40 protein-coding genes and 1 other RNA gene are annotated in these 40,817 nt (G+C 67.4%); 19 read left to right on the forward strand and 22 right to left on the reverse strand.

What is annotated here, in order from left to right:
• From EPO55_RS17315 to EPO55_RS17325, 3 genes are all read right to left on the reverse strand, one after another.
• A partial coding sequence (locus EPO55_RS17315) for an efflux RND transporter permease subunit (RefSeq protein ID WP_296338288.1) occupies positions 1-1,054 on the reverse strand: 1,054 nt, incomplete at its 3' end.
• Positions 1,051-2,268 carry an efflux RND transporter periplasmic adaptor subunit gene (locus tag EPO55_RS17320; RefSeq protein ID WP_296338290.1) on the reverse strand — a complete coding sequence of 406 codons (1,218 nt, stop codon included), beginning with the start codon at positions 2,266-2,268 and terminating at the stop codon, positions 1,051-1,053. The genes EPO55_RS17315 and EPO55_RS17320, both read right to left, overlap by 4 nt.
• Positions 2,269-2,330: 62 nt before the next feature.
• A complete protein-coding gene (locus EPO55_RS17325) occupies positions 2,331-2,669 on the reverse strand; it encodes a hypothetical protein (protein ID WP_296338291.1) in 339 nt (112 codons plus the stop codon).
• 180 nt (positions 2,670-2,849) lie between these two features.
• Between EPO55_RS17325 and EPO55_RS17330 the strand changes: the two genes are divergently transcribed.
• Positions 2,850-3,245 (forward strand): hypothetical protein, encoded by a 396-nt coding sequence (locus tag EPO55_RS17330; protein WP_296338292.1) that lies wholly within the window; start codon positions 2,850-2,852, stop codon positions 3,243-3,245.
• 153 nt (positions 3,246-3,398) lie between these two features.
• Here EPO55_RS17330 and EPO55_RS17335 read toward each other — a convergent pair whose 3' ends face one another.
• A complete protein-coding gene (locus EPO55_RS17335; protein WP_296338293.1) occupies positions 3,399-3,686 on the reverse strand; it encodes a 4a-hydroxytetrahydrobiopterin dehydratase in 288 nt (95 codons plus the stop codon).
• Between the two features lie 81 nt (positions 3,687-3,767).
• On the opposite strand from EPO55_RS17335, the gene EPO55_RS17340 reads away from it, so the two are divergent.
• Positions 3,768-5,294, forward strand: coding sequence for an ABC transporter substrate-binding protein (locus tag EPO55_RS17340; RefSeq protein ID WP_296338294.1), 1,527 nt, complete (start codon positions 3,768-3,770; stop codon positions 5,292-5,294).
• 11 nt (positions 5,295-5,305) lie between these two features.
• On the opposite strand, the gene EPO55_RS17345 is transcribed toward EPO55_RS17340, so the two are convergent.
• From EPO55_RS17345 to EPO55_RS17360, 4 genes are read right to left on the reverse strand one after another with little or no spacing between them, the layout of a single operon-like run.
• Complete coding sequence (locus EPO55_RS17345) at positions 5,306-6,271, reverse strand: ABC transporter ATP-binding protein (RefSeq protein WP_296338295.1); 966 nt, start codon at positions 6,269-6,271, stop codon at positions 5,306-5,308.
• Positions 6,268-7,242 (reverse strand): ABC transporter ATP-binding protein, encoded by a 975-nt coding sequence (locus EPO55_RS17350; protein WP_296338296.1) that lies wholly within the window; start codon positions 7,240-7,242, stop codon positions 6,268-6,270. Before EPO55_RS17350 ends, EPO55_RS17345 begins: the two co-directional genes overlap by 4 nt.
• Entirely contained in the window at positions 7,239-8,102 is an 864-nt protein-coding gene (locus EPO55_RS17355; protein ID WP_296338297.1) for an ABC transporter permease, read from the reverse strand. The genes EPO55_RS17350 and EPO55_RS17355 overlap by 4 nt, the downstream gene beginning before the upstream one ends.
• The gene (locus tag EPO55_RS17360; protein WP_296338298.1) at positions 8,099-9,016 is read right to left on the reverse strand and encodes an ABC transporter permease; all 918 of its coding nucleotides are present in this window, start codon (positions 9,014-9,016) and stop codon (positions 8,099-8,101) included. The genes EPO55_RS17355 and EPO55_RS17360 overlap by 4 nt, the downstream gene beginning before the upstream one ends.
• Before the next feature lie 123 nt (positions 9,017-9,139).
• Between EPO55_RS17360 and EPO55_RS17365 the strand changes: the two genes are divergently transcribed.
• Complete coding sequence (locus tag EPO55_RS17365) at positions 9,140-9,595, forward strand: metallopeptidase family protein (RefSeq protein WP_296338299.1); 456 nt, start codon at positions 9,140-9,142, stop codon at positions 9,593-9,595.
• A gap of 14 nt (positions 9,596-9,609) precedes the next feature.
• On the opposite strand, the gene EPO55_RS17370 is transcribed toward EPO55_RS17365, so the two are convergent.
• From EPO55_RS17370 to EPO55_RS17380, 3 genes are all read right to left on the reverse strand, one after another.
• Positions 9,610-10,308: a superoxide dismutase gene (locus tag EPO55_RS17370; RefSeq protein ID WP_296338300.1), complete on the reverse strand. Its 699-nt coding sequence runs from the start codon at positions 10,306-10,308 to the stop codon at positions 9,610-9,612.
• Positions 10,309-10,374: 66 nt separating this feature from the next.
• Positions 10,375-10,917, reverse strand: a complete 543-nt coding sequence (locus EPO55_RS17375; protein ID WP_296338301.1) for a mismatch-specific DNA-glycosylase — start codon at positions 10,915-10,917, stop codon at positions 10,375-10,377.
• Positions 10,892-11,878, reverse strand: a complete 987-nt coding sequence (locus tag EPO55_RS17380) for a tripartite tricarboxylate transporter substrate binding protein (RefSeq protein ID WP_296338302.1) — start codon at positions 11,876-11,878, stop codon at positions 10,892-10,894. Before EPO55_RS17380 ends, EPO55_RS17375 begins: the two co-directional genes overlap by 26 nt.
• Before the next feature lie 84 nt (positions 11,879-11,962).
• On the opposite strand from EPO55_RS17380, the gene EPO55_RS17385 reads away from it, so the two are divergent.
• The 3 genes from EPO55_RS17385 to EPO55_RS17395 are packed head-to-tail and all read left to right on the forward strand — an operon-like array spanning position 11,963 to position 15,365.
• Positions 11,963-13,123, forward strand: a complete 1,161-nt coding sequence (locus EPO55_RS17385) for an acyl-CoA dehydrogenase family protein (protein WP_296338303.1) — start codon at positions 11,963-11,965, stop codon at positions 13,121-13,123.
• Positions 13,120-14,256: a CoA transferase gene (locus EPO55_RS17390; RefSeq protein ID WP_296338304.1), complete on the forward strand. Its 1,137-nt coding sequence runs from the start codon at positions 13,120-13,122 to the stop codon at positions 14,254-14,256. The genes EPO55_RS17385 and EPO55_RS17390 overlap by 4 nt, the downstream gene beginning before the upstream one ends.
• Entirely contained in the window at positions 14,253-15,365 is a 1,113-nt protein-coding gene (locus EPO55_RS17395; RefSeq protein WP_296338306.1) for a CaiB/BaiF CoA-transferase family protein, read from the forward strand. Before EPO55_RS17390 ends, EPO55_RS17395 begins: the two co-directional genes overlap by 4 nt.
• Positions 15,366-15,468: 103 nt before the next feature.
• Here the strand turns inward: EPO55_RS17395 and EPO55_RS17400 are convergent, their stop codons facing one another.
• Positions 15,469-17,271: an acyl-CoA dehydrogenase family protein gene (locus tag EPO55_RS17400; RefSeq protein WP_296338307.1), complete on the reverse strand. Its 1,803-nt coding sequence runs from the start codon at positions 17,269-17,271 to the stop codon at positions 15,469-15,471.
• 29 nt (positions 17,272-17,300) lie between these two features.
• The gene (locus EPO55_RS17405) at positions 17,301-18,044 is read right to left on the reverse strand and encodes an NAD-dependent deacylase (RefSeq protein WP_296338309.1); all 744 of its coding nucleotides are present in this window, start codon (positions 18,042-18,044) and stop codon (positions 17,301-17,303) included.
• 35 nt (positions 18,045-18,079) lie between these two features.
• Between EPO55_RS17405 and EPO55_RS17410 the strand changes: the two genes are divergently transcribed.
• Complete coding sequence (locus EPO55_RS17410; protein WP_296338310.1) at positions 18,080-18,565, forward strand: low molecular weight protein-tyrosine-phosphatase; 486 nt, start codon at positions 18,080-18,082, stop codon at positions 18,563-18,565.
• Here EPO55_RS17410 and EPO55_RS17415 read toward each other — a convergent pair.
• On the reverse strand, positions 18,549-20,696 hold the full coding sequence (locus EPO55_RS17415; RefSeq protein ID WP_296338311.1) for a N,N-dimethylformamidase beta subunit family domain-containing protein: 2,148 nt from the start codon (positions 20,694-20,696) through the stop codon (positions 18,549-18,551). The two genes, EPO55_RS17410 and EPO55_RS17415, sit on opposite strands and share 17 nt — an antisense overlap.
• 54 nt (positions 20,697-20,750) lie before the next feature.
• On the opposite strand from EPO55_RS17415, the gene EPO55_RS17420 reads away from it, so the two are divergent.
• Both EPO55_RS17420 and EPO55_RS17425 read left to right on the forward strand, forming a co-directional pair.
• A complete protein-coding gene (locus EPO55_RS17420) occupies positions 20,751-21,752 on the forward strand; it encodes a tripartite tricarboxylate transporter substrate binding protein (RefSeq protein ID WP_296338312.1) in 1,002 nt (333 codons plus the stop codon).
• The gene (locus EPO55_RS17425; RefSeq protein WP_296338313.1) at positions 21,749-22,792 is read left to right on the forward strand and encodes a hypothetical protein; all 1,044 of its coding nucleotides are present in this window, start codon (positions 21,749-21,751) and stop codon (positions 22,790-22,792) included. The genes EPO55_RS17420 and EPO55_RS17425 overlap by 4 nt, the downstream gene beginning before the upstream one ends.
• On the opposite strand, the gene thpR is transcribed toward EPO55_RS17425, so the two are convergent.
• Both thpR and EPO55_RS17435 read right to left on the reverse strand, forming a co-directional pair.
• Positions 22,789-23,334, reverse strand: a complete 546-nt coding sequence (gene thpR / locus EPO55_RS17430) for an RNA 2',3'-cyclic phosphodiesterase (protein WP_296338314.1) — start codon at positions 23,332-23,334, stop codon at positions 22,789-22,791. The genes EPO55_RS17425 and thpR overlap by 4 nt on opposite strands.
• Complete coding sequence (locus EPO55_RS17435) at positions 23,300-24,010, reverse strand: arylesterase (protein ID WP_296338315.1); 711 nt, start codon at positions 24,008-24,010, stop codon at positions 23,300-23,302. Before EPO55_RS17435 ends, thpR begins: the two co-directional genes overlap by 35 nt.
• A gap of 84 nt (positions 24,011-24,094) precedes the next feature.
• Between EPO55_RS17435 and EPO55_RS17440 the strand changes: the two genes are divergently transcribed.
• From EPO55_RS17440 to EPO55_RS17460, 5 genes are all read left to right on the forward strand, one after another.
• Positions 24,095-24,757 carry an ABC transporter ATP-binding protein gene (locus EPO55_RS17440; protein WP_296338331.1) on the forward strand — a complete coding sequence of 221 codons (663 nt, stop codon included), beginning with the start codon at positions 24,095-24,097 and terminating at the stop codon, positions 24,755-24,757.
• Complete coding sequence (locus tag EPO55_RS17445) at positions 24,754-27,270, forward strand: FtsX-like permease family protein (RefSeq protein WP_296338317.1); 2,517 nt, start codon at positions 24,754-24,756, stop codon at positions 27,268-27,270. Before EPO55_RS17440 ends, EPO55_RS17445 begins: the two co-directional genes overlap by 4 nt.
• 134 nt (positions 27,271-27,404) lie before the next feature.
• Entirely contained in the window at positions 27,405-28,154 is a 750-nt protein-coding gene (locus EPO55_RS17450) for a Bax inhibitor-1/YccA family protein (protein WP_296338318.1), read from the forward strand.
• Positions 28,155-28,225: 71 nt separating this feature from the next.
• A complete protein-coding gene (nhaA, locus tag EPO55_RS17455; RefSeq protein ID WP_296338319.1) occupies positions 28,226-29,392 on the forward strand; it encodes a Na+/H+ antiporter NhaA in 1,167 nt (388 codons plus the stop codon).
• 38 nt (positions 29,393-29,430) lie between these two features.
• Positions 29,431-29,937, forward strand: coding sequence for a helix-turn-helix domain-containing protein (locus EPO55_RS17460; protein WP_296338320.1), 507 nt, complete (start codon positions 29,431-29,433; stop codon positions 29,935-29,937).
• A gap of 5 nt (positions 29,938-29,942) precedes the next feature.
• Here the strand turns inward: EPO55_RS17460 and EPO55_RS17465 are convergent, their stop codons facing one another.
• Positions 29,943-30,128, reverse strand: coding sequence for a DUF4169 family protein (locus EPO55_RS17465; RefSeq protein ID WP_296338321.1), 186 nt, complete (start codon positions 30,126-30,128; stop codon positions 29,943-29,945).
• 68 nt (positions 30,129-30,196) lie between these two features.
• On the opposite strand from EPO55_RS17465, the gene EPO55_RS17470 reads away from it, so the two are divergent.
• Both EPO55_RS17470 and EPO55_RS17475 read left to right on the forward strand, forming a co-directional pair.
• Positions 30,197-33,406 (forward strand): AsmA family protein, encoded by a 3,210-nt coding sequence (locus EPO55_RS17470; protein WP_296338322.1) that lies wholly within the window; start codon positions 30,197-30,199, stop codon positions 33,404-33,406.
• A 9-nt stretch (positions 33,407-33,415) separates the two neighbouring features.
• Positions 33,416-34,246 carry a nitroreductase family protein gene (locus EPO55_RS17475; protein ID WP_296338323.1) on the forward strand — a complete coding sequence of 277 codons (831 nt, stop codon included), beginning with the start codon at positions 33,416-33,418 and terminating at the stop codon, positions 34,244-34,246.
• Here EPO55_RS17475 and EPO55_RS17480 read toward each other — a convergent pair.
• Entirely contained in the window at positions 34,233-34,463 is a 231-nt protein-coding gene (locus tag EPO55_RS17480; protein ID WP_296338324.1) for a ribbon-helix-helix domain-containing protein, read from the reverse strand. The two genes, EPO55_RS17475 and EPO55_RS17480, sit on opposite strands and share 14 nt — an antisense overlap.
• Positions 34,464-34,581: 118 nt before the next feature.
• Here EPO55_RS17480 and typA point away from each other — a divergent pair, with 118 nt between their 5' ends.
• Together typA and EPO55_RS17490 are read left to right on the forward strand one after the other, a co-directional pair.
• Complete coding sequence (gene typA / locus EPO55_RS17485; RefSeq protein ID WP_296338325.1) at positions 34,582-36,414, forward strand: translational GTPase TypA; 1,833 nt, start codon at positions 34,582-34,584, stop codon at positions 36,412-36,414.
• Positions 36,415-36,426: 12 nt separating this feature from the next.
• Positions 36,427-36,807, forward strand: a complete 381-nt coding sequence (locus tag EPO55_RS17490; protein WP_296338326.1) for a DUF6481 family protein — start codon at positions 36,427-36,429, stop codon at positions 36,805-36,807.
• Positions 36,808-36,825: 18 nt separating this feature from the next.
• On the opposite strand, the gene EPO55_RS17495 is transcribed toward EPO55_RS17490, so the two are convergent.
• Complete coding sequence (locus EPO55_RS17495) at positions 36,826-37,503, reverse strand: VOC family protein (protein WP_296338327.1); 678 nt, start codon at positions 37,501-37,503, stop codon at positions 36,826-36,828.
• Positions 37,504-37,741: 238 nt separating this feature from the next.
• Here EPO55_RS17495 and EPO55_RS17500 point away from each other — a divergent pair, with 238 nt between their 5' ends.
• Positions 37,742-38,296 (forward strand): hypothetical protein, encoded by a 555-nt coding sequence (locus EPO55_RS17500; RefSeq protein ID WP_296338328.1) that lies wholly within the window; start codon positions 37,742-37,744, stop codon positions 38,294-38,296.
• A 102-nt stretch (positions 38,297-38,398) separates the two neighbouring features.
• Here EPO55_RS17500 and EPO55_RS17505 read toward each other — a convergent pair whose 3' ends face one another.
• The 3 genes from EPO55_RS17505 to ssrA form a co-directional block, all read right to left on the reverse strand.
• A complete protein-coding gene (locus EPO55_RS17505; protein ID WP_296338329.1) occupies positions 38,399-40,015 on the reverse strand; it encodes a fumarate hydratase in 1,617 nt (538 codons plus the stop codon).
• Between the two features lie 63 nt (positions 40,016-40,078).
• Positions 40,079-40,618, reverse strand: coding sequence for a ClpXP protease specificity-enhancing factor SspB (locus EPO55_RS17510; protein WP_296338330.1), 540 nt, complete (start codon positions 40,616-40,618; stop codon positions 40,079-40,081).
• 85 nt (positions 40,619-40,703) lie between these two features.
• Positions 40,704-40,817: a transfer-messenger RNA gene (gene ssrA, locus EPO55_RS17515) on the reverse strand; the annotation flags it as partial.

A 40,817-nucleotide genomic window follows, 5' to 3' on the forward strand; every position in this document is an offset into this window, starting at 1 on the left:
CGAAGCAGACGAGCGCCACCACGGCGCTCTCCTCGAGCAGCGTGTGGACCAGCGTCTCGATGGCGCGGTGGATCAGGTCGGAACGGTCGTAGACCGGCTCGACGCGCACGCCTTCGGGCAGGCCCGGTGCGATTTCCTTCAGCCTTGCCTTGACGTTGGCGATCACGTCGAGCGCGTTCTGGCCGAAGCGCTGCAGCACGATGCCGCTCACCACCTCGCCCTCGCCGTCGAGCTCGGTGACGCCGCGGCGCTCGTCGGGACCGAACTCGACGCGCGCCACGTCGCGCAGCAGGACCGGTGCCGGCCCGTCGGCCAGCAGCACGATCTGCTCGAGGTCCGCCGTGTTCCTGATGTAGCCGCGGCCGCGCACCATGAACTCGGTCTCGGCCATTTCGACGACGCGGCCGCCGACCTCGCGGTTGGAGGCGCGGATCGCTGAGATCACGCGGGCCAGCGGCACGCCGAAGCCGCGCAGCTTCACCGGGTCGACGACGACGTTGTACTGGCGCACGAAGCCGCCGACGCTTGCCACCTCGGCCACACCCTCGGCCTTGGCGAGGGCGAAGCGGATGTACCAGTCCTGCAACGAACGCAGTTCGGCCAGCGAGCGGTTTGCGCCCACCACAGCATACTGGAAGACCCAGCCGACCCCGGTGGCGTCCGGCCCAAGGGTCGGCTTGACCTCGGCCGGCAGCTTCTGGGCGCCAGAATTGAGATACTCCAGCACGCGGCTGCGGGCCCAGTAGATGTCGGTGCCGTCCTCGAAGATGACGTAGACGAACGACACGCCGAAGAACGAGAAGCCGCGCACGGCACGGCTACGCGGCACCGCCAGCATCGCCGTGGTCAGCGGATAGGTGACCTGATCCTCGATGACCTGTGGCGCCTGGCCCGGCATCTCTGTGTAGACGATGACCTGGGTGTCGGAGAGATCGGGGATGGCATCGAGCGAAACGCGGCCGATCGCGTAGAGTCCGCCACCGACCAGGGCGAGCGTGACCACGAACACCAGCAGCAGGTTGCGCGTCGACCAGCGGATGAGCCCGGCGATCATTTGCCGTCTCCTGCCGTGAACACCGCAAGTGCTGCCCGCAGGTTGCTCTCGGCATCGATCAGGAAGGTAGCCGAGGTGACGACGCGCTCGCCCGGCTTCAGCCCTTCCAGCACCTGCACCTGGCCCGGCACGCGGACGCCGAGCCTGACGGCGCGCGGCTCGAAGCGGCCCTCGCCGCGCTCGACCAGCACGATCTGCCGCTTGCCGCTGTCGATGATCGCGGAGTCCGGCACGACCACCCATCGTCCCGGGATCGGCGCCTCGATCTCGACGGTGGCCGCCATGTCGGCGCGCAACAGCCCGTCGGAGTTGGCAACCTCGATGCGCAGCCGTGCCGTGCGGCTCTCCTTGCCAACGCCGGGATAGATGAAGGTGACGCGGCCGGGGAATGGACGGTCCGGCCAGGCGTTGACCGTGACTCTGGCCATGTCGCCCGCCTTCACGAAGGCGAGGTCCTGCTCGTAGACCTCGGCCAGCACCCACATCACCGACGTGTCGACGATGCGGAACAGCGTCTCGCCGGGCTGGTAGCGCATGCCCTCGATCGCCGTCTTCTCGATCACCGTGCCGCTCGTCGGCGCCGGCACGGCGATGGTGCGCGGCGGACGTTCGCCGCGGCGCAGCTTCTCCAGATCGCTCTCGGGATAGTCGAGATTGCGCAGGCGCCCCTCGGCCGCGGTTTGCGCGCCGCGCGACAACATGAATTCCTGCTGCAGCACGTTCAGTTCGGGACTGTAGACCTCGAACAGCGGTTGCCCGCGCTTCACCGTGTCGCCCGTGGCATTGACCAGCAGCTTCTCGATCCAGCCGCCGAACCTGGGCGCGACGACCGACTGGCGGCGCTCGTCGAACTGGACCGTGGCGAAGGCGCGTATGCTGCGGCTGAGCGTGCGTTCGCGCACCTCTTCGCTGCGCACGCCGAGCCGCTGCACCTTGTCGAGGCTGATCCTGACGGTGCCCGCCGCATCGCCCGTCTCGTCCTCGCAGACGGCGATGTAGTCCATGTTCATCGAGTCCTTCTTCGGCACCGGCGAGGTGTCGGGCGCTCCCATCGGATGGCGGTAGAACTTGACCTTGCCGCCGGGACCGCAGACGGCCGGGGCCGGATCGGCCGCGCGCGCGTCGGGCGCCGCCGAGAGGGCAAGGACGGCAATGAGGATGGCAATGAAGACGGCGCCGGCGATGCCGGGCCGCGGCTTGGCTGCGAAAACCATGACGAACCTCCGCGATGCCGCGCGCCAAAAAAGCGCGACGGCTCAAACTGACCGACGAAGGGTCAGGCGCGCGGAGGGAAGGGGTCGGGCGGCGGCGACAGGCCGCTCAGGAGGGTCGAGCGAAGCGCCCAGCGGATCTTGCCGAAGCCGATCGCCGGCAGGTCGAGCGTTGCGGCGGCCAGCGTCGGCGTCCCGCTCGGCGCAGTCTGCATGCATGTGGCGGCCGGCACCGGACAGGGTGCGCTGTCGCACTCATCGCAATGCGTGCAGGGGGCGTTGGCGGTGCTGTGTTCCGATGCCGGCGACGCCAACGGCGCCGCTGCGGCGGCAACCGCCATCAGCCCGCCCGCCAGGACGGCGAGGCAGCCAAGGACGGCGGCAAGCAGGCGCAAACGCATCATGCAATCCATGGTGCCTCGGGCAGCGCGTCGTTGCCAGTCACATCGTCGTCACACAGTGTGTCGCACCAGGTGACGGCAAATTGCCTGCAGCCGGGGTCGCATTTCACCACATATAGGATATTGACGATCAGACGGAAATCCGATAGTCCTCTTCCTGCTCGATTCCGGAGGAGGAAGGACATGGGCTGGAGCAAGTGCCCGATCGACGAGGTTCCCGCCGAGGTGCTGGCCGAGAGGCCGCCGGCGCCGCGCAAGCGCACCTTGGCGCGCAAGAAATACGACTACGAGCGCCATCTCGCGCGCTGGGGCAATCACGCCGACGCGGCGGCACGCACCGGCGTCGACGAGCGCACGGCGCGGCGCTGGCGCGCGGAGCCCGGCTTCCGGGCACGCTGCGATCTCGCCCTGAAATTCTACCGCGAGACGATCGAGATGGAGACGCATCGGCGGGTGGAGACGCCCCAGGTCAAGCCGATCTGGTATCGCGGCCGGCAGGTCGGGCACATCCGGCGCTTCAACGACCGTCTGCTGCTGCGCCTGATCGCGCGGATGCCGCTACCGCCCGAAAACGACTGATGTCAGTTTCGAACATGTCCGCTTTTTGCGGACATTTTCGCGGCGGGTTGGACCGCGAAAAGAGGAGAAGGTTCAGGGGTTTGGCCACCAAATCCGCGACAACGGAAAATCCCGAAGTCGGTTTCCTTGCTTTCCGCAAGGCGGCGGACACGTCTAGAGGAGCGAATCGATGAATTTCGCCAGCGCCACGTCCTTCTCGCTCAAGCCGCCGGCATCGTGGGTCGAGAGCACGATGGTCACCTTGTTGTAGACGTTGGACCATTCGGGATGGTGGTCGGCCTTCTCGGCCGCCAGGGCCACGCGGGTCATGAAGCCCCAGGCGTGGTTGAAGTCGGCGAAGGCGAAGCTCCTCTGGATCGCATCGCGGCCCGGAACTTCCTTCCACGCCTTCAACGCGGCGAGGGCATCGCTGCGGGATTTGCCGGCAAGCTTGGCGGTCATACTGGTCCCCTTCAGTTGGCGTGAAGCTTGCCTCATTGCGGTGCAGCAGCCTAGGCTCGACGCTACAAACAGGAGGTCTTCTTGAAAATCATCCGCCGCACCGCGCTGCTCGCCGCCGCCTCGATGGCGCTGGCGAGCCCTGCCCTTGCCCAGAAAAGCGCCGATATCCTGCGCATCAACTTCACCGACGCCGTGCCCAACGTCGACATGTACTTCAACAGCCAGCGCACCGGCCTGATCCTGGCGCACCAGGCCTGGGACATGCTGGTGCATCGCGATCCCTCGACCTTCGAGATCAAGCCGTCGCTCGCCACCGCCTGGAAGTTCGCCGAGGACAATTCGCTCGATCTCACCATCCGCCAGGGCGTGAAGTTCCACGACGGCAGCGCGCTCACCGCCGACGACGTGGTCTACACCATCAACATGGCGGCCGATCCCGCGAGCAAGGTGGCGACGCCGTCGAACTACGCCTGGATCGACAAGGCCGAGAAGACCGGCGAGTTTTCCGTGCGCATCAAGATGAAGAAGCCGACGCCGGCGGCACTGGAATATCTCGCCATGGTGACGCCGATCCATCCCAAGGCCTATCGCGAGAAGGTCGGTCCCGAGGGCTTTGCGGCCAAGCCGGTCGGCGCCGGGCCGTACAAGATCGTCAAGAACGAGCAGGGCAAGGAAGTCGTGTTCGAGCGCTTCGACGGTTACTGGGCAGGCTCGCCCAAGGGCAAGCCCGCGATCAAGACGCTGCATGTGCGCTTCGTGCCCGATCTCGCCACCTCGGTGACGGAACTGCTGGCGCAACGCACCGACTGGATGTGGAACATCAATCCCGACCAGGCCAATGACGTGAACAAGATGCCCCACCTGCAGGCGGTGCGTCAGGAATCGATGCGCGTCGGCTACCTGCAACTCGACGCCGCCGGCCGCACCGGGGCGGGCAACCCGATGACCAACCTGAAGGTGCGCCAGGCGATCTGGCATTCGATCAACCGTCAGGCGATCGCCGACAAGCTGGTGCAGGGCGGCAGCCGCGTGCCGCCGGCACCCTGCTTCCCCAGCCAGTTCGGCTGCGACGCCGATGCCGCGGTGAAGTACGACTACAACCCGGCCAAGGCCAAGGCGCTGCTGGCCGAGGCGGGCTTCCCCAACGGCTTCGAGACCGAGTTCGTGACCTACGTGCAGCCGACCTCGTGGAGTGCGGCCCAACAGAACGACCTTGCCGCTGTCGGCATCAAGGCCAAGATCACGCAGCTTCAGGTGTCGCCCGCCATCCAGAAGAATCATCGCGGCGAGAACCCGCTCTATCACGGCAGCTGGGGCAGCTACTCGATCAACGACGTCTCGGCGATCTTCCCGGTGATGTATGGCGCGGGCGCCCTCGACAACTACTCGAAGGATCCCGAGCTCGAGAAGCTGGTGGCCGACGGCGGCGCCACCTCCGATCCGGCGGCGCGCAAAAAAGCCTATTCGGCGGCCATCAAGCTGATGACCGAGAAGGCCTACTGGCTGCCGCTGTTCACCTACGTGAACACCTACGCCTTCGCCAAGGCGCTGGAGTTCAAGACCTTCCCCGACGAGCTGCCGCGCTTCTACTACGCGAAGTGGAAATAACGCGCCGCCGCTTAAGGAACGAGAAGACACTCCACGCCGCCGCCGGGCCGAGGCCTGAGCGGCGGCGTTTCTGCTGAGCAGCGCGGCTCCGCGATCGGGCAGCGCGGATGGAAGCGGCAGCCCGGCGGGATGTTGGCCGGGTCGGGCAGCACGTCGCCCAGGCCGACGTCGGGGACACCGAGGCCGGGCTCGGGCGTCAGCACCGAGGCCAGCAGCGCCTTGGTGTAGGGATGCTCGGGCTGGTGGAACAGCGCCTGCGTAGGCTTCCGCTCGACGATGCGGCCGAGATACATCACCGCCACTTCGCTCGCGACATGCTCGACCACGGCGAGGTTGTGGCTGATGAAGACATAGGTGAGGCCGAGTTCGCGCCGGAGCTCGGCCAGCAGGTTCAGGATCTGCGCCTGCACCGAGACGTCGAGCGCCGAGGTGGGCTCGTCGCAGACCACGATGCGCGGCCGCAGGACGAGTGCACGGGCGATGGCGACCCGCTGGCGCTGGCCGCCGCTCAGTTCGGTCGGCAGGCGGGCGCCCATCTCGGCCGTGAGGCCGACGCGGGCCAGCATCTCGTCGACGCGCCGGGTGACGTCGGCGCGATCGATGTTGCCCTGGGCACGCAGCGGCATGGCCACGATGTCGCGCACGCGCGCCAAGGGGTTGAGAGAGGCAAACGGGTCCTGGAACACCGGCTGGATCAGCCGGGCGCGGGCCTTGCGATCCATGTCGGAGATCTTCTGGCCTTCGACCGCGATCTCGCCCGAGGTCGGCTCGAGCAGGCCCAGGATCAGGCGGGCGAGCGTGGACTTGCCGCAGCCCGACTCGCCCACCACGCCCAGCACGCCGCCCTGGGGTACGGCGAAGGAGACGTCGTCGCAGGCCACGACGTGGCGGTCCTTGCCCAGCATGCCGCCTTTGACGCGGAAGGTTTTGTGGACGCCGCGGACTTCGATCGCGGGCAGAGACGTGGCGCCGCTCATGTCAGCGCCTTCACAGGCGCGGGCAGCCGGCAGAGATAGTCGTGGCCCGGGCTCGCGGTCTTGCGCGGGATCTGATGGGCGCAGGTCGCGTCGGCGAAGGAACAGCGCTCGCGGAAGGCGCAGCCCTCGAAGCCCGGACCGACGCGCGGCACCGTGCCGGGGATCGAGCCCAGCGGCTCGTCCTGGCGCTGCTTGCCCGGCACCGGCACGCAGCGCAGCAGGCCCTGGGTGTAAGGATGCTTCGGATCGGCAAAGAGTTGCGCGGTGGCCGCACTCTCGACGACCTCGCCCGCGTACATGACCGAAACGCGGGTGGCGACGCGGGCCACGATGCCGAGATCGTGGGTGATCAGCAGCATGCCGAGGCCCAAGTCGCGCTGCAGTTCGGCCAGCAGGCGCAGGATCTGGGCCTGCACCGTGACGTCGAGCGCCGTCGTCGGCTCGTCGGCGATCAGGAGCTGTGGATCGCACATCAGCGCCATGGCGATCATCACGCGCTGGCGCAGCCCGCCCGAGAGCTGGTGCGGGAACTGGCCGAGACGCAGGCCCGGCGCGGTGATGCCGACGCGGGCCAGCAGGTCGGCGGCGCGGTCGGTGGCCACGCGCTGGCTACTTCCCTTGTGGCGGCGCAGCACCTCGGTCATCTGCGAGCCCACCGTGTAGGCGGGATTGAGTGAGGTCATCGGCTCCTGGAAGATCATGGCCATGGCATTGCCGCGCAGCCGGGCCATGCCGTTGTCGTCGAGCTTCAGAAGATCCTCGCCCTGGAAGGAGAGGCGCTTGGCCCGGCGGTGGCCGCCGCGGGCCAGCAGGTTCATGACGGCGAGCGCCGTCACCGACTTGCCGCAGCCCGACTCGCCCACCAGGCAATGGGTTTCGCCGCGCTCGACGGTGAGCGAGGTGCCGCGCACCGCCGAGGTGCGGCTGCCGAAGCCCACTTCGAGCTGTTCGACTTCGAGGAGTGCACTCACGTATCGGTCCTCGCACCGAACAGGTCACGGAGTCCGTCACCCAAGAGGTTGATGCCGAGGACCAGCACGAAGAGCGCCACTCCCGGGATCACGATCACCCACGGCGAGAAGAACATGTAGTCCTTGGCCTCGGCGATCATCAGGCCCCACGACGGCAGCGGCGGCGGCACGCCGAGACCCAGGAACGACAACGCCGCCTCGAGCAGGATGGCGAGCGCCACCTCCAGCGTCGCCACCACCACGAGATGGCTCGCGATGTTGGGCAGCACCTCGCGCGACAGGATGCGGAAGCGCGAGCAGCCGGCGCACCAGGCTGCGGCCACGAAGTCGAGGTTGCGCACCTGCATGGTGGTGGAGCGCGCGACCACGGCGAAGCGGTCCCACAGCAGCAGGCCCAGCGTGAGGACGAGGAGGGTCATCGAGCTGCCCAACAGGCCGACCACGGCGAGCGCCACAAGCACCACCGGAATGGAAAGCCGCGTGGTGATGGCGAACAGCACCGCATCGTCGACCCGGCCGCCTAAAAAGCCGCCAAGCACGCCGATGGTGATGCCGATCAGGCCGGAGACGATGGTCACGGTGACGCCGATCAGGATCGAGATGCGGCAGCCCCAGATCAGGCGCGAGAGATAGTCGCGGCCGAGCTGGTCGGTGCCGAGGAGATGCTCGCTCGAGCCGCCGGTCATCCAGAACGGCACGACCAGACGCTTGCCGAGGTCCTGGGCGAAGGGGTCGTAGGGCACGATCCAGGGCGCCGCCAGCGCGCAGAACACCGCGAGGCCCACGATGACAGCGCCGATCCAGGTGCTGACGCTCTTCCAGCCGCGCTTGGGGCCGGCATTGACCACCGCCACGCTCATGGACCGCGCAGCCTCGGGTCGAGCACGGCATTCATCAGGTCGGCCAGCATGGTGAGCGCCACGTAGATCACCGCCAGCACCAGCACGACCGCCTGGACCACGGGGAAGTCGTTCTTGCCGATCGACTCCCAGGCGAGGTAGCCCACGCCGTGCAGGGCGAAGACCTGTTCGATCACGATCGAGCCACCCAGCATGAAGCCGAGCTGGACGGCGGCGATCGCCACCACCGGGATGGCGGCGTTGCGCAGCGCATGCTTGAGCAGGATCGAGGCCCGCGACAGGCCTTTGGCCCGCGCCGTCCTTATATAGTCGCTGCCCATGGCCTGGATCATGCCGGCACGGGTGAGACGGGTGAGGGCCGGGATCGCCGAGAAGGCGAGCACGATGCCGGGCATCACGAAATGCTGCCACGAGCCGGTGCCCGAGATCGGCAGCCAGCCGAGCTGTAGGCCGAGGGTGATCATCAGGATCAGGCCCAGCCAGAAGCTCGGCATCGCCTGGCCGAGCAGCGCTACCAGCTGGACACAACGGTCGAGCGCGGTGTTCTCGCGCACCGCCGCCAGGATGCCGAGCGGCAGCGAGACCACCAGCGCGATGACCAGGCCGGTGAGGCCGAGGGTGAGGGTGACCGGCATGCGCTCGGCGATCAGGGCCGAGACACGGGCCTTGAAGAAGTAGCTCTCGCCCAGGTCGCCGGTGAGGGCGCGGCCGACCCAGTCGAAGAACTGCGTCAGCACCGGGCGGTCGAGGCCATAGGCCTTGCGTATCGCGTCGATGTCGGCCTGCGTCGCATTGGGGCCGGCGATCGACGTGGCGAGGTCGCCCGAAAGCCGCGTCAGGATGAAGGCCAGCGTCATGACCGTCGCCGCGACGAGGAAGGCGACGATCAGGCGACGGGTGAGGAAACTCAACATACGGGGCGGGAGCTTAGGGTGGTTCGGTCCGAAACGCGACCATGCGATTCCCGCGCCAAACCGGTGAACAATCCCTCACGTCTGACGCTTGGCGAGCGCGCGCGGCTCCTATATGGGGGAGTCATGCCGGTGTTCAGAAACCCGCGGCGTACGCCCTGCTTCGGCATAGCGCCCAGCCTGGAGGATTTCGAGGCGATCGCCGCCGAGGCGCTCGCCACGATTCCCGAGGAGTTCCGCAAGCACGTCGGCAACGTGCGTATCCAGGTCGACGACTTTCCCTCCGACGAGGTCGAGAAGGAGATGGAGCTCGACACGCCGTTCGACCTGCTCGGTCTCTACCAGGGCGTCTCGATGATGGAGCGCGGCGCCGGTCACGTCGCCAACGACATCGACCGCATCTTTCTCTATCGCCGTCCGATCCTCGACTACTGGTGCGAGTCGGGCGAGGACCTGCCGCACATCGTGCGCCATGTTCTGATCCATGAGATCGGCCATCACTTCGGGCTGAGCGACGATGACATGGAAGCGATCGAGGCCAAGGCCGAGGAAGAATCGCAGCGCGCCCAGCCAAGCGCCTGATCGGTGCGCCCAAATCAGACGCGCATGGCCTCACGATAAAGGCGTTCCACGTTCGTCCACTTGATGGCCTGCATGTAGGCGTCGATGTATTTCGCGGCATCGGCGCCGTAGTCGATCGCATAGGCATGCTCGTACATGTCCAGCGCGAGCAGCGGGACGGCGCCAGCCGGCGCCATTGAATGATCGGCGGCCCAGTGGATGAACAGCCGCTTGTCGCGCGGTGAGTGCGCCAGGATCACCCAGCCCGAGCCGCCGGCCAGCGCCTTGGCCGTTGCGGTGAATTCCGCCTTCCAGCGGTCGAGGCTGCCGAAATCGCGGGAAATGGCCTGCGCCAGCATTCCCGACGGCTGGGTCGGGGCTTCGCCGATGCCGTCGAAATAGAGTTCGTGCAGGATGGTCGAATTGTAGGCGATGTGCTCCTCGCGCTTCAGCCCGCTCACCGTGAAGGCGGGAACTTCGGCGAAGTTGACGGTCGCCATCGTCTCGCTGATGGCGTTCAACTTCTTCACGGTGCCGGCATAATTGTTGCCGTGGTGGCTGCGCAGCAGGCCGGCCGACAGGCCTTTGACCTTTTCCGGATTTACGGTGAGCGGCTGGACGCGGAATTTCGGTGTGGCGGCGCTGGCGAATTGCTGGGCGCGGGCTTGAACGGCCATGGCGCCAAGCAACAGGCCGGCGCCCGCGGCGAGCGAGCGGCGGGGGACGTCGATCATGTCGAACTCCGTGTTGTCCCGGGAGGTAACGCCCCTCAGGGGAAGGAGTTGCGCCGCAGCGCCGTGTTAGGCCGCGCGTTCCCGGCGGAGGCGGCGCTCGGCCACGAAGGCGGCGGCCTCCCGCCACGGCGCCAGCGTCCAGAAGGAGCGGGCGCGGCCGGACGGCGAGGCGAGCACGAAGGCCACCGCGCCCTCCAGCGGTTCCATGTGACGGCCGTAGCCGGGCGCCTTCACGCCGAGCGCCAGGGCGGCGGCGTGTTTGCTGGTGAAGGCGATGGCGGCGGGCTTGTAGCGGCGCAGCTTGGCGTGCAGCGATCTCGTATCCATGGCATGGGCGCTCAGCTCATGGTCGGAGCCGACCTCGGTCTTGTTGAGGTCGGTGAGGCCGAGCCCATGGCCCAGCAGCTCGCGAAAACGGTCCGGTGCGAAACGCTCCGGCGTCAGGCCGACGGCGTGCAGCGTCGGCCAGAAGGCGTTGCCGGGGTTGGCATAGTAGGCACGTGCCTGGAACGACGCCGGGCTGGGCGCGGTGCCGCAGAACACCAGATCAAGACCCGGCGCCAGCAGGTCGGGCAGTCGGTGACTATTGCGGCTTGATGCCCGCGGCACGGATGACCTCGCCCCAGCGCTTGTACTCCGCCTTGATGAAGGTATCGACCTCGGCCATCGACATGGTGCCCGGCTCGAAGCCGCCGGCCTTCATGCTGGCGATGACATCGGGCGACTGCAGCGCGCGGTCGGTGGCGGCCCGCAGCTTGTCCTTGATTTTGGGTGACGTGCCGGCCGGGACCGCCCACATCGACCACGAGGTGACGACGAGGTCGGGGAAGCCCGCCTCGACGAGTGTCGGCGTGTTGGGCAAGGCCTCGGAGCGCTTGGCGCCGGTCGTGGCGATCGGCTTCAGCTTGCCGGCGCTCACCTGGCCCATCAGCGAATCGACGTTGGCGATGCACATCGGGATGTGGCCGGCCAATACGTCAGCCGCCGCCGCCGCGGCGCCGCGGTAGCTGATGAAGGTCATGTCGATGCCGGTCTTCTGCTTGAGCAGTTCCATGGTGAGCGACGGCGAGGTGCCGACGCCGGAAGAACCGTATTGATACTTGCCGGGCTCGGCCTTGGCCGCTGCGATCAGCTTCTGCGGCGTGTCGTGCGGGAAGCCGGGCTGACAGGCGAGCAGGTTGGGCTGCGTGCCGATCCAGGCCGCGGGCTCGAGGTCGGTGAAGGCATTGTAGGGCGGCTTGGCGTAGAGATTGGGCACCAGCGCATGGCTGCCGATGCCGCCCAGCAGCACCGAGTAGCCGTCCGGCGGCGACTTGGCGACGTTGTCCGCCGCGATCGAGCCGCCGGCGCCGGTGCGGTTGTCGATCAGGAACGACTGACCCAGCAACTCGGTGAGCTTGACGCCGAGGCGGCGGGCGATGTTGTCCTGCGAGCCGCCCGGGGTGAACGGGCAGACGATGCGCACCGACTTGGTCGGCCAATCCTCGCCCTGGGCGAAGGCGGGGCGCATGAGCCCGCGCTCTGCGAACGGCAGCGTCGTAAGCACGGCGGCAAAAGCGCGTCTTTTCATCGTTTCCTCCAGTTGCCGCAGCATAACATTGACTCGGACGGAACGTCTTTCCACCTTGTCGCCTCAATTTCGGGAGGAAGAACGATGACCGGCATCGACAAGGCCGACGAAGCCCAGCTTCTGGCGACCATCGACCGCTGGATCGAGCGCGAGGTGGCGCCGCGTGTGAAGGAGTTCGACCACGCCGACAAATGGCCGGCCGAGATCGTCGAACAGATGAAGGAGCTCGGCCTGTTCGGCGCCACCATCAGTCCCGAGTATGGCGGCCTCGGCCTGCCGGCCCGCACCTACGCCGAGATCGTGATGCGCGTCTCCTCGGTGTGGATGGCGATCACCGGCATCTTCAACTCGCACCTGATGCTGGCATTGGCGGTCGAGAAGTTCGGCACGGAACGTCAGAAGCAGCAGTGGCTGCCCAAGTTCGCGACCGGCGAGATCCGGGGCGGGCTGGCATTGACCGAACCTGACGCCGGCACCGACCTGCAGTCGATCCGCATGGTGGCCAAGCGCGACGGCAACGACGGCTACGTGATCAACGGCACCAAGACCTGGATCTCCAACGGCATCGAGGGCCATTGCTTCGCCATGCTGGTCAAGACCGACCCGCAGGCCAATCCGCGCCACACCGGCATGAGCCTGTTCATCACGCCCAAGGGGCCGGGTTTCCGCGTTGGCCGCAAGCTCGAGAAGCTGGGCTACCATTCGATCGATTCGGGCGAGCTGATCTTCGAGGACTACCGCATTCCGGCCGACCATCTGATCGGCGAGGTCGAGGGCAAGGGCTTTGCCCAGGTGGCGGGTGGGCTGGAACTCGGCCGCATCAACGTCGCTTCCCGTGGCGTCGGCATCGCCGAGGGCGCGCTTCGCCTCGCCACGAGCTATGCCCAGATGCGCAAGACCTTCGGCAAGCCGATCTGGGAGCACCAGGCGATCGCGCTCAAGATCGGCGAGATGGCCACACGCGCCCGGGCCGCGCGGCTGCTCACCCTCGACGCCGCCGACATCTTCGATCGCGGCGAGCGCTGCGACATGGAGGCCGGCATGGCCAAGTATTTCTCCTCGGAGGCGGCGCTGGAGAACAGCATCGAGTCGATGCGCATCCACGGTGCCTACGGCTACTCCAAGGAGTACGACATCGAGCGCCTCTACCGCGACGCGCCGCTCACCTGCATTGGCGAGGGCACCAACGAGATGCAGCGCCTCATCATCGCGCGCCAGTGGGTGCGCCGGAATCCGGTATCGTGAAGCCTCTGGAGGGAATTCGCGTCCTGACGTTGGAACAGTTCGGCGCCGGGCCCTACGGCACCATGTTCCTGGCCGAGCTCGGCGCCGAGGTGATCAAGATCGAGGCACCCGAGGGCGATCCGTCGCGTCAGGTCGGGCCTTATAAGTTGGGCAAGGACGACAGCGAATATTTCCAGGCCTGGAACCTCGGCAAGAAGAGCGTCACCGTCGACATGAAATCGGCCGAGGGCCGGCGGCAGTTCGAGGCGCTGGTGAAGAGCGCGGACTGCGTCGTCAACAATCTGCGCGGCACCCAACCGGCCAAGCTCGGCATCGACTATGCCAGCTTGAAACATCTCAAGCCCTCGATCGTCTGCCTGCACATCTCCGCCTACGGTCGCGCCAACGCCCGCAACGACTGGCCGGGCTACGACTTCCTCATGCAGGCCGAAGCGGGCCTCATGGAGCTCACCGGCGAGCCCGAAGGCCCGCCGACGCGGGTCGGGGTGTCGATGATCGACAGCATGAGCGGGCTGACGGGCATCGTCGGCTTGCTCGCCTGCCTGTTGCGGGCGCGCACGACGGGGCAGGGCTGCGACGTCGAAACCTGCCTCTACGACGTCGCCATGCACCAGCTCACCTATCCCGGCTTCTGGTATCTCAACGAAGGCGACGTCTCGCCGCGCGTGCCCCGGAGCGCCCATCTCTCGCTGGCGCCGGTCCAGACCTTTCCGACGAAGGACGGCTGGATCTTCATCATGTGCATGACCCAGAAATTCTGGCTGTCGCTCTGCGAGGCACTGGGCCGGAACGATCTCTTGGCCGATCCGCGCTTCCCCGATCCCAATGCGCGGGCAAAAAACCGGGCCGAGATGACCGATGAGCTCGATCCGACCTTTCGCACGCGCACCACGGCGGAATGGCTGACGAGACTGAACGGCCTCCTGCCGGCGGCGCCGGTCAACAAGCTCGACGCGGCGCTCGACAGTTCCTTTGCGCGCGAGACCGGAATGGTATCTTCGGTGCCGCATCCGGTGAAGGGCGAGTTGAGGGTGATCGCCAATCCGATTCGCGTCGATGGGGAGCGGCTGGCGCAGGCCGCGTGTTCGCCGCTCGGCGCCGACAACGACTCCCTGCTGGGAGGGCGCCCATGAAGCTCGAGGGACTGAAGGTCGTCGACCTGTCGTGGTTCCTGCCGGGACCCTATCTCACCACGGCACTGGCCGATCACGGTGCCGAGGTGATCAAGGTCGAACCGCCCGGCGAAGGTGATCCTGGTCGGCAGATCAAGCCCGCGGACGAACGCACCTCGGTGTTCTTCCGCAACATGGGCCGTGGCAAGAAGAGCGTGGTGCTCGATCTCAAGAGCGAGCAGGGCCGCGCCGATCTCTTTCGCCTCGCGTCGGAAGCCGACGTGCTGGTCGAGTCATTCAGGCCGGGCGTCGCGGCGCGCTTCGGCATCGGCTACGACGCCGTCGCCGCGGCGAATCCCGGCATCGTCTATTGCTCGATCAGCGCCTTCGGTCAGGACGGCGCCTATCCCGGCCGCGCCGCGCACGATCTGGCGCTCGAAGCCATGACCGGCGTGCTGAGCCTGACCTTGGGCGACGACGGACGGCCCGCCATTCCCGGCATTCCGGTCGCCGACCTGGTGAGCGGCCTGCATGGCCTCTCCGGCGTGCTGATGGCGCTGCTGCGGCGGCAGACCACCGGGAAGGGCGACTACATCGACGTCTCCATGCACGAGGCGCTGATGGCGTCGTGCGCCAACGTGGTCGGCAGCGCTTTCGCCGAGAACAAGCACCCCGACGTGAAACAGCAGCGCACCACCGGCGGCTCGGCCTTTTATCGCGTCTACGACACTTCCGATGGCCGCCAGCTCGTGATCGCCGGCCAGGAGATGAAGTTCATAAAGAACCTGCTGGGCGCGCTCGGGAAGCCCGAGATGGCGCCGCTCTGCGAATGGCCTGGCGCGCACCAGAAACCGGTGGCGGATTTCCTCGAAGCCACGTTCAGGGCCAAGCCGCTGGCGCACTGGATGCAATGGCTCGACACGCTCGACATCTGTTGGGGTCCGGTGAACACGCTGCCGGAGGCGATCGTTGATCCGAACCTCGCCAAGCGCGGCATGATCGTCACCGACGAACAGGGGCGCAAACACTTCGCGCCCGTCGTCCGCTTCCGGAACGAGCCGTCAAAACCGCTTTACCACGAACCGCTGCTCGGTGAGCATACGGATGAGGTGTTGAAGCGGAGGGGATGACCCCCTCCGGCCTTCGCCCACCTCCCCCGATGACGGGGGAGGAGTGACTTCATCTCTTCTCCTCCCCCGCTTGCGGGGGAGGTGCCCCGAAGGGGCGGAGGGGTCAGCCGACCAGCGCCACGGCCTGCGCCAGCGGCACCGGCGCGTCGTCGAGCAGGAGGTCCATCGCCTCCTGCTCCCATGGCGACTCGCTGAGCGACAGCGGGTCCTGCGGCGCGAGGCGATGTTCGATCACCAGGCGCGACAGCAGGAGCCGGCGGGCATCGCCGCCTTGCGCACCGAGAGTGGCGCCTTCCCAGGCCAGCAGCGCCGCCGTCGTGGCGTGATAGAGGGCGCCCGCGGCCAGCCTGGAGCGCTTCTCGTGCTTGGGATCTGACGCGACCGCCTCGGCGAAGCGTTCGACGCGGTCGAGGGTGGCGCCCAGCAGGCCCTTGTACTGGCCGGGGAGCGCGCCGCTCGGCTCGTACTTCGCCTTGAGCGCGGCGCCCAGCGTCTTGTGGCCGCCTGATTTGCCGACGGCGCGCTGCACCACGTCCAGTGCGTTGATGTTGGAGGTGCCTTCCCAGAGGGTGCCGATCTGGGCGTCGCGCACCAGCCGCGCCGTCACCCATTCCTCGATGTAGCCCAGGCCGCCCTTGACCTCGAGGGCGGCGCTGGCGACCGGGATGTTGTCGCGGCAGGCGCGGAACTTGTAGACCGGCGTCAGGATGCGCAGCAGGTTCGCCGCGTCCTTGTCTCCCTTGTCGGCCTTGCCCATCGTGTCGGCGGAGAAGGCGTACATGGAGAGCGCCTGCTCGGTCGGCAGCATGATCTTCATCAATTGGCGGCGCAGCAGCGGATATTCGCTGGTGGCGCGGCCGAAGGCGCGGCGGCCGCGCGCGGCCGCCAGTGCTTCGTTGAGGCAGCGGCGCATCATCGAGGCGGCGCGCACGCCGTGGCTCAAGCGTGACAGGTTCACCTGCTCCATCATCTGCTTGAAACCGCGGCCGACGTCGCCCACGGCATAGGCGATGGCGCCGTCGAGGACGATCTCGCCCGAGGCCATGGAGCGCGTGCCGAGCTTGTCCTTCAGTCGCACGATCCGGTAGCTGTTGCGGCTGCCGTCTTCCAGCCGTCGCGGCATGGCGAACAGGCCGAGCCCCTGCGTCCCCGGCGCCGCGCCGCGCGGACGGGCCAGCAGCACGGCGACATCGGCGTCGGCGTGGCTGCAAAACCATTTCTGGCCGTAGAGCTTCCAGCGCTCGACGCCATCGGGGCCGACACCGATCCGTTCGGCTTCGGTCTCGAGCGCGCCGACGTCGGAGCCGCCGGCCTTCTCGGTCATGAACTGCGTGCCCTTCAGCATGGTCGCTGGGTCCTGGCTCAGCAGCCGGTCGAGCAGCAGTTTCTTGAGGGCGTCGGAGCCGTAGCGCTTGATGATGAAGTTGGAGGTGTCCGACACCGAGACCGGGCACATCAGGCCGAACTCGCCCTGCACGAAGAGATAGGTGATGCCGTACTTCACCAGCGGATGCGCCGGCTCCTTCATCCCGAGCACGCCGGCACGATGGCTCATGGCGTGCATGCCGTAGTCCTCGAAGGCGATCTTCTCCATCTCGCGGTAGGCGGGATGGTAGTCGATCCAGTCCTCGTCGCGGCCGAAGCGGTCGCGGGCATTGAGCACCGGCGGGTGCTTGTCGGCCGTCATGGCGAGGTCGTCGAGGCGTCCGCCGGCGAGCGCGCCCAGCCGGTCGAAGTGGGGCGTCATCGCCGCCCGCAGGCCGGGCTCCATGTAGAGCGAGACCAGGTCCTGGAACTGCCGGTCGATGGCGTAGAAATTCCGGCCGTGGACGTCGGGCGCGATGTGGTGTGCGCCGTGCGGCCCCTCGTTCACGTCGTGCGTCCGGTCAGGCATCATGTCGGGCATTCGTCTCTCCTTTGCTTTGCCGGCCGCCACTACCAACCCCCGGCCTTCCAGCCCTCGGCCAGGATGCGCTCGACGTAGGGCGGCACGATCCGGGTGGCGGGGCCGTAGATGTGGTCCTGGAACAGCGTCTGGTTCTCGGTCGGTTCGAGATTGAGTTCGACGGTGCGGACCCGCGCCCGGCGCCGGACGTGCAGCACGAACCCCGCCGCCGGATAGACCTGACCGGAGGTCCCTATGGCCATGAACAGGCCGCACTTGTCGAGCGCGGCGTAGATCTCGTCGAGATGCATCGGCTGCTCGCCGAACCATACGATGTTGGGTCGCAGCTCGCCCACCGCGCCGCACTTCGCGCACACCGAGTCGATCGCCAGATCGGCGTCGGACGGGAATACCGTGCTGCACTTCATGCAGCGGATTTCGCCCTCGCGGCCGTGCATGTGAAGGACGTTCTTCGATCCCGCCATCTCGTGCAGCGGGTCGATGTTCTGCGTGACGATGGTGACGTCGCCGCCGTACTTCGCCTCGAGGCGGGCCAGCGCATCGTGGGCGGCGTTGGGGGCGACCTGGGCGGCCCGGAAAAGGCCGCGCGCCTCGTTGTAGAAATCGAGCACCTTCTTCTTGTCGCGATGCCAGCCTTCGAGGGTGGCGACGTCCTCCAGGTTGACCCGGTTCCACAACCCATCGGGGTCGCGGAAGGTGTCGATGCCGCTTTCCTTGGAGATGCCCGCGCCGGTCAGCACCACGATGCCGGGCGGGAAGTAATCCTGATGCATGTTGCGAAATCTAGCGCCGTGCTAGGGTGGAGGCCATGACCATCAAGGTCCTCTTCGTCTGCACCGCGAACCTTTGCCGCTCACCGATGGCCGAGGGCGTTTTTCGCGCCCTGGTCGAGCGTGCCGGCATGGCCGATGCGTTCGAGATCGCCTCGGCCGGAACGTCGGAAAAATTCGTCGGCCAGTCGCCGGCGCCGGCGGCGCTCGAGATCGCGGCCAGCCGCGGCTACGACATTTCGAACATCCGCGCCCGCCAGGTGACGGGCGACGACGTCGCCCACTTCGACTACCCGCTGGCGATGGACAGCAGCCATCTCGTGGAGATGCGCTGGCTGGCGCCCCGCGCGCTGGTCGGCAAACCCAAGCTGTTCCTGAGTTTCGCGCCGCCGATGGGCGTCGTCGACGTGGCGGATCCGATCGGCGGACCGAGGGCGGGCTTCGAACGCGCCCTCAGCCTCATCGAAGCCGGCTGCAAGGGCCTGCTCGAGCGCGTGAAGCCGGCGGTCAGAACGGCCATTTGAGCCCGAGTTCGCCGAACCGGTTCAGCACGTTGAAGGTGAGCCGCGACACGTCGTTGTCGAACTTGTCGTGGGGCAGGCTGCCGCAGTAGGTGATCGAGCCGACCGAGAACACCGCGCCTCCGCTTGGCTTCTCGATATAGGTCATGTCGGCGTGGATCAGCTCCTCCAGGGTCTGGCCGGGAATGGTGGTGGTGAAGCCCAGCCGTTCCTCGTGGACGACGACGAAGTTCTTGCGGTCGTGGCCTTCGGACGAGGCCAGCACCACGGCGTTGAGCGGACTGCCGAGGCGATGGTCGAGGCGGTCGAGTTCGAAGCCCGCCGCGCCGCCGCCGGAAAAGCCGTAGCCGCCGAACAGCTCGTTCTTCACGCCCTCGAAGACCCAGGCGTGCGTGTTGTCGCGCGCCGCCGGCGACTGGCGGTAGGAGTCGCCAACGAAAGTACCCTGGCTCGAGAAGCCGATGCCGCAGAGAAGGTTGGGCGGCCGGTCGCTGCGCCGCCACAGGCCGCCGTAGGCGCCGTCGAAGGCGTGATAGTACTCGCCGGGCTCGGCCGCCCAGGTGCGGATGCCGCCCTCCGTGCGCCGCACTTCTATGGCGCCCGGCACTTTCCTGGAGAGCGCCACCCGCCAGTAGAAGCCGTTGCCGCCGAGATACATCAGCCGCCCGCCGGTCTCGGTATAGGCCTGCAGCGCGTCGAGCGTGCCGCTGGTGTGATACTCGGGATGCGAGCCGGTCAGCACCACCTTGTACTGCGCCAGGATCTCGACGCCCTTTTCGTCGAGGTCGTGGTCGGTGACGACGTCGAAGGCCACGCCCATGCGGTCGAGCCAGCCGGTGAGATGGGTGTCGGCCGGCAGATGGCGCAGGCCCGAGCCCGCGGCGTCGTTGAAGCTCAGGAAATTCGGCCGCCAGGTGATCAGCGGCCGGAGGTGCGAGGAATAGGCCACGCCCGAGCCGTCGCGGTGATGGTTGTAGGTCGAGAGGCCGTAGTCCTTGTGGTCGTCGGGATTGTGCGGATAGGCCTTCCAGTCGGCCACCCGCTTGCGGAACGCCTCGTCGTACACGCCGCGCGAGAAGTTCGAGTAGACCTGGTAGGTAAAGGTCGAGGCGAGGTAGCAGACCTTGGCCTGCGGCTTGCCGACCTGGGGCCGCACGAAGAAGGGAATGACGTCGCGGTGCGTGCCGCAGCTCAGCTGCATGCCATAGACGCCGCTGCGCATGTCCTTCGGGACGGTGAAGCTGAAGTCGTCGGCCCAGCCGCAATCGTGCAGGTCGTCGTCATGGAAGTGGATGGCGGCATAGTGGTGCGGCGCGCGGCGCCAGTCGCGCTCCGTGCCGGTCCAGGCCGCGCCTTTCATGGCGCGCGTCGGCAGGTTGATCAGCCTGCCGTGCAGACCGTTGGGGCCGGTGTCCTCGATCTCCATCGACTCGCCGCGGCGAGCGAAGTCCCAGGCCGCGACGCCGGCGATCGCGGGCGCCTCGATCTTGCCGTTGAAGCAGCGCTGGGCGGGGCGGTCCTTGGCCGACTCGGCGCCGATCAGGATCGGCCGGGCGGCGTCGAGCGACAGCGGCGCCGTCGTCTGCGCCTCGCCCTCGTCGTCGACGGCGTGGGCGCGCTTCAGCGGCTGCTGACCGACACGCAGCGTGCCGGTCACGGGATCGGCACTCGCCCAGACGCGATACCAGATGCGCGTGCGCAGGGGCTTGCCGACCACGACCCGCGCGCCGCCGACCTCGAGCGCCATGCCCTCGGGCGTGAGAACGAGCGCGAAGCCCGCGCCCGACTCGGGATCGCGGCGTGACAGGACCGTTTGCGGTCCGTCCGCGGGCAGTGTCGGCCAGATCAAGGCTTCGACGCCGAGCGCCGCGGGCAACTTCACGGCCTTGCCGCCATCGACCAGCGCATAGGAGCCGGGCCAGGCGCGCTGCTCGCGCGAGGCGAAGCGGCCGTCGAAAAGATCGGACATATCCTCCAGCTTGGCCGGCGGTCCGCCGGGATTGGGATCGCCGCGAACGATCTTCACCAGCATGGCGTTGTACGGACCCGGTCCCGTGCTCGAGACCTTGAAGGCGATGTTTTCGCCGCTTCGTACCGAGATGCGGTCGGCATAGCCGACTAGCGGTGCTGTCACGTTGGTCTCCCTCTGAGCGGCCGATATAGTCGCCCGAACCCAGGGAGTAATGCCATGTCCAAGATGATCCGCCGCCGCACCGCGATTGCTGCTGCGCTCGCCGCGCCGATGCTGGCGCGGCACGGCTGGGCCCAAAGTGCCGGCGCGAGCGCCTATCCCGGCGGCAAGACCGTGCGCATCGTCGTGCCCTTCGCAGCCGGCGGCACCACCGATATCCTGGGCCGCGTCGTGGCCCAGCTCCTGACCGAGCAGATGGGCGGCACCTTCGTGGTCGATAACAAGACCGGGGCCGGTGGCAATGTCGGTGCCGAGCTGGTGGCGAAGGCAGCCCCCGACGGCATGACCCTGCTGCTGGGCACGGTCGGCACCGCCGTCACCAACCAGTATCTCTACAAGACCATGCCCTACGACAGCGTGAAGAGCTTCGCACCGGTGGCGCTGGTCGGCGAGGTGGCGAACGTGCTGGCCGTCCATCCGAGCTTCCCGGCCAAGACGCTCAAGGAGTTCGTCGACTACTGCAAGGCGCAGGGCCCCAACAAGGTGAGCTACGGCTCGCCGGCCGTCGGCGGCACCGGGCACCTGGCGATGGAGTATCTGTCCAGCCTGGCCGGCATCAAGCTCGAGCATGTCGTCTATCGCGGCAGCTCGCTGGTCATGAAGGACCTGCTGGCCGGTCACATCCTCGACACCATGGACAACCTGCCGCCCTACCTGCAGCACCTCCAGTCGGGGGCGCTGCGCGCCCTGGGCGTGAGCTCGGCCAAGCGCTGGTTCGCGGCGCCGAACATTCCGACCATCGCCGAGCAGGGCTACGCCGGCTTCGACGCCGCGCCCTGGTGGTACGTCGCGGCGCCCGCGGGCACGCCGCCCGAGATCGTCAAGAAACTCTCCGACGACATCGTCAAGGGCACCAGGTCCGAAGCGGTGATCAAGAAGATCCGCGACGCCGGCGCCTCGGAACTGGTTGGTGACGCCCAGGCGCTCACCAGGCACATGGTGGCCGAGAACGCGAAGTGGAAGAAGGTGATCGAAGCGGCCAAGCTGGAGCCGCAATGACACGCGACGGGTTGAAGGGAAAGATTCAGACCGTCCTCGGGCCGATCGCGCCCGAGGCGCTGGGGCGGACTCTGATGCACGAGCACGTGCTCTGCGACATCCGTCCGCCGGCGACACGTGGCGACAACGATCTCGGGCCCGAGATCACGCTGGAGAATGTCTGGCAGATCAATCACGGCCACGGCATCAAGCGGGCCGGCCGCAAGTACATGCTCGACCTCGAGGACATCGCCACCCGCGAGGTCCGCATGATGAAGCACGAGGGCGGCGATGCCATCGTCGAGCTGACCTGCGGCGGCCTCTCGCCCGATCCCAAAGGGCTGCAGCGCATCGCCGCCGGCACTGGCGTGCACCTGATCATGGGCTGCGGCTACTACGTCAACGACTACCAGGACCCCAGGAACCACGGCCGCGCGGTCGACGATTTCGCCGCCGAAATGATCGGCCAGATCCTGGACGGCGCCTGGGGCACCGACATCCGCGCCGGCATGATCGGCGAGATCGGCTGCACCTCGCCGTGGACCGACACCGAGAAGCGGGTGATGCAGGCGGCGCTTGTTGCCGCCGCCGAGACGGGCGCCGCGATCAACGTTCATCCCGGCCGCGATCCCGATCAGCCGCAGGAGGTCGCCGACTTCATCAAGGCCAGTGGCCATCCGACCGAGCGCATCGTCATCAGCCACATCGACCGCACCATCTTCGACGAGGCGCGGCTGCTCAGGCTCGCCGACTCCGGCGTCACCATCGAGTTCGACCTGTTCGGCCAGGAGGCGAGCTACTACGGCCTTTCCGACATCGACATGCCGAACGACGCCACGCGGCTGAAACTGATCCGGGCGCTGATCTCGCACGGCCATCTCGAGCGCGTCGTGATCAGCCACGACATCTGCTACCGCACGCGGCTGGCGAGCTTCGGCGGCCACGGCTACGGCCACATCTTCCGCAACGTCGTGCCGATGATGAAGAAGCGCGGTTATAGCGAGGCCGAGATCGACGCCATCCTGGTCGGCAACCCGCGGCGGCTACTGACGTTCGTCTAGAAGGTCAGATGGTAGGTCGTCTCTTCGGTATAGATCGGCCCGCCGCGGCCGCGCCGGCTTGAATAGAGAGAGAAGTGCTCGGCCACCCAGGGCGTCGACCGGAAGGTCGAGTGGCTGGCCATGAACTGGGCGATGTGATGGCCGGTCTCCGCGCCGGCGGGGAAGCGCGCCAGGGTGACGTGCGGGCGGAACTTGCGGCGCTCGATTTCGATGCCGCAGTTGCGCGCCACGGTCGCCACCTTCTGCTGCAGCCAGTCGAGCTGGTCGCTCTTCTGCACCAGCGCCACCAGGGCGCGGGGCTGCTTGCCGGCGCTGAACTGTTCGACGCCGGCCAGCGCCAGCGAAAAGCGCGGGCCCGCGATGTCGCCCAGCTCCTCTTCCAGGTCGCGCATGACCGAGCCCTGGACCTCGTCGCAGAAGCAGAGCGTCACATGGAGATTCTCCGCCGTCTGCCAGCGCGCGTCGGGCACGCCCGACTGCAGCGTCGCCAGCTCGTCGGCGATCTCCTCAGGGACGGGGAGGGCTACGAACAGGCGTGGCATAGTCGTCGAGGTTCTTGGTGATGAACGGCAGGATGCGCTCGACCACGATGTCGACGCCCTTGGGATTGGGATGGATGCCGTCGGCCTGGTTGAGCGCCGGGTCCTGCGCCACGCCGTCGAGGAAGAAGGGATAGAGCGGCACGCCGTGCTTTTCGGCCAGCCTCTTGTAGAGGCCGTCGAACTGGGCGGCATATTCCGGGCCGAAGTTGCGCGGCGCCAGCATGCCGGCCAGCCATACCGTGACGCCGGCCGCCTTCAGCTTGGTGAGGATGGCGTCGAGGTTGCGCTCGGTGCCGGCCGGGTCGGAGCCGCGCAGCGCGTCGTTGCCGCCCAGTTCCACCAGCACGATGTCGGGCTTGTCGGCCAGCATCCAGTCGATGCGCTCGACGCCGCCCGCCGTGGTGTCGCCCGAGACGCCATGGTTGAGGATCGTGACATTGCGCGCGCGGCGCTGAAGGGCCGCCTGCAGGCGGGCCGGGAAAGCCTGCTCGGGCTTCACCCCATAGCCCGCGGCCAGGCTGTCGCCCAGGACGGCGATCTTGACCGTCCCGCTTTGTGCCGGCCCGCTTTGCGTATGCCCGGTCGCCGCCGCCAGACACAGGACCAGCGCCAGAAACGCCGAGATCCGTGAATTGACCGCTGCCGCAAAACCACCATATCCAATGCCGAAGATCATCGTCCCTTACCCGGAGCTTTCTTGACCGCCACCGTCACGGCCACAGTTGCGGCAATCGTCCGCCTCACCGACGTCCATCTCGACATGGCAAGCGATGCGGGCACGGTCAATATCCTGCGCGGCGTTACGCTCGACATCGCCGCCGGCGAGATTGCGGCGGTGGTGGGGCCATCGGGCGCCGGCAAGTCGAGCCTGATGATGGTGGCGGGCGGGCTGGAGCGGGCCTCGTCGGGTCGTGTCGAGGTTGCGGGCCAGGATCTCGGGCCGCTCGACGACGACGACCGCGCGCGGCTCCGGCGCGACCATATCGGCATCGTGTTCCAGGGCTTTCACCTCATTCCCACCATGACGGCGCACGAGAACGTGGCGCTGCCGCTCGAATTCGCCGGCCGTGGCGATGCCTTCGAGTTGGCCGAAGCGGCGCTCAGGCGCGTCGGCCTTGGCCACCGCATCGGCCATTATCCGGCGCAGCTTTCGGGCGGCGAGCAGCAGCGCGTCGCGGTGGCGCGCGCCTTCGTCGGCCGGCCCAAGCTCCTGCTGGCTGACGAGCCGACCGGCAATCTCGACGGCGCCACCGGCAAGCAGGTCATGGACCTGTTGTTCGAGCTGGCGCGCGCCGATGCCGCGACCCTGATCCTGATCACCCATGACCTGGCGCTGGCCGAACGCTGCGACCGCATCCTGCGCATTGCTGACGGCATCGTGGTCAGTGACGAACGCACGGCTGTTTCGCTGGCGGCCCAATGAACCTCGCTTTCCGGCTCGCCCGGCGCGAGATGCGGAGCGGCCTGGGCGGCTTCCGCCTGTTCATCGCCTGCCTGGCGCTGGGCGTCACCGCGATCGCCGCCATCCTGTCCTTCAGCCGCGCCATCGAAGAAGGTCTGCGTGCCGATGCGCGGGAGATCCTGGGCGGCGACGTCGCGGTCTCGCTGCTCTATCGCGAGGCGACGCCCGAGCAGATGGCCTTCCTGCGCGAACGCGGCCAGTTCGTGCGCTGGATCGACAGCCGTGCCATGGCGCGTCCGCTGAAGCCTGATGGCCGCACGACCCTGGTCCAGCTCAAGGCGGTGGAGCAGGCCTATCCGCTCTACGGCACGCTCGAACTGAAGGACGGCGGCTCGCTGGCCGAGGCACTGGCGCGCCGTGACGGCGTCTGGGGCGCCGTGGTCGAGGAGGCAGCCCTTCGCCGCATGAACCTGGTGCTGGGCGACCGGCTGCGGATCGGCGAAGTGACGGTCGAGGTGCGTGGTGTGATCGCACGCGAGCCGGACCGCGGGTTGAACGCCTTCGCGAGCCTCGGTCCGCGCCTGATGATGTCCTTCGAGGCGGTGATCGACTCAGGGCTGGTGCAGCCGGGCAGCCTGCTCAACTGGGAATATCGTCTGCGGCTGGCGCCGGGCGGCTCCGACATGGCCACCATCCAGGCGCTGACGACGCGCTATCCCGACGCCGGCTGGCGGGTGAGGGGCCTGGCCGATGCCGGCGGCGGCATCCGCAACTGGCTCGATCGCCTCACCCAGTTCATCGGCCTGGTCGGCCTCGCCTCGCTGCTGGTGGGCGGTGTCGGCGTCGGCAATGCGATTTCGAGCTTTCTGGCCGGCCGCCTGCACACCATTGCCACCCTGAAGTGCCTGGGCGCGCCGGAACGGCTGGTCTTCACCACCTATTTCCTCCAGCTCGCGGCGCTCGCGATCCTGGGCGTCGCCATCGGCGTCGCCGTGGGGGCGGGGCTGCCCTTCGTGGCCGAGGCGCTGATCGCCGACCTGCTGCCGGTACGGGCACGGATTTCTCTCTACTTCCGGCCATTGGCCATCGCGGCGGTCTTCGGCCTGCTTGTCTCTCTCCTGTTCGCCCTGGTGCCGCTGATGCGGGCGCGCCGGGTGCCGGCCGCTACCCTGATGCGCGGCGCCGTGGTCGGGCAGGGCCGGCTCGTCTGGCGCGATGCGTTGGCAATCGGTGCAGTGGCCATGACGCTGGCGGCCTTCACCATCTTCACATCCGACAGCCGGCGCATCGCGGCCTGGTTCGTGCTGGGCGCGGTCGGCGCCTTCATTGCCTTCCCGCTGCTGGCGCGCCTGGTCATGCTGGCGGCGGCGCGTGCCGGCAAGCCCAGGCTCGCCGGGCTTCGTTTGGCGCTGGCCAATCTCCATCGTCCCGGCGCGCCGACGCCCATCGTCATGCTGTCGCTGGGGCTCGGCCTCACCGTGCTGGTGGCGACGGCACTGATCGAGGGCAATCTCCGCGAACAGCTCATGCGTCGCATCCCGAGCGATGCGCCCGCCTTCTTCTTCGTCGATATCCAGTCGACCCAGATGCCGGCCTTCGAGAAGGCGATCGCCGCGGTGTCGGGGGCCGGCGCGCTCGACAAGGTGCCGTCGCTGCGCGGCCGCATCGTCAGGATCGGTGGTAAGTCGGTGAACGAGATCGCCGTGCCGTCGGAATCGCGCTGGGCCGTGGAGGGCGACCGCGGCGTCACCTATTCGGCAACACCGCCCGAGGGCTCGCGCATCGTGGCCGGCGAATGGTGGCCGGTCGATTATCGCGGGCCCCAGCTCATCTCGTTCGACGAGGCGCTGGCCAAGGCCTTCGGCCTCGGCCTCGGTGATACAATCACGGTGAACGTGCTGGGCCGCGACATCGAGGCCAGGATCGCCTCGCTGCGCCGCATCGAGTGGACGACGCTCGCCATCAATTTCGTCTTCGTCTATTCGCCGGGCACGCTCGACCGCGCCCCGCACACCTTCCTTGCCACGGTGAAATCCACGCCCGAGGCCGAGGACGCGATCTTCAAGGCCGTCACCGACCAGTTCCCCAACGTCACTGTGGTCCGGATCCGGGACGCCATCGAGACCGCCACCGGCGTGCTCGGCAACATTGGCCTTGCGACGCGGGTCATCGGCTTCCTCAGCATCCTGGCCGGCGTGCTGGTGCTGGCCGGCGCCATGCTCGCGACCCAGCGGCGCCGCGTGCACGAGGCCGTGGTGATGAAGGTGCTGGGGGCGACGCGGGCGCGCATCGCCGGGATCTTCGCCTGGGAATTCGCCTTCCTGGGTCTCGCCACGGCAGTGGCGGCGCTCGGCGTCGGCACCTTGGGCGCCTGGCTGGTGGTCAGCCGGTTGATGGGGCTCGACTGGACGTTCCTGCCGACGGTCGCCGTCGCCGTCGCCTTGGGCGCCATGGCGCTCACTTTGGCTTTCGGTCTGGCGGGCACCCTGGCGGCACTCCGGCAGCGTCCGCTCGCCTTGCTTCGCAATGAATGAAGCGAAATTCTCCTAGTTTTGAAAGTAAAACGAAACAATTCAAGGCTCTAATCTCTATTGATTCACACGGGCTGAGTGCCCAGATTGGTCAACGAAGGGCTCGTCAATGAGGCCCTCTGGAGGCTTGAACCAAAATGGCAAATCCGAACTTCGACACCTTTAATCGAGCCGGCACGATTGCCGACCAGGCGTCGTTCGATGTCGGCCTGCGCGCCCACATGGTGCGCGTCTACAATTACATGGCTTCGGGGCTCGCGCTGTCGGGCATCGTGGCCTTCGGCCTGTTCAGCTCGCCGGAGCTCGCAGGCATGTTCTTCCAGCTCCAGGCGGGCCGCGTCGTCGGTCTCAACATGCTGGGTTGGATCGCGATCTTCGCGCCGCTCGGCCTCTTGCTGTTGGTCTCGTTCCGCGCCGCCACGATGAGCGTCGGCGCAATCCAGGCCGTCTACTGGGCGGTCACCGCCCTGATGGGCGTCAGCCTGTCGCTGGTGCTGTTCCGCTACACCGGCGCCTCGGTCGCACGGACCTTCTTCGTGACGGCCGCCGCCTTCGGCGCGCTCAGCCTCTACGGCTACACCACCAAGCGCGACCTGACGGCGATGGGCAAGTTCCTGTTCATGGGCGTCGTCGGTCTCATCCTGGCCGGCCTCGTCAACATGATCTGGCCGTCGGGCACGATGAGCTTCATCATCTCCGCCGCCGGCGTGCTGATCTTCTCGGGGCTGATCGCCTACGACACCCAGAAGATCAAGGAGCAGTATGCCGACGCGTGGGGCACCGACATGGCCGAGAAGATCGCCATCTTCGGCGCCTTGAGCCTCTACCTCGACTTCGTGAACCTGTTCCAGTTCCTCATGAGCTTCCTCGGCCAGGAACGCGAATAGCCGGGATCTGATTTTCCACCGAGACGCCCGGGTCGAAAGGCCCGGGCGTTTTGCTGTCCGGGAACAATGACGTGCGCACGAACCGGTTGAAGGCATTCATCGACAGCGAGGCGGCGTCGGCGCTGCCGTTGCTGGCCGCGGCGGTGCTGGCGCTGGTGCTGGCCAACTCGCCGCTCGCCGGCACGATCCACGGGCTGCTCGCGGACAAGCTCACGATCGCCTACGGCCCGGTGGGCCTGTCCAAGCCGCTGCTGCTGTGGATCAACGACGGGCTGATGGCGGTGTTCTTCCTGCTGGTCGGCCTCGAGATCAAGCGCGAGGTCGTCGAGGGCGAGCTGTCGCGGCCCTCGCAGGTGGCGCTGCCCATCGTGGCGGCGGCGGGCGGCATGATCGTGCCGGGCCTGGTCTATGTGGCGTTCAACTGGGGCGACCCCGTGGCCCTGCGCGGCTTCGCGATTCCAGCCGCGACCGACATCGCCTTTTCGCTCGGCGTGCTGGCGGCGCTGGGCAGCCGCGTACCGCTCGCCCTGAAGGTCTTCCTGACCACGCTTGCGATCGTCGACGATCTCGGCGCCATCCTGATCATCGCGGCCTTCTATACCCGCCATCTCTCGTTCGAGGCGATGGCCGGGGCGGGCGTTTGCATCGTGGTACTGGCGATCCTCAACCGGGCCGGCGTGCGGCGGATCGGACCGTACATGCTGATCGGCGTGGTCCTTTGGGTGTCGGTGCTGAAATCGGGCGTGCACGCCACGCTGGCGGGCGTCGTGCTCGCCATGTTCATCCCGCTCAAGTCGGCCGGCGAGGCCGACGCGGCGCGGCCTGCCATCCATCTCGAACATGCGCTGAAGCCGTGGTCGGCCTGGTTCATCATGCCGGTCTTCGCTTTCGCCAACGCCGGGCTCTCGCTCGGCGATCTATCGCTGGCAAGCCTCTTCGAGCCGGTACCGCTCGGCATCGTGGCCGGCCTGTTCGTCGGCAAGCAGGTGGGCATCGTGCTGGGTGCCGGTCTCCTCATCGCACTCGGCTGGGCTGCAATGCCGGCGGGCGCCACGTGGCGCCAACTCTATGGCGTATCAATCCTGGGCGGCATCGGCTTCACCATGAGCCTGTTCATCGGCACGCTGGCTTTCGCCGATGCGGCGCACGAATCGCAGGTCCGGCTGGGCGTCCTGGCGGGCTCGCTGTTGTCGGCGCTGGTCGGCTACGCCGTGCTGCGCTGGCCGTCGCGGACCTAGATTGCGCGACGCTCGTCGCGGTCTATACTTTCGCCATCATGCGGCGCACATCCTACGAGCAGATGAACTGTTCGATCGCCTCGGCGCTCGACGTCGTGGGGGAGCCGTGGACGCTGCTCATCGTGCGCGACGCCTTCTACGGCGTGCGGCGCTTCGACGAATTCCAGGAGAATCTCGGTATCGCCCGCAATGTACTGACGGCGCGGCTGAAGAAACTCGTCGAGGCTGGCGTCTTTCGCAAGACTGCCTACCGCCAGCGGCCGCTGCGCCATGAATACCGCCTGACCGACAAGGGTGCGGCGCTGTTCACCGTCATCGTCGGCTTGAAACAGTGGGGCGACCGCCATGGTGCAGCGGCACGCAGCGGCAAGCCGATGGATCTCGTCGACCGCAGCGACGGCCGACCGCTCGATCCCGTGCTGATCGATGCCGAGAGCGGCCGGCGGATCGAACTCACCAATGTGCGCGCCGTCGCCGGGCCCGGCGCCGACCAGGGCACGCGTGCCTTCTTCGAACGCCTGACGCTGAACCGCCCGCCACGCTAGCGCGGTCAGGGCTTCTCGGGCTCGAGCTGCTTGCCGGCGAGCGACCGGCGCGCGCGGATCTCTGCGTCCCTATCGGTCGTCTTCTCCGCCTTGGTGCGGCCGAAGCGCCGGCGATTGGCGTCGGCTTCGTTCTCGCGGTCGCGCTGTGCCTTGTCCTTGCGCACGCGCCTCAGGTTGACGATCTCGGCCATTTTTTCTCTATGCCGCGCTGCGGGGCGATGCGCTAGTGTTTCGTCGAGCCGAACGACAGGAGCGTTCCATGACCCCATCCATGCGCAAGAAGGTTTTGGTCGGCGGCGGTGGCATCGTCGGCCTGCTGATTGTGGCGCTGATCGCAGCGCCCCTGCTCATCGACGTCAATTCCTACAAGCCCGTGATCGCCGCCGAGGTGAAGAAGGCGACGGGCCGCGATCTCGTGCTCGACGGTCCCATCAAGCTGTCGCTGCTTCCGATACCGGAGATTTCGATCAGCGGCGTGAAGTTCTTCAACGTGCCGGGTTCCAAGAACGCGAACATGGTCGAGGTGAAATCGGTCATCGTGAAACCCTCGCTGCTCGCCCTGCTGGCGGGCGGTCTCGAGGCGAGCGAGGTGACCCTGATCGAGCCCAAGATCGTTCTCGAGGTCAACGCCGAGGGCAAGCCGAATTGGGAGTTCACGCCGTCGGTGGCCGAAGCCAAGCCGGCGGCGGCCAAGCCCGGTTCGGCCAAGCCGCTGTCGCTCGGCCGATTCACCATCGAGAACGGCACGCTCATCTTCAGCGACTCCAAGGACGGACTCTCGGTGGTGGCCGAGAAGGCCAATTTCTCGGCATCGGTCGGCTCACTCGACGGACCCTATGCCCTGGCGGGAGGGGCCACCGTGAACGGCTCGCCGCTCAAGCTCGACCTCGCCCTGAGCGCCAGGAGCGCGGCTGGACACAACGCCGATGTCTCCCTCGAGGCGGGCGGCGGCAAGCTCTCCTTCAAGGGGACGTTGAGCGAACTCGGGCCGAACGCCCGGCTGGCCGGCATCGCGTCGGTCTCCACCGAACAACTGACGACGTTCATCGGCACGCTGGTGCGGCTTGGTGGCCAGCCCGAGCCCGCCCTGCCGCCGCTGCTCGCCGGCAAGTTCAATTTCGACGGCGCCATCGACGTCTCGCAGACGGCGTTAGCGGCCAAGGACTTCAAGATGGCGCTGGGCGAGGACAATGGCTCGGGCTCGCTGTCGGTGACCTTGAAGCCGGCGCTGGCGCTCGACGGCAAGCTCGTGGTGCCGCGGCTGGATCTCGATCGGTGGTTGGCGACGCTGGCGCGACCTGCGACGCCGGCGCCCGCCGCAGCGACCGTGCCGCCGGCCGCGACCGCGGCACGGAGCACGCCTGCCACCCGCGCGGCGACCGGGAGCGGTTTTCCCGCCAACCTGAGGGCCAATCTGGCGCTCGATGTCGGTGAGGTGATCTACAACAAGAAGCCGATCCGCAATGTGGCGATCGAACTGGAGGCGCGGGGCGGTGCAGTCGCCGTTCCCAAGCTCACCGCGACCCTGCCGGGCGACATGACGCTCCAGGCGCGCTCGACCATGACGGGCGACCCGTCGCGGCCGGCGGTATCGGGCGATTTCAGCCTGCTCGGCCCCAAGCTGCGCGAGACCCTGGCGTGGCTCGACGTCGACGTCTCGTCCGTTCCCGCGGCCAAACTCACCCGCCTCAGCATGAAGGGCAAGATGTCCTCGACCGGCGGCAACGTGGCGGTGAGCGACGCCTCCTTCGAACTCGACGACCTCAAGGGCAGCGGCGGCATCACCGTCACTTTCGGCGTGCCGATGTCGATCGTGACCAACCTGGCGATCGACACGCTCGATCTCGATTCCTACATCGCGCCGGCGGCCGCCGGACAGAAGCCGGCGGCGCCGGCAGCGGCCTCCGCCAAGCCGGCCGTGGCCGGACCGACGGTCGGCCTCAAGGCCAGGATCGCCCGGCTGATCTACCAAAAGGAGACGATCGGCGGCATCGATGTCGACGTCGCCCTGCAGGGCAGCACGCTGCGCCTGACCGACGTCAAGGTGTCGAACCTGCTGGGTGCCCGGCTGGCGGTTCGCGGCACGGTGGCGGGCTACGACACCGCCCAGCCGCGTCCCGACATCGCCTTCAACTTCGAGGCGCCGGACATGACCCGGCTGCTGAAGTTCGCCGGCGCCACGGCGCCGGCCGGGCTCGGCGCGGTGAGCGCGAGCGGCGGCGTGGCGGGCAGCCTCGAGCAGCTCAGCTTGCGCGAACTTGCGGTCAACGGCATGGGCCACAGCATCCGGGCAACCGGCACGCTGTCGTTGCCTGGCATTTCCAAGGGCGCGCCCCAGTCGGCGGCCTACAAGGGCAATGTCGTGCTGAACGGCCAGGCGCTCGAAGGGTCGGTCGACGTGAAGCTCACGGGCAAGCCCAACATCACTGCCGATCTGCGGGCCAATGTGCTCGACCTCGACAGGATCGGCGGCAGTGCCCCGGCGCGCGCGCCGGCGCGCGGCCATGGCGCCCAGCCGATCGATACCGCGGCGCTGCGCAGCGTCGACGGCTCGTTCAGGCTGGTGGCGGGAACCCTGATCAGTGCGCCGCTGCGCATCGGCAACGCCGACCTCGCGGCCACGCTCAAGGACGGCGTGCTGACCGTCTCGCACTTCAAGGGCGCGCTGTATGGCGGGTCGCTGGCGCTATCCGGCGTGGTCAACGGCAGCCAGCCGACGCTGTCCTTCGACTTCAAGGGCGATGCCAGCGGCATCTATGTCGGCGAGGCGTTGCGCAGCACCTCGGGTACCAACCAGTTCGGCGGCGGCGTGAAGGTGACGATCGACGGCCGGCTGAATGCCAGCGGCATCACGGTGCGCGGCGGCGGAGCGACATCGGACCAGATCAAGAGTTCGATGGCGGGCGGCGCGCAGCTGAGCGGCCACATCTTCGCCGGCGCCGACAAGGCGCTGCAGGTGCTGGGTGGAGCGGCTGCCGGCGCCGCCGGTGGCGTGATCGACCAGACCCTGGGCAACGTCCTGGGCGCCGTCGGCCAGAAGGGCGGCGTCGGCGTCGGCAATATCCTGAATGCCATCGCCCTGGTGCTGAACCGCTTCGTCAATCACGACAGCCCGATCTCGGGCCGGGTCGACATCGCGGGTGGCGTGCTGACCGACCGGAACCTGGTCGTCCAGGGTAACCGGGCGACCGCCCACGTCGCGACCCGCACCAACTTCGGCAACTCGACGACCGACACGACGATCAACTTCATGATCGCCGAAGACGGCTCGGCGCCGTACCTGATCACCACGGTGCGCGGGTCGATGTCGTCGCCATCGTTCAACGTCACGCGCGGCACCGCCAAGGACCCGCCGGGCATGATAAGCACCCTGCCGGGTGTGAAGCAGCTGGAGCAGATCCCGGTGCCGGGGCGCTCGTCGATCCCGAGCATTCCCATTCCCAACATACCCGGCCTGTTCGGCCGCTGAGGAGACACCTTGCTCGATCGATTGCTGACGACGCTCAGGGCGCGGTTCGGGTCCGCACCTGCGCTCAAGGAGGTGCCGAAAGGCGTCGAGGTCCTGGCCGACATGGCCAATCGCCGCGTCGTGCGGCGCTACGCCGACAAGCCGCTCGATCCCGCCTTGCTCGAGACGCTCTGCGCGGTGGCGCTGTCGGCGCCGTCCAAGAGCGACCTGCAGCAGGCCGACATCGTGATCGTGACCGACACGGGCCAGCGCGCCAAGCTCGAGGCGCTGATCCCGGAGAATCCCTGGGCCAAGGCGGGGCCGGCGCTGCTGGTCTTCTGCGGCAACAACCGTCGCCACCGGCTCCTCTTCGAATGGCGCGGCCGGCCCTTCGTGAACGACTATCTCGACCCGTTCTTCAATGCCGCGGTCGACGCCGGCATCGTGCTCGCGACCTTCATTGCCGCCGCCGACCGGGTCGGGCTGGGGACCTGCCCGATCAGCCAGATTCGCAACCATGCCGCCCAGGTATCCGATGTGCTTGGCCTGCCGCCGCATGTGTTCCCCGTGGCCGGGCTGGGGATCGGCTGGCCGTCCTTCGAGGGGGTGATGAGCCCCAGGCTCGGCCTCGACGTGTCGATCCACCGGGACCGCTACGACGAGACCGGGCTCCGGGAAAAGGTCGCCGCCTACGACCTCAGGCGCAACGAGACGCAGCCCTACAAGACCCAGCGCTTCGTCGACAAGTTCGGCGAGGCCCCGGTCTATGGCTGGTCCGAGGACAAGGCGCGGCAATATTCGGTTCCGGAGCGGGCCGATTTCGGCGCATTCGTGCGCGCCAAGGGCTTCAAACTCGACTGATTGTTCGTTTTTTCAGTTCGTCGAGCACGTGGAGACGAAGGGCGCTCGACAGGTTGGGCGGGACCGCCCCGGCGCTTCGGGCATGGTCGATCTCGGCCACCAGGGCGTTGAGGGACAGGCCACGCGCCCGGGAAATCTCGGAAAGCTCGGCCCAGAAGGCATCTTCCAGCGAGATGCTGGTCCGGTGGCCGTCGATGGTGACCGAGCGTTTGCGCATGCCGGGACTGTGGCAGCGGCCCTGGGGAGCGGCAACACGCCCCCTCAACCCGCCTTGCCGCCGTCACAGAGCGTGCGTATAAGCGCGCCCAACAATCCCCTCCGGACAAAGTAGTATTATGGATATCCGCAACGTCGCGATCATCGCGCACGTCGACCATGGCAAGACCACACTGGTCGATTGCCTGCTGAAGCAGAGCGGCACGTTCCGCGACAATCAGCAGGTCGCCGAGCGCGCCATGGACTCCAACGACCTCGAGCGCGAGCGCGGGATCACCATCCTTGCCAAGGCGACCTCGGTTGTCTGGAAGGGTACGCGCATCAACATCGTCGATACGCCGGGCCACGCCGACTTCGGCGGCGAGGTAGAGCGCATCCTGTCGATGGTCGACGGCGTGGTGCTGCTGGTCGACGCGGCCGAAGGGCCGCTGCCCCAGACCAAGTTCGTGCTCGGCAAGGCGCTGCGCCTCGGCCTGAAGCCGATCGTCCTGATCAACAAGGTCGACCGCTCCGACGCCCGCGCCCATGAGGTGCACGACGAGGTGTTCGACCTGTTCTCGGCGCTGGAAGCCAGCGACGAGCAGCTCGACTTCCCGACCCTCTTCGCCTCGGCCCGCCAGGGCTGGGCCGCGACCTCGCTCGAGGCCGAGCACAAGGACATGGAGCCGCTGTTCGACCTGGTCGTGAAGCATGTGCCGGCGCCCAAGATCGATCCCGATCCCGCCTTCCGCATGCTGGTGACGACGCTCGAGGCCGACAATTTCCTCGGCCGCATCCTGACCGGCCGCATCCTGTCGGGCTCGGTCAAGCCCAACACCATGATCAAGGCACTGTCGCGCGACGGCACGGAGCTCGAGCAGACGCGCATCACCCGCGTGCTGGCCTTCCGCGGCCTCGAGCGCATGTCGCTCGACATCGCCGAAGCGGGCGACATCGTCGCCGTCGCCGGCCTCAAGATCGCCACCGTGGCCGACACCATCGGGGACCTCACGATCAGCGAGCCGATCGCCTCGCAGCCGGTCGATCCGCCGACGCTCGCCATGACCTTCTCGGTCAACGACTCGCCGCTGGCCGGCACCGAAGGCGACAAGGTCACGACCCGCATGATCCGGGCGCGCCTGATGCGCGAGGGCGAAGGCAACGTCGCCATCCGCGTCTCCGACACCGAGAACGCCGATTCCTACGAGGTTGCCGGCCGCGGCGAATTGCAGCTCGGCGTGCTGATCGAGACCATGCGTCGCGAGGGCTTCGAACTTGCCGTCGGCCGCCCGCGCGTGCTGTTCCAGACCGATCCCAAGACTGGCCAGCGTCTCGAGCCGATCGAGGAAGTCGTGATCGACGTCGACGACGCCTATACCGGCGCCGTGGTCGAGCAGATCTCCATGCGCAAGGGCGAGCTGCAGGACATGCGGCCCTCGGGTGCCGGCAAGACCCGCCTGGTGTTCTATGCCCCGTCGCGCGGCCTGATCGGCTATCATGGCGAGTTCCTGACCGACACGCGCGGCACCGGCGTGATGAACCGCATCTTCCACGAATACGGCCCCTATCGCGGCCCGATCGCCGGCCGCCGCAACGGCGCGCTGATCGCCAATGCGCCGGGCAACGCGGTGATGTACGCGATGTGGAACCTCGAGGAGCGGGGCCCGATGTTCATCGATCCCGGCGTGCCGGTGTACATGGGCATGATCATCGGCGAGCACAGCCGCGGCAACGATCTCGAAGTGAACGTGCTCAAGGGCAAGCAGCTCACCAACATCCGCGCCGCCGGCAAGGACGAGGCCGTGAAGCTCACGCCGCCGCGCAAGATGTCGCTCGAACAGGCGATCGCCTACATTGAAGAGGACGAGCTGGTCGAGATCACGCCCAAGTCCATCCGGCTGCGCAAGCGCCACCTGAAACTGGAAGACCGCAAGCGCGCCAAGAAAGAGTCGTCCGCGCAAGCGGCGGAATAGGAACGAAGAAAGATGAGCGGCAGAAAGATAGACTTCGCAGATCGGTTGGAAACGGCAGCCAAGGCCAAGCAGGCCCTGCTCGAGAAGGCCCGGGCCAAGGATCCCGCCAACGATCCGGAGTTTGCCGCCCGTCTCGCAGAGCGCGCTGCCATCGCTGCCGCCCGCGACGCCCGCGAGGCCGAGCGCCGGGCTGCCAAGCAGGCCGAGCAGGCGCGCGTCGTTGCTGAACGCGAGGCGGCGAAAGCCGCTGCCGCAGAGGCGGCCGCGGCTGCCGAAGCCGCCGCCGCGGCCGAGCGCGAAGCCCGCCGGCCGGTCAAGGTGGTGCTGAGCGAGGCCGAGCAGAAAGCCGCCCGCGACGCCCGCTACGCCGCCCGCAAGGCACGCAAGAAGTAGCTCTCGCGTCGGACGACTTCAGAGCTTCCCGCCGGTCAGCGAGGCGCGCTGGCTGATCTCGATATGGTTGCCGTCGGGATCGCAGACGAAGGCATAGCGCACCGTCTCGCCCAGGATCCGGGGCTCGCCGCCCGACGTGCCACCGCGCGCCAGGATGCCGGCGTACTCGGCGAGGCAGTCCCATACCTGGACCGTCGTGTAGCGGTAGCCCGGCCCGCGCCATTCCGGGCTGCGTTCGACCTTGCCCTGCTCGGCGATGACGATCAGCGAGTCGCCGCAGCGGTAGCGACGCTCGCCCGCGCGCTCGAACTGCATGGCCTCGGTCCAGAAGCGGTCGTGCGCGACAGGGTCGTTGACCCGCAGCAGGACCGCGATGCCCTCGACGCCGTTCGTGCCCTTCGGCACCAGGCTCACCTTGTTGCCGTCGGGATCGGCCAGTCGCTGTGGCGCGGCGAGGCCCTCACGCGCGATCTCGAGGCCGACGATGCCCGAGGGCGCCGCCGCGGGCAGGGGATCACGCGAATGGTTCATTTTGAGGATCGAGCCGTTCATGTGATGGCGATGCTGCTGTACGCCGCCGCCCACCTTGCCCATGTGGTCGTAGGGCAGGCCCACGGTCTGCTGCCAGAAGGCGAGCTGCTCATCGCGCTTGGTGGAGAACAGGCCGACATCGATGTGCTGTTTGGCGAGATTCATGGCGCCAGTGTAACGCGGTGCACGAAAAAGCCACGATCAGTTCTTAGGTAAAACCTTATCAAGTCGCTAGAAGCTATTGAATCGCCTTCGTGAATCGCATTTTCGGGCGATCGCATGCTTCGAAACAACTCTTACAAACCCCATCACGACTCCAGCCCGAGGCGGTTGCTAGAAGGGCAGTGGGTGAAGGGGTCGGCAGATGGGGATCTGCCGCCCGAAAATGTGGGAAGGAACTACGATGATTCGCGCCATGATCGGCACGATCGCCGTGCTCGCGGGCTTTGCCGTCCTCGAGCGCTCGGTCGATGCCAGCACCGGCCTGTCCGGTACGTGCACACCAACGCAAGCCTACGCGACACTCCATCGCGGCGAAGCCGTTCCCGTTCGCTCCGAGCCGACGCCCGAGGGGGCGGTGATCGGCGCGCTGGCGGGGCGCAACGGCACCCGGATCGATCCGGCACGGTCGGTCGTGACGGTGACGGCGAGCCAGAGCGGCTGGGCGCGGATCGCGCTCAGCACGGCGGGCGACTATCGCGCGCTCGATGCCGGGGCGATGGAGCCCTACGGCTGGGTGCCGGCCGATCTGCTCACGGTCGACGCCCGCGTCGACGGCCCGATCACCGTCTACAGCCGGCCCGGCCTGATGGGCCGCGCGCTCACGACGATCGAGGGCGACGATATGAAGTTCCGCGTGCTCGGCTGCCGCGGCGAGTGGCTGCAGGTCATCAACGCGCGCCACGGCAATGTCTGGATCGACAAGTGGTGCGCCAAGGAAGACGGCTGCCGCGGCTAGAAAGTTTGGAAGGGCGATGATCCGCCATCTGGGGATTTGACGGATCGTCGTTGGACAGCAGCAGAAGACCCCGGACGGGAAACCGTCCGGGGTCTTTTTTGCCTAGATCTTCAGGTCGCTGAAGAAATCGTTGCCCTTGTCGTCGGTAATGATGAAGGCCGGGAAATTCTCGACCTGGATGCGCCAGATCGCTTCCATGCCGAGCTCGGGATATTCCAGAACTTCGACCTTCTTGATGACGTCCTGCGCCAGGATCGCCGCCGGCCCGCCGATCGAGCCGAGATAGAAGCCCCTGTGCTTCTTGCAGGCATCGACGACCTGCTTGCTGCGGTTGCCCTTGGCCAGCATGACCATCGAGCCGCCGTTGGCCTGGAAGAGATCGACGTAGGAGTCCATGCGGCCGGCCGTGGTCGGGCCGAACGAGCCGGAGGCCATGCCGGTCGGGGTCTTGGCAGGGCCGGCGTAGTAGACCGGGAACTGCTTGAAGTAGTCGGGCAGGCCCTCGCCGCGGTCGAGGCGTTCCTTCAGCTTCGCGTGCGCCGAATCGCGGGCCACGATCAGCGTGCCGCTGAGGTTCACGCGCGTCTTCACTGGGTGCTTGGTGAGCACCGACAGCGTGTGCGCCATGCCCTTGTCGAGGTTGACCGAGACGACGTCGCCGGAGAGCTGCTTCGGCTCGATCTCCGGCAGGAACTGCGCCGGATTGTGCTCGAGCTGTTCCAGGAAAATCCCGTCCTTGGTGATCTTGCCCACGGCCTGACGGTCGGCTGAGCAGGAGACGCCGATGCCGATCGGCACCGAGGCGCCATGGCGGGCGATGCGGATCACGCGCACGTCGTGGCAGAAATACTTGCCGCCGAACTGGGCGCCAATGCCCATCTGGCGGGTGAGCTCCAGCACCTTCTTCTCCATCTCGCGGTCGCGGATGGCCACGCCCTTGTCGTTGCCATCGCTCGGCAGGTCGTCGAGGTAGCGGGTCGAGGCGAGCTTGACGGTTTTCAGGTTCATCTCGGCCGAGGTGCCGCCGACCACGATGGCGAGGTGGTAGGGCGGGCAGGCCGCGGTGCCGAGCGTTCGGATCTGGGTATCGAGGAATTTCAGCAGGGCGGCCTCGTTCAGGACCGCCGGCGTCTGCTGGTGCAGATAGGTCTTGTTGGCTGAGCCGCCGCCCTTGGCGATGAACAGGAACTTGTAGGCGTCGCCGTCGGTCGCGTAGATGTCGATCTGTGCCGGCAGGTTGGTGCCGGTCTGCACTTCCTTGAACATCGAGAGCGGTGAGACCTGCGAATAGCGCAGGTTGGTCTCGGTGTAGGTCTTGTAGACGCCGCTGGCGATCGCCGCCTCGTCGCCGCCGCCGGTCCATACCGCCTGGCCCTTCTTGCCCATCACGATCGCCGTGCCGGTGTCCTGGCACATCGGCAGCACGCCACCGGCCGAGATATTGGCGTTCTTCAGGAGCTCCAGCGCCACGTACTTGTCGTTGGCCGAGGCTTCGCCGTCGTCGAGGATCGCGCGCAGCTGCGCCAGGTGCCCCGGACGCAGGAGGTGCGAGATGTCGTGGAACGCCGCGGCTGTGAGCAGCGTCAGGGCGGCCGGATCGACCGTCAGCACCTCGCGGCCGTTGAACGTCGTGGTGCCGACGAAATCGGAACTGAGCTTGCGGTAGGGCGTCGTGTCCGGGCCGCTCGGGAACATCTGCTGGAACTGGAATTCGGGCATGGTCTCTCCTGGCCGCTGCGCTCGGCGCCGGCATCCCTGCCGCAGCCGCGCTGCGGCGTCTATCTACTTCTTTCGGAAGCTGTCGAGCTTGACGATCTTGGAGGCGGCGTCCTCGGGCTTGGCCTCGGCCGACGCGTCCACGGGCTTGTCCTCGGTCCCGTCCGGGCCGGTCTGCGCCGGCCGCTTGTCGGGTGCCGGCAGGGGCGTCGGCGGAGCGGCAGCCCCCTGGGGTTTGTCGCCCGCCGCCTTTTCCTTGCGGTCGAATTGCAGGCCGAAGCGCACCGAGGGATCGACGAAGGCCGACAAGGCGGCAAACGGCACCTTGATGTGCTCCTGCTGCTTGTTGAAGCTCACCGTCACCTCGAACGATTCCTCGCCGATGACCAGATCCCAGTACTGGTGCTGGAGCACGATCGTCATTTCTTCCGGGTACTTGGCGCGCAGATACTCCGGCAGTTCGACGCCGGGATCGGTGCTGCGAAAGCTGATGTAGAAATGGTGAGAGCCGGGCAGGCCTTTTTCCGCCACTTGAGTCAGCACGCGGCGCACGACGCTGCGCAGCGCATCGTCGACGAGAGCGTCGTAGTGAAAGCGATCGTTCATGGCCTGTCGGAAAATCTACGCGAACCATCGGCCCGCGTGGTGGGAGAGTCAACGATGCCAATAGCGGGCATTGCAGTGGAAGGAAAGTGGGGGGCTTCTGTTGCCCGGTGCCCCCCGGACCGCGCTTACGTCCGCTGTTTAGGCGGCAGCAGCGAGTGTAACGGTGTTATCGTTAGCACTTGTGAATGGCCCGTCACGG

This window comes from Reyranella sp. (assembly GCF_004296935.1).
Lineage (GTDB): Bacteria > Pseudomonadota > Alphaproteobacteria > Reyranellales > Reyranellaceae > Reyranella.

What these genes read in the sequence shown, in the direction of transcription:
- EPO55_RS17320 (WP_296338290.1), bottom strand. Translation starts at nt 2,268, where the DNA reads ATGGTTTTCGCAGCCAAGCCGCGGCCCGGCATCGCCGGCGCCGTCTTC.
- EPO55_RS17325 (WP_296338291.1), bottom strand. Translation starts at nt 2,669, where the DNA reads ATGATGCGTTTGCGCCTGCTTGCCGCCGTCCTTGGCTGCCTCGCCGTC.
- EPO55_RS17330 (WP_296338292.1), top strand. Translation starts at nt 2,850, where the DNA reads ATGGGCTGGAGCAAGTGCCCGATCGACGAGGTTCCCGCCGAGGTGCTG.
- EPO55_RS17335 (WP_296338293.1), bottom strand. Translation starts at nt 3,686, where the DNA reads ATGACCGCCAAGCTTGCCGGCAAATCCCGCAGCGATGCCCTCGCCGCG.
- EPO55_RS17345 (WP_296338295.1), bottom strand. Translation starts at nt 6,271, where the DNA reads ATGAGCGGCGCCACGTCTCTGCCCGCGATCGAAGTCCGCGGCGTCCAC.
- EPO55_RS17355 (WP_296338297.1), bottom strand. Translation starts at nt 8,102, where the DNA reads ATGAGCGTGGCGGTGGTCAATGCCGGCCCCAAGCGCGGCTGGAAGAGC.
- EPO55_RS17360 (WP_296338298.1), bottom strand. Translation starts at nt 9,016, where the DNA reads ATGTTGAGTTTCCTCACCCGTCGCCTGATCGTCGCCTTCCTCGTCGCG.
- EPO55_RS17365 (WP_296338299.1), top strand. Translation starts at nt 9,140, where the DNA reads ATGCCGGTGTTCAGAAACCCGCGGCGTACGCCCTGCTTCGGCATAGCG.
- EPO55_RS17370 (WP_296338300.1), bottom strand. Translation starts at nt 10,308, where the DNA reads ATGATCGACGTCCCCCGCCGCTCGCTCGCCGCGGGCGCCGGCCTGTTG.
- EPO55_RS17380 (WP_296338302.1), bottom strand. Translation starts at nt 11,878, where the DNA reads ATGAAAAGACGCGCTTTTGCCGCCGTGCTTACGACGCTGCCGTTCGCA.
- EPO55_RS17385 (WP_296338303.1), top strand. Translation starts at nt 11,963, where the DNA reads ATGACCGGCATCGACAAGGCCGACGAAGCCCAGCTTCTGGCGACCATC.
- EPO55_RS17395 (WP_296338306.1), top strand. Translation starts at nt 14,253, where the DNA reads ATGAAGCTCGAGGGACTGAAGGTCGTCGACCTGTCGTGGTTCCTGCCG.
- EPO55_RS17400 (WP_296338307.1), bottom strand. Translation starts at nt 17,271, where the DNA reads ATGCCCGACATGATGCCTGACCGGACGCACGACGTGAACGAGGGGCCG.
- EPO55_RS17405 (WP_296338309.1), bottom strand. Translation starts at nt 18,044, where the DNA reads ATGCATCAGGATTACTTCCCGCCCGGCATCGTGGTGCTGACCGGCGCG.
- EPO55_RS17410 (WP_296338310.1), top strand. Translation starts at nt 18,080, where the DNA reads ATGACCATCAAGGTCCTCTTCGTCTGCACCGCGAACCTTTGCCGCTCA.
- EPO55_RS17420 (WP_296338312.1), top strand. Translation starts at nt 20,751, where the DNA reads ATGTCCAAGATGATCCGCCGCCGCACCGCGATTGCTGCTGCGCTCGCC.
- EPO55_RS17425 (WP_296338313.1), top strand. Translation starts at nt 21,749, where the DNA reads ATGACACGCGACGGGTTGAAGGGAAAGATTCAGACCGTCCTCGGGCCG.
- thpR (WP_296338314.1), bottom strand. Translation starts at nt 23,334, where the DNA reads ATGCCACGCCTGTTCGTAGCCCTCCCCGTCCCTGAGGAGATCGCCGAC.
- EPO55_RS17435 (WP_296338315.1), bottom strand. Translation starts at nt 24,010, where the DNA reads ATGATCTTCGGCATTGGATATGGTGGTTTTGCGGCAGCGGTCAATTCA.
- EPO55_RS17440 (WP_296338331.1), top strand. Translation starts at nt 24,095, where the DNA reads ATGGCAAGCGATGCGGGCACGGTCAATATCCTGCGCGGCGTTACGCTC.
- EPO55_RS17445 (WP_296338317.1), top strand. Translation starts at nt 24,754, where the DNA reads ATGAACCTCGCTTTCCGGCTCGCCCGGCGCGAGATGCGGAGCGGCCTG.
- EPO55_RS17450 (WP_296338318.1), top strand. Translation starts at nt 27,405, where the DNA reads ATGGCAAATCCGAACTTCGACACCTTTAATCGAGCCGGCACGATTGCC.
- EPO55_RS17460 (WP_296338320.1), top strand. Translation starts at nt 29,431, where the DNA reads ATGCGGCGCACATCCTACGAGCAGATGAACTGTTCGATCGCCTCGGCG.
- EPO55_RS17465 (WP_296338321.1), bottom strand. Translation starts at nt 30,128, where the DNA reads ATGGCCGAGATCGTCAACCTGAGGCGCGTGCGCAAGGACAAGGCACAG.
- EPO55_RS17470 (WP_296338322.1), top strand. Translation starts at nt 30,197, where the DNA reads ATGACCCCATCCATGCGCAAGAAGGTTTTGGTCGGCGGCGGTGGCATC.
- EPO55_RS17480 (WP_296338324.1), bottom strand. Translation starts at nt 34,463, where the DNA reads ATGCGCAAACGCTCGGTCACCATCGACGGCCACCGGACCAGCATCTCG.
- typA (WP_296338325.1), top strand. Translation starts at nt 34,582, where the DNA reads ATGGATATCCGCAACGTCGCGATCATCGCGCACGTCGACCATGGCAAG.
- EPO55_RS17490 (WP_296338326.1), top strand. Translation starts at nt 36,427, where the DNA reads ATGAGCGGCAGAAAGATAGACTTCGCAGATCGGTTGGAAACGGCAGCC.
- EPO55_RS17495 (WP_296338327.1), bottom strand. Translation starts at nt 37,503, where the DNA reads ATGAATCTCGCCAAACAGCACATCGATGTCGGCCTGTTCTCCACCAAG.
- EPO55_RS17500 (WP_296338328.1), top strand. Translation starts at nt 37,742, where the DNA reads ATGATTCGCGCCATGATCGGCACGATCGCCGTGCTCGCGGGCTTTGCC.
- EPO55_RS17505 (WP_296338329.1), bottom strand. Translation starts at nt 40,015, where the DNA reads ATGCCCGAATTCCAGTTCCAGCAGATGTTCCCGAGCGGCCCGGACACG.
- EPO55_RS17510 (WP_296338330.1), bottom strand. Translation starts at nt 40,618, where the DNA reads ATGAACGATCGCTTTCACTACGACGCTCTCGTCGACGATGCGCTGCGC.